This window comes from Mesoaciditoga sp. (assembly GCF_054006115.1).
Genome location: NZ_JBPNHS010000011.1, coordinates 1 through 57,671, shown reverse-complemented (window position 1 = coordinate 57,671; position 57,671 = coordinate 1). Strand labels below are relative to the sequence as shown.

At 39.0% G+C, this 57,671-nt stretch carries 54 protein-coding genes and 6 tRNA genes (1 of these 60 running past the window's edge); 33 read left to right on the top strand and 27 right to left on the bottom strand.

The features are described 5' to 3' along the window. From ACXJIN_RS02285 to proC, 6 genes are all read left to right on the top strand, one after another. Nucleotides 1-2,555 carry the 3' portion of an ATP-binding protein gene (locus ACXJIN_RS02285; protein ID WP_456399180.1) on the top strand. Its footprint begins 181 nt before the window's first position, so only the last 2,555 of its 2,736 coding nucleotides appear in the window; its start codon lies beyond the left edge, outside the window; it ends in the stop codon at nt 2,553-2,555. 5 nt (nt 2,556-2,560) lie between these two features. Further along, nucleotides 2,561-2,914: a response regulator gene (locus tag ACXJIN_RS02280; RefSeq protein WP_456399179.1), complete on the top strand. Its 354-nt coding sequence runs from the start codon at nt 2,561-2,563 to the stop codon at nt 2,912-2,914. A gap of 2 nt (nt 2,915-2,916) precedes the next feature. Then, entirely contained in the window at nt 2,917-5,643 is a 2,727-nt protein-coding gene (gene ileS, locus ACXJIN_RS02275; RefSeq protein WP_456399178.1) for an isoleucine--tRNA ligase, read from the top strand. Beyond that, nucleotides 5,640-6,491: a glycine--tRNA ligase subunit alpha gene (locus ACXJIN_RS02270; RefSeq protein ID WP_036223237.1), complete on the top strand. Its 852-nt coding sequence runs from the start codon at nt 5,640-5,642 to the stop codon at nt 6,489-6,491. The genes ileS and ACXJIN_RS02270 overlap by 4 nt, the downstream gene beginning before the upstream one ends. Beyond that, entirely contained in the window at nt 6,484-8,511 is a 2,028-nt protein-coding gene (gene glyS / locus ACXJIN_RS02265; protein ID WP_456399177.1) for a glycine--tRNA ligase subunit beta, read from the top strand. The genes ACXJIN_RS02270 and glyS overlap by 8 nt, the downstream gene beginning before the upstream one ends. A 62-nt stretch (nt 8,512-8,573) precedes the next feature. Further along, nucleotides 8,574-9,341 (top strand): pyrroline-5-carboxylate reductase, encoded by a 768-nt coding sequence (gene proC / locus ACXJIN_RS02260; protein ID WP_456399176.1) that lies wholly within the window; start codon nt 8,574-8,576, stop codon nt 9,339-9,341. Nucleotides 9,342-9,396: 55 nt separating this feature from the next. Here the strand turns inward: proC and ACXJIN_RS02255 are convergent, their stop codons facing one another. The 5 genes from ACXJIN_RS02255 to ACXJIN_RS02235 form a co-directional block, all read right to left on the bottom strand. Next, on the bottom strand, nt 9,397-10,119 hold the full coding sequence (locus ACXJIN_RS02255; RefSeq protein ID WP_456399175.1) for an ABC transporter ATP-binding protein: 723 nt from the start codon (nt 10,117-10,119) through the stop codon (nt 9,397-9,399). Beyond that, nucleotides 10,112-10,978 (bottom strand): ABC transporter ATP-binding protein, encoded by an 867-nt coding sequence (locus ACXJIN_RS02250; RefSeq protein ID WP_456399190.1) that lies wholly within the window; start codon nt 10,976-10,978, stop codon nt 10,112-10,114. Before ACXJIN_RS02250 ends, ACXJIN_RS02255 begins: the two co-directional genes overlap by 8 nt. Further along, entirely contained in the window at nt 10,968-12,035 is a 1,068-nt protein-coding gene (locus ACXJIN_RS02245; protein ID WP_456399174.1) for a branched-chain amino acid ABC transporter permease, read from the bottom strand. The genes ACXJIN_RS02250 and ACXJIN_RS02245 overlap by 11 nt, the downstream gene beginning before the upstream one ends. A 2-nt stretch (nt 12,036-12,037) precedes the next feature. Then, nucleotides 12,038-12,928: a branched-chain amino acid ABC transporter permease gene (locus ACXJIN_RS02240; protein ID WP_456399173.1), complete on the bottom strand. Its 891-nt coding sequence runs from the start codon at nt 12,926-12,928 to the stop codon at nt 12,038-12,040. Nucleotides 12,929-13,025: 97 nt separating this feature from the next. Beyond that, nucleotides 13,026-14,135: an ABC transporter substrate-binding protein gene (locus ACXJIN_RS02235; protein ID WP_456399172.1), complete on the bottom strand. Its 1,110-nt coding sequence runs from the start codon at nt 14,133-14,135 to the stop codon at nt 13,026-13,028. Nucleotides 14,136-14,504: 369 nt separating this feature from the next. Here ACXJIN_RS02235 and ACXJIN_RS02230 point away from each other — a divergent pair, with 369 nt between their 5' ends. The 9 genes from ACXJIN_RS02230 (at nt 14,505) to rlmD (ending at nt 24,329) form a co-directional block, all read left to right on the top strand. Further along, nucleotides 14,505-15,629, top strand: coding sequence for an MFS transporter (locus tag ACXJIN_RS02230; RefSeq protein ID WP_456399171.1), 1,125 nt, complete (start codon nt 14,505-14,507; stop codon nt 15,627-15,629). A 22-nt stretch (nt 15,630-15,651) separates the two neighbouring features. Further along, a complete protein-coding gene (locus tag ACXJIN_RS02225) occupies nt 15,652-16,440 on the top strand; it encodes a carboxymuconolactone decarboxylase family protein (protein WP_456399170.1) in 789 nt (262 codons plus the stop codon). Between the two features lie 13 nt (nt 16,441-16,453). Beyond that, nucleotides 16,454-17,914, top strand: a complete 1,461-nt coding sequence (locus ACXJIN_RS02220) for a YncE family protein (protein ID WP_456399169.1) — start codon at nt 16,454-16,456, stop codon at nt 17,912-17,914. Between the two features lie 14 nt (nt 17,915-17,928). Continuing rightward, nucleotides 17,929-18,801, top strand: a complete 873-nt coding sequence (locus ACXJIN_RS02215) for a Ppx/GppA phosphatase family protein (RefSeq protein WP_456399168.1) — start codon at nt 17,929-17,931, stop codon at nt 18,799-18,801. After that, the gene (locus ACXJIN_RS02210; RefSeq protein WP_456399167.1) at nt 18,798-19,943 is read left to right on the top strand and encodes a class I SAM-dependent rRNA methyltransferase; all 1,146 of its coding nucleotides are present in this window, start codon (nt 18,798-18,800) and stop codon (nt 19,941-19,943) included. The genes ACXJIN_RS02215 and ACXJIN_RS02210 overlap by 4 nt, the downstream gene beginning before the upstream one ends. A gap of 117 nt (nt 19,944-20,060) precedes the next feature. Continuing rightward, nucleotides 20,061-20,591, top strand: coding sequence for a peptide deformylase (gene def / locus ACXJIN_RS02205; protein ID WP_456399166.1), 531 nt, complete (start codon nt 20,061-20,063; stop codon nt 20,589-20,591). A 24-nt stretch (nt 20,592-20,615) separates the two neighbouring features. After that, on the top strand, nt 20,616-21,533 hold the full coding sequence (gene fmt / locus ACXJIN_RS02200; protein WP_456399165.1) for a methionyl-tRNA formyltransferase: 918 nt from the start codon (nt 20,616-20,618) through the stop codon (nt 21,531-21,533). Beyond that, a complete protein-coding gene (locus ACXJIN_RS02195; protein ID WP_456399164.1) occupies nt 21,481-23,100 on the top strand; it encodes a hypothetical protein in 1,620 nt (539 codons plus the stop codon). The genes fmt and ACXJIN_RS02195 overlap by 53 nt, the downstream gene beginning before the upstream one ends. Next, entirely contained in the window at nt 23,097-24,329 is a 1,233-nt protein-coding gene (gene rlmD, locus ACXJIN_RS02190) for a 23S rRNA (uracil(1939)-C(5))-methyltransferase RlmD (RefSeq protein ID WP_456399163.1), read from the top strand. Before ACXJIN_RS02195 ends, rlmD begins: the two co-directional genes overlap by 4 nt. A 317-nt stretch (nt 24,330-24,646) precedes the next feature. Here the strand turns inward: rlmD and ACXJIN_RS02185 are convergent. From ACXJIN_RS02185 to ACXJIN_RS02170, 4 genes are all read right to left on the bottom strand, one after another. Further along, nucleotides 24,647-24,724, bottom strand: a tRNA-Thr gene (locus ACXJIN_RS02185). Nucleotides 24,725-24,743: 19 nt separating this feature from the next. After that, nucleotides 24,744-24,818: transfer RNA gene (locus tag ACXJIN_RS02180), tRNA-Gly, on the bottom strand. A 7-nt stretch (nt 24,819-24,825) separates the two neighbouring features. Further along, a tRNA-Leu gene (locus ACXJIN_RS02175) sits at nt 24,826-24,910 on the bottom strand. Nucleotides 24,911-24,917: 7 nt separating this feature from the next. Next, nucleotides 24,918-24,993 (bottom strand) — tRNA-Lys (locus ACXJIN_RS02170). A gap of 146 nt (nt 24,994-25,139) precedes the next feature. On the opposite strand from ACXJIN_RS02170, the gene ACXJIN_RS02165 reads away from it, so the two are divergent. Beyond that, nucleotides 25,140-25,214: transfer RNA gene (locus ACXJIN_RS02165), tRNA-Pro, on the top strand. A gap of 39 nt (nt 25,215-25,253) precedes the next feature. On the opposite strand, the gene ACXJIN_RS02160 is transcribed toward ACXJIN_RS02165, so the two are convergent. Both ACXJIN_RS02160 and ACXJIN_RS02155 read right to left on the bottom strand, forming a co-directional pair. Next, nucleotides 25,254-26,114 (bottom strand): damage-control phosphatase ARMT1 family protein, encoded by an 861-nt coding sequence (locus ACXJIN_RS02160; protein ID WP_456399162.1) that lies wholly within the window; start codon nt 26,112-26,114, stop codon nt 25,254-25,256. Nucleotides 26,115-26,216: 102 nt separating this feature from the next. Further along, nucleotides 26,217-26,450 carry a transposase gene (locus ACXJIN_RS02155; RefSeq protein WP_456399161.1) on the bottom strand — a complete coding sequence of 78 codons (234 nt, stop codon included), beginning with the start codon at nt 26,448-26,450 and terminating at the stop codon, nt 26,217-26,219. Between the two features lie 319 nt (nt 26,451-26,769). Between ACXJIN_RS02155 and fabG the strand changes: the two genes are divergently transcribed. After that, on the top strand, nt 26,770-27,501 hold the full coding sequence (fabG, locus tag ACXJIN_RS02150; RefSeq protein WP_456399160.1) for a 3-oxoacyl-[acyl-carrier-protein] reductase: 732 nt from the start codon (nt 26,770-26,772) through the stop codon (nt 27,499-27,501). Between the two features lie 30 nt (nt 27,502-27,531). Further along, nucleotides 27,532-28,737: an acetyl-CoA C-acetyltransferase gene (locus tag ACXJIN_RS02145; RefSeq protein ID WP_456399159.1), complete on the top strand. Its 1,206-nt coding sequence runs from the start codon at nt 27,532-27,534 to the stop codon at nt 28,735-28,737. Nucleotides 28,738-28,811: 74 nt separating this feature from the next. Here ACXJIN_RS02145 and ACXJIN_RS02140 read toward each other — a convergent pair. The 3 genes from ACXJIN_RS02140 to ACXJIN_RS02130 form a co-directional block, all read right to left on the bottom strand. Beyond that, nucleotides 28,812-28,899 (bottom strand) — tRNA-Ser (locus ACXJIN_RS02140). 26 nt (nt 28,900-28,925) lie between these two features. Beyond that, complete coding sequence (locus ACXJIN_RS02135) at nt 28,926-30,113, bottom strand: ABC transporter ATP-binding protein (RefSeq protein WP_456399158.1); 1,188 nt, start codon at nt 30,111-30,113, stop codon at nt 28,926-28,928. Between the two features lie 11 nt (nt 30,114-30,124). Further along, a complete protein-coding gene (locus ACXJIN_RS02130; protein WP_456399157.1) occupies nt 30,125-30,370 on the bottom strand; it encodes a type II toxin-antitoxin system Phd/YefM family antitoxin in 246 nt (81 codons plus the stop codon). Nucleotides 30,371-30,514: 144 nt separating this feature from the next. On the opposite strand from ACXJIN_RS02130, the gene ACXJIN_RS02125 reads away from it, so the two are divergent. The 4 genes from ACXJIN_RS02125 to ACXJIN_RS02110 are packed head-to-tail and all read left to right on the top strand — an operon-like array spanning nt 30,515 to nt 33,230. Further along, a complete protein-coding gene (locus tag ACXJIN_RS02125; RefSeq protein ID WP_456399156.1) occupies nt 30,515-31,474 on the top strand; it encodes an energy-coupling factor transporter transmembrane component T family protein in 960 nt (319 codons plus the stop codon). Between the two features lie 13 nt (nt 31,475-31,487). Then, nucleotides 31,488-31,847 carry a GntR family transcriptional regulator gene (locus ACXJIN_RS02120; protein WP_456399155.1) on the top strand — a complete coding sequence of 120 codons (360 nt, stop codon included), beginning with the start codon at nt 31,488-31,490 and terminating at the stop codon, nt 31,845-31,847. Further along, nucleotides 31,840-32,418 (top strand): hypothetical protein, encoded by a 579-nt coding sequence (locus ACXJIN_RS02115; protein WP_456399154.1) that lies wholly within the window; start codon nt 31,840-31,842, stop codon nt 32,416-32,418. The genes ACXJIN_RS02120 and ACXJIN_RS02115 overlap by 8 nt, the downstream gene beginning before the upstream one ends. Then, nucleotides 32,418-33,230, top strand: coding sequence for an ABC transporter ATP-binding protein (locus ACXJIN_RS02110; RefSeq protein WP_456399153.1), 813 nt, complete (start codon nt 32,418-32,420; stop codon nt 33,228-33,230). Before ACXJIN_RS02115 ends, ACXJIN_RS02110 begins: the two co-directional genes overlap by 1 nt. A 59-nt stretch (nt 33,231-33,289) precedes the next feature. On the opposite strand, the gene ACXJIN_RS02105 is transcribed toward ACXJIN_RS02110, so the two are convergent. From ACXJIN_RS02105 to ACXJIN_RS02075, 7 genes are all read right to left on the bottom strand, one after another. After that, nucleotides 33,290-34,687 carry an aminopeptidase gene (locus tag ACXJIN_RS02105; protein WP_456399152.1) on the bottom strand — a complete coding sequence of 466 codons (1,398 nt, stop codon included), beginning with the start codon at nt 34,685-34,687 and terminating at the stop codon, nt 33,290-33,292. Beyond that, entirely contained in the window at nt 34,668-35,330 is a 663-nt protein-coding gene (locus tag ACXJIN_RS02100; protein ID WP_498043495.1) for a hypothetical protein, read from the bottom strand. Before ACXJIN_RS02100 ends, ACXJIN_RS02105 begins: the two co-directional genes overlap by 20 nt. A gap of 38 nt (nt 35,331-35,368) precedes the next feature. Beyond that, nucleotides 35,369-35,959: a DUF4897 domain-containing protein gene (locus ACXJIN_RS02095; RefSeq protein ID WP_456399151.1), complete on the bottom strand. Its 591-nt coding sequence runs from the start codon at nt 35,957-35,959 to the stop codon at nt 35,369-35,371. Between the two features lie 15 nt (nt 35,960-35,974). Then, complete coding sequence (locus tag ACXJIN_RS02090; RefSeq protein ID WP_456399150.1) at nt 35,975-36,286, bottom strand: hypothetical protein; 312 nt, start codon at nt 36,284-36,286, stop codon at nt 35,975-35,977. Between the two features lie 87 nt (nt 36,287-36,373). Then, nucleotides 36,374-37,144: a Nif3-like dinuclear metal center hexameric protein gene (locus tag ACXJIN_RS02085; protein WP_456399149.1), complete on the bottom strand. Its 771-nt coding sequence runs from the start codon at nt 37,142-37,144 to the stop codon at nt 36,374-36,376. Between the two features lie 22 nt (nt 37,145-37,166). Beyond that, nucleotides 37,167-38,054: an RluA family pseudouridine synthase gene (locus tag ACXJIN_RS02080; RefSeq protein WP_456399148.1), complete on the bottom strand. Its 888-nt coding sequence runs from the start codon at nt 38,052-38,054 to the stop codon at nt 37,167-37,169. Beyond that, on the bottom strand, nt 38,051-38,701 hold the full coding sequence (locus ACXJIN_RS02075; RefSeq protein ID WP_456399147.1) for a phosphatase PAP2 family protein: 651 nt from the start codon (nt 38,699-38,701) through the stop codon (nt 38,051-38,053). The genes ACXJIN_RS02080 and ACXJIN_RS02075 overlap by 4 nt, the downstream gene beginning before the upstream one ends. A gap of 90 nt (nt 38,702-38,791) precedes the next feature. On the opposite strand from ACXJIN_RS02075, the gene hrcA reads away from it, so the two are divergent. Genes hrcA through dnaJ form a run of 3 tightly spaced genes read left to right on the top strand, consistent with a single transcriptional unit; the run spans nt 38,792 to nt 41,615 of the window. Beyond that, complete coding sequence (hrcA, locus tag ACXJIN_RS02070) at nt 38,792-39,826, top strand: heat-inducible transcriptional repressor HrcA (RefSeq protein ID WP_456399146.1); 1,035 nt, start codon at nt 38,792-38,794, stop codon at nt 39,824-39,826. 14 nt (nt 39,827-39,840) lie between these two features. After that, nucleotides 39,841-40,473 carry a nucleotide exchange factor GrpE gene (locus ACXJIN_RS02065; RefSeq protein WP_456399145.1) on the top strand — a complete coding sequence of 211 codons (633 nt, stop codon included), beginning with the start codon at nt 39,841-39,843 and terminating at the stop codon, nt 40,471-40,473. 2 nt (nt 40,474-40,475) lie between these two features. Next, a complete protein-coding gene (dnaJ, locus tag ACXJIN_RS02060; protein WP_456399144.1) occupies nt 40,476-41,615 on the top strand; it encodes a molecular chaperone DnaJ in 1,140 nt (379 codons plus the stop codon). On the opposite strand, the gene ACXJIN_RS02055 is transcribed toward dnaJ, so the two are convergent. Beyond that, a complete protein-coding gene (locus ACXJIN_RS02055; RefSeq protein WP_456399143.1) occupies nt 41,616-42,449 on the bottom strand; it encodes a peptidoglycan DD-metalloendopeptidase family protein in 834 nt (277 codons plus the stop codon). A gap of 69 nt (nt 42,450-42,518) precedes the next feature. Between ACXJIN_RS02055 and ACXJIN_RS02050 the strand changes: the two genes are divergently transcribed. Genes ACXJIN_RS02050 through ACXJIN_RS02040 form a run of 3 tightly spaced genes read left to right on the top strand, consistent with a single transcriptional unit; the run spans nt 42,519 to nt 46,481 of the window. After that, the gene (locus ACXJIN_RS02050; protein ID WP_456399142.1) at nt 42,519-43,514 is read left to right on the top strand and encodes a hypothetical protein; all 996 of its coding nucleotides are present in this window, start codon (nt 42,519-42,521) and stop codon (nt 43,512-43,514) included. 2 nt (nt 43,515-43,516) lie between these two features. Further along, complete coding sequence (locus ACXJIN_RS02045; RefSeq protein ID WP_456399141.1) at nt 43,517-44,953, top strand: tetratricopeptide repeat protein; 1,437 nt, start codon at nt 43,517-43,519, stop codon at nt 44,951-44,953. After that, nucleotides 44,937-46,481, top strand: coding sequence for an NAD(P)H-hydrate dehydratase (locus ACXJIN_RS02040; protein WP_456399140.1), 1,545 nt, complete (start codon nt 44,937-44,939; stop codon nt 46,479-46,481). The genes ACXJIN_RS02045 and ACXJIN_RS02040 overlap by 17 nt, the downstream gene beginning before the upstream one ends. Nucleotides 46,482-46,484: 3 nt before the next feature. Here the strand turns inward: ACXJIN_RS02040 and speE are convergent, their stop codons facing one another. Genes speE through ACXJIN_RS02025 form a run of 3 tightly spaced genes read right to left on the bottom strand, consistent with a single transcriptional unit; the run spans nt 46,485 to nt 48,311 of the window. Next, on the bottom strand, nt 46,485-47,339 hold the full coding sequence (gene speE, locus ACXJIN_RS02035) for a polyamine aminopropyltransferase (protein ID WP_456399139.1): 855 nt from the start codon (nt 47,337-47,339) through the stop codon (nt 46,485-46,487). Further along, entirely contained in the window at nt 47,332-47,739 is a 408-nt protein-coding gene (speD, locus tag ACXJIN_RS02030; protein ID WP_456399138.1) for an adenosylmethionine decarboxylase, read from the bottom strand. The genes speE and speD overlap by 8 nt, the downstream gene beginning before the upstream one ends. Before the next feature lie 38 nt (nt 47,740-47,777). After that, nucleotides 47,778-48,311 carry a cupin domain-containing protein gene (locus tag ACXJIN_RS02025; protein ID WP_456399137.1) on the bottom strand — a complete coding sequence of 178 codons (534 nt, stop codon included), beginning with the start codon at nt 48,309-48,311 and terminating at the stop codon, nt 47,778-47,780. 514 nt (nt 48,312-48,825) lie between these two features. On the opposite strand from ACXJIN_RS02025, the gene ACXJIN_RS02020 reads away from it, so the two are divergent. The 4 genes from ACXJIN_RS02020 to cysS are packed head-to-tail and all read left to right on the top strand — an operon-like array spanning nt 48,826 to nt 53,383. Next, a complete protein-coding gene (locus tag ACXJIN_RS02020; RefSeq protein WP_456399136.1) occupies nt 48,826-49,272 on the top strand; it encodes a hypothetical protein in 447 nt (148 codons plus the stop codon). Further along, the gene (gene mnmE, locus ACXJIN_RS02015; RefSeq protein ID WP_456399135.1) at nt 49,266-50,555 is read left to right on the top strand and encodes a tRNA uridine-5-carboxymethylaminomethyl(34) synthesis GTPase MnmE; all 1,290 of its coding nucleotides are present in this window, start codon (nt 49,266-49,268) and stop codon (nt 50,553-50,555) included. The genes ACXJIN_RS02020 and mnmE overlap by 7 nt, the downstream gene beginning before the upstream one ends. 10 nt (nt 50,556-50,565) lie before the next feature. Beyond that, on the top strand, nt 50,566-52,008 hold the full coding sequence (gene gltX, locus ACXJIN_RS02010) for a glutamate--tRNA ligase (protein ID WP_456399134.1): 1,443 nt from the start codon (nt 50,566-50,568) through the stop codon (nt 52,006-52,008). 4 nt (nt 52,009-52,012) lie between these two features. Then, nucleotides 52,013-53,383, top strand: coding sequence for a cysteine--tRNA ligase (cysS, locus tag ACXJIN_RS02005; protein ID WP_456399188.1), 1,371 nt, complete (start codon nt 52,013-52,015; stop codon nt 53,381-53,383). Here cysS and ACXJIN_RS02000 read toward each other — a convergent pair. Then, nucleotides 53,356-54,084, bottom strand: a complete 729-nt coding sequence (locus ACXJIN_RS02000) for a glucosamine-6-phosphate deaminase (RefSeq protein WP_456399133.1) — start codon at nt 54,082-54,084, stop codon at nt 53,356-53,358. The genes cysS and ACXJIN_RS02000 overlap by 28 nt on opposite strands. A gap of 410 nt (nt 54,085-54,494) precedes the next feature. On the opposite strand from ACXJIN_RS02000, the gene ACXJIN_RS01995 reads away from it, so the two are divergent. After that, nucleotides 54,495-55,571, top strand: coding sequence for an arsenic resistance protein (locus ACXJIN_RS01995; RefSeq protein WP_456399132.1), 1,077 nt, complete (start codon nt 54,495-54,497; stop codon nt 55,569-55,571). A gap of 177 nt (nt 55,572-55,748) precedes the next feature. Here the strand turns inward: ACXJIN_RS01995 and brxL are convergent. Beyond that, nucleotides 55,749-57,671, bottom strand: a 1,923-nt coding sequence (gene brxL, locus ACXJIN_RS01990; protein WP_456399131.1) for a protease Lon-related BREX system protein BrxL, incomplete at its 5' end; no start/stop codon positions are given.

The following is a 57,671-nucleotide window of genomic DNA, read 5'->3' as shown; positions in this document are numbered from 1 at the left end:
TGAGACTTATGTCTTCAGACACCAACGAAAAACCACTTAAAATAAAATTGGAAAGTGAAAAAATCGAAGAAGATTTGAAATCTTATCTGTCTGATAGCGAAAGCGCAATACCACTTTACATAAACGAAAATGAACTTGTTGGTGTGGTTTTCATACAAGGTGAAAAGCCTGCTGATGACTTTCTCGCTCGAATAGCCCTCATATTGAAAGCCTGCTTAAACGCAGAAACCAAAAGGGCCGTAATTTACAAACTTTCAACTTTGGAACGTTTGGATTCAATGTTGAACTCCATGCCGATGGATTTTGACACGTTGTATCAAAAAGTTTTAGATTTCGTTGTGAAGATATTGAATGCCGAAAAGGGTACCATATGGTTGATTGGTGAAGATGAATTTGTTCTTTCGTACGTGAATGGAATTTCAGAAGGCGAAATATTAAGAAGACGTGTAAAAGACGATCACGGTGTAATAGGCTGGATAGCTAAACATCTTTTACCCTTTCTTTCGACTTCTTCAAAGGACGATCCGAGAGTCTCAAACGACGTCTTCAATTTTAAGATAAAGTCTACCATAGCCGTTCCTTTAATGCAAAACGGAAAACTAATAGGCGTTATGATCCTTTTCAACAGAAGAAATACCGATTTTTACAGACCTTATCGACATTTCGACGAATTTGATCTTTCAATTCTTGCCGGCGTGGCAAATAGGATAATGCTTTCTCGCAGCAGGATAGAGCTTTATTTGAAGCTTAAGCGAGAAAATGAAACTCTGAAAAGGCTTCAAGAGCAAAGCAAAGAGTATATAAGCCATCAACAAGAACAGGTAAGGCTCCTAAACGCCTTACAGAAAATAATGAAAGCGATGAAAAGTTCGCAAGACATAAAAAATGTTTACAAAATCATGCTCATAGGACTCACATCCGGAATGGGATTTGGCTTCAACAGAGCTTTATTTTTAGAAAAAGATGAAGAAAATAAAATACTTCAGGCCAAAGAATGGCTCGGTCCATTTTCAGATGAAGAAGTATCAAAAGATTGGGAAGCGGCAAAAAAACGCGAGAGCATGTACGCTGATTTTTCACAATATTTACGTGAAGAGGCTTTGATAGTCCAGGATGATGGTAAATTGACACGCTTAGCCAGGGGAAAAAATTTTTCCTATACTGGCGATTACATATTCGACAGGGTGGTAAATAGGGGAAAAGTTGTTCACGTTACCAAGATATTGGCTCGGGAAAGGGGAAGGGAATTCATGGATCTATTGAATTTCCTTCAAGTTGATGAGTTCGTCTGTGTACCCTTAATAGGAAGACGCGAGGTTTACGGAGTTGTCATTTTAGACAATAAGTACAACTCTAAGCCCATAACAGACGATATGATAGAAATGTTAAAGATATTTTCAGAAAGTGTTGGCCTAACTGTAGAATCGATAAAGAGCTACAACGAATTGAAAGAAAAAACCGCAAATCTTGAAAAACAAAAGATGGTCATTGAATATTTTAAAGATTTTGCGCAAAACGTTCTAGAAAATTTAGACGTTGCCATTGTTGTTGTGAACAGAGAAAACAAGATATTGGAATGGAACAAGAAAAGCGAGGAACTTTTCAATTTTCCAAAAGATAGAGTCGTAAATTCAACGGTAAACATATTAGGTCCTGAATTCTTTGATATCTTCAACGTGGCAGAAAAGGTGTACACGGTTAAAGAAACGATAACTCTAAGCGAATACAATTTGAAGCTTCGAGACAAAGAGATGTTTTTAAACATAAAATTTTCTCCTCTGTTTGAAAAAGAAACGAATGTGATCATGGGCTACATAGCGATGTTCGATGATGTGACGAAAGAGCATATGATGGAAGAAGAGCTCAGAACTCAAGAGAGACTGGCGGTGCTTGGAGAAATGTCGGCAAGGGTTGCGCATGAAATAAGAAATCCATTGTCTGCCATAGGAGGATTTGCTCAAAGAGCGATAAGGATAGCGCAACAAGAAAAGATGAAGAAGTATTTGGATATAATACTCAGCGAAACAAAAAGATTGGAAAATTTGGTAAATCAAACTCTTGAATTCAGCAGGTCTAACCTTAATTCAAACTTTGAAGAAAGATCGATCAACGATATAATAAACGAAGCGATGCAACTTTATTTAGAAAAAGCAAAGGAAAAGTCCATATCAATAGAATTAGATTTCACAGCCAACGAAGCGAAAGCAATGGTAGAAGCAAACCATTTCAAAGAAGTTATCATGAATTTGATACAAAATGCGATCGAAGCAGTTGACGAAAAAGCGGGTAAAATACGTATAAAAACACAGGAAACAGACGATGACATAATAGTTGAAGTTTGGAATAATGGTTTACCCATTCCACCAGACAAGCTTGAAAAGATATTTCAGCCTTTCTACACCACGAAAACTCATGGAACGGGTTTAGGGCTTCCGATATGCAAGAAGATAATAGAAGATGAGCACAAGGGTAAGATAAAGGCTAACAGCGATGAAAGCGGGACCACTTTTATCGTGAGAATACCGAAGGGTTTAAAAAAAGTTGAAGGAGGATGATATAGATGGCGAAGATATTGGTTGTAGAAGACGAAGAAGCGATGAGAATGCTGATAAAAGAAGAGCTTGAAGACGAAGGTTACGAAGTGAAAACTGTATCAAATGGAAAGGAAGCAATTGATTTTTTGTCCTCAAATAACGTAGATTTGATCACTTTAGATATAGAAATGCCTGATATGAACGGCTTAGAAGCAGCGGGAAAGATAAGGGAGATGAAGAAGAACGTCAAGATAATACTCTTAACCGCTTACAGCCATTACAAAAGTGATCTATCAAGCTGGGCCGCAGATGATTACGTTGTTAAATCTTCCGATTTAAGTCAGCTTAAAAATGCCATAAAGAAATTGTTGGAGGTGTAATTTTGAACTACAAAGACACGTTGAATCTTCCCCAGAAGATCGTACCGATGAAAGCAAATCTGGTTTCAAAAGAACCGGAGCTCTTAAAGAAGTGGGAAGAGGAAGATCTCTATTCAAAAATAAGAAAAGCGAGAGAAGGAGCTCCGAAGTTCATTTTACACGATGGACCACCTTACGCTAATGGAAATATACACGTTGGAACAGCTATGAACAAGGTGTTGAAAGACATAGTTATAAAGTACAAAACTATGAGAGGCTACGACGCGCCTTACATTCCTGGTTGGGACACACACGGTTTGCCGATAGAACATAAGGTGTCCGTGGAATTGGGCGAAAAGGCTAAAAACATGTCTCGTCTGGATATACGCAAAACCTGCGCCAGTTACGCAGAAAAATACGTTAACATTCAAAGGGAACAATTTAAAAGATTGGGCGTACTTGGCGAATGGGAAAAGCCTTACCTGACAATGAACCCAGAATACGAAAAGGGTATATACGAAGTGTTCGCGGATGTGGTTGAAAAGGGAATGGTTTACCGTGAAAACAAACCGGTCATGTGGTGCCCTCACTGTCATACGGCTTTAGCCGAAGCAGAAGTTGAATATCAAGAAGATACTTCCAAAGCCATATATGTGAAATTCGCTTTCAAGGATCTTTCGAATGAATACGTCATCATATGGACGACCACCCCTTGGACTTTGCCTGCCAACAGGGCAGTTGCGCTTAACCCTGAAATAGAGTACTCCAGGGTAAAAGTTGGAGACGAAATATGGGTGATAGCATCCGCGTTGGTTGAAACCGTCATGAAAAAGGCAAAGATCGAAGAGTGGACGGTAGTTGGCACGGTGAAAGGCTCGGAATTGGAACTGGAAACCCTACTGGACCCGATATACAAAGAGGAAAGGCCCATAGTCATGGCAGATTACGTTTTAACAGACACCGGTACGGGAGCCGTTCATACCGCACCGGGGCATGGTGCCGAAGACTATCAAACGGGGAAAAAATACGGCTTGGAAATTTTTTCACCTGTTGATGATTACGGCTATTACGTAAAAGATCTTCCAAAATACGGTGGTATGCACGTTTTCAAAGCAAACGACGTTATAATCGAAGACTTGAAAAAATCTGGAGATTTGGTCGCGGAAGAATTGTTTACGCACTCTTATCCACATTGTTGGCGTTGTCATGGCCCACTGATATTCCGTTCAACAGAACAATGGTTCATATCCATAGATAAAGAAAATCTTAGGGAAAAAACGTTAGACGCTATAGAGAAGGTTCAATGGGTACCAAGTTGGGGAAAGAACAGAATTTCCTCAATGGTAAGCGATAGGCCTGATTGGTGTATTTCCAGGCAACGCGATTGGGGAATGCCTATACCGGCTTTTAGGTGTAAAGATTGCGGAAAAGTTGTCATGGACGCGGAAATAATTAGACATGTGGCGAAATTGGTCGGTGAAAAGGGGAGCAACATCTGGTTCTCCGCTAAACCGGAGGAACTCTTGCCAGAAGGTTACAAGTGCCCGGAATGTGGTGGAACGAATTTTGAAAAGATGTACGACGTTATGGATGTTTGGATAGATTCTGGCTCATCTTTTGAATCTGTCCTGAAACCGAAGAGCTGGTATCCCGCTGATTTGTACCTTGAAGGCAGCGACCAACATCGTGGTTGGTTCCAATCCTCATTGTTGCTCGGCATGATAAGAGATGGCGTTCCTCCATACAAAACGGTCGTTACTCACGGTTTCATAAGGGATGAAAAAGACAGAAAGATGTCAAAATCTCTTGGCAACGTGATAGATCCAAACGATGTTGTATCGAAGATGGGTGCAGATGTGTTCAGATTGTGGGTTTCTTCAACGGAGTACAAAAACGATGTGAAAGTCTCAATGGGTATCCTTGAAAAACAGGTAGATGGATACCGTAAGGTAAGAAACGTTTTGCGTTTCATCTTTGGAAACATCGCCGATTTCGATCCTCAAAGCGATGTGAAAGAACTTATGGAAATAGACGAATACGCTCTGAACATGTTCTACAAACTCGTAAAAGATGTCACTAAGTACTACGACGAGTACGACTTCCACAAGGTTTATCACGCCATATTCGATTTCATCACCGTTGATATGAGCGCTTTCTATCTTGACATATTGAAAGACAGGTTGTACACTTCTGGAAAAACGTCTTTACAAAGACGATCGGCACAGAAGGTGCTTTACGAAATAGGCATGGGGCTTTTGAAACTCATGGCTCCAATCCTTCCATTCACAACGGAAGAAATTTACCTTTCATTACCCTTTAAAAAGATGGAAAGCATCCATCTAACACTTTGGCCAGAATTGAAAGAACTGGATACGTCCCTTATGGAAAAGTGGGAAAAGATAAGGGAAGTCCGTGACGTGGTTTTGAAAGCCCTTGAATCGGAAAGGCAAGCAGGACATATTGGACATCCTCTCGAAGCGGCTGTAACGCTTAAAGTAAATGAGAAAATGAAAGAACTATTGTCCACTTTGTCAAAGCAAGAACTTGCCGACATATTCATAGTTTCGAAGGCCACACTTTCAAACGAAACAGGGGATACAGAAGATATAGAAGTAAAAGTGGAACATGCGCCTGGCTTGAAGTGTGAAAGATGCTGGAAATATTCAGAAAGTGTTGGAAAAGATCCAGAATTCCCCACTTTATGTGAAAGATGTGCAACCGTTTTGAGAAACGAAGGGATGAAGCCGTGAACATTCAAGAGTTGATATTCGCCCTTGACAGATTTTGGGCAGATAAGGGAGCGGTAATAGATCAACCTTACGATATGGAAGTGGGCGCGGGGACATTTCACCCGTCCACTTTTTTCACCGTTCTTAAACAAGAAGACGCCAAAGTTGCTTTCGTTCAACCGTGTAGAAGACCGACAGATGGTCGTTATGGAGAGAATCCCAACCGAATGCAAAGATTTTTGCAATACCAGGTTATATTGCTTCCATCGCCAGAAGAATCCCAAAAACTCTACATTGAATCGTTGGAAAAATTGGGATTAGGCATAAAAGAGCACGATGTAAGATTTGTGGAGGATAATTGGGAATCGCCCACCCTCGGAGCGTGGGGAATAGGTTGGGAAGTTTGGATAGATGGAATGGAAATAACGCAATTTACCTATTTCCAGCAATTCGGCGGGGTTGAAATGAAGCGCACACCCTTGGAAATCACATATGGTCTTGAAAGAATTGCCATGTATCTTCAAGACGTTGAAAATGTTTACGATACCAAATGGAACGATTTCACCACCTACGGTGATCTTTATCTGGAAAACGAAAGACAATTTTCAAAATACAATTTTGAAGTGGCAGACGTTGAGATGCTGTTTGATTTATTCGAAAAACACTCTCATGAGTTTGAAAAACTCATAGAGATGAAATTGTACAGGCCTGCCTACGATCAGGTGATGAAGTCTTCTCACATTTTCAACCTTCTTGATGCGAGGGGAGCCATATCCGTCTCACATCGTCAAAATTACATTGGAAAGATAAGAAACATGGCAAAAAAATGTGCTACCACTTTCTTGGAGGAGGTAAAGATCGATGAGTGAATACTTGGTTGAACTCCTCTTGGAGGAAATGCCCCCCGCCGATATTGACATGATTTTAAACACTCTAAGCGAAAAAATGGATCTCGCTTTAAACCAGGCTAATCTTAAACATGGGAAGATAGAAACTTTTGCAACTTCAAGAAGATTCGGATTCCTCATACATGATCTTAGCCCAAAACAAGATGACGTCATCTTGAAAAAAAGAGGACCGGCTGAAAAGATCGCTTACAAAGATGGTCAACCTTCAAAAGCCCTGGAAGGATTTTTAAGGTCTAACAACGCTTCTCCAAATGAGATCGAGTTAGTTGACGTGAAGGGAACAAAATACGTCTTCTTGAACAAGCACGTTGAAGGGAAAGAAGCTTCTGAAGTCTTAAGGGAGATCGTGCCTGGGGTTTTAGCCAGCTTGCAATTCAAAAGAGCGATGAGATGGGGAAACGGAGAATTCAAGTACGTTCGCCCTTTACACTCAGTTGTTTCTTTGCTGAATGAAAAAATAGTCGAGTTTGATTTTTTAGGCAAAACGGCTTCCAATCAAACTGAGTCGCACCGATACTTGTCAAAGAAAGTGGAAATAAGCAATCCAGATGAATACAAGAGCCTTTTGGAAAAGAATGCGGTTATCATAGATATAAACAAGAGAAAAAAGATGATCGAAGATGCCTTAGATCAAACAAATTTAAATGTGGTTAAAGATGAAACGTTGGTTCATGAAATTTCCTTGATAACGGAATTCCCTCAACCTGTTGTGGGAGAATTCAAGGAAAAATACGTTGGACTTCCAGAGCCTGTTTTGAAAACCGTTCTTCGCCATCATCAAAGAACATTCGTGACTAAAGAAGATGAGAAAATATCGACGAAGTTCGTGGCTTTTCAAGATGGTCCCGCTCAAAGAAGCGCAAATGTTAGAAAGGGATATGAACGTGTTATAAACGCGCGTTTGGAAGATGCCCTCTTTTACTACGAAGAAGACACCGCCGTTCCTTTGGAAAAGTTCGTTTCTAAACTTGAAGGTATAACTTTCCAAAGAGGGCTCGGCACGCTAAAAGACAAAACAGACAGAATAACAACCATCGCAACGGATATTGCAAAGAAGTTGGGCTTCGGTGAAAGGGATCTGGAGTTGGTGAAAAGAGCGGCGTTCCTTTCAAAAGCCGATATAGCTACCAGCATGATATATGAATTTCCCGAATTGCAGGGCATAATGGGAAGGATATACGCTTCATTCAACGAAGACAAACGTGTGGCACTTGCCCTAGAAGAACAATACATGCCTGACGGACTGGATGGCAACATTCAAACTGATACAATAGGAGCCATAATAGGGCTTGCAGATAAGCTCGATACGGTTGTGGCAAATTTTGCCATAAACGAGATTCCGTCTGGTTCCAAAGATCCGTACGGCTTAAGAAAAAACACTTTTGGTGTTTTGAGAATATTGAACGATTTCGAATGGGATATAGATGTTGAAGAAGAAGGAAAGATAACGGAATTCTTTCTAAAAAGCGAAGTACCATGGAAAGAGTTGGGAGAATTCTTCAAGGGAAGATTGGAAGTTCTGTTGAAAGAACGCTATTCCATATCTTTCGATGTGACAAAAGCTGTTTTAGAACTTTGGAGTACGCCTTTGAGAGCTCGTCTATCGGCGCAAAGTATAGAAAAATACAAGTCAAGTGAAGATTTCGAAGATTTCATAACGGCTTACACGAGAATACACAACATTTCCAGCAAACATGATTCCACTGAATATCACGTTGAGCTCTTTGAAGAAAACGAAAAACCACTTTTTCATGCTTATTTGGAAGTAAAGCAAAAAGTCGAAGAAGATTTAAGGCATTTAAGTTATGATGAAGCGTTTGAAAAGTTAAAATCGCTTAAGCCCCTCATTGATGAATACTTTGACAACGTTTTCGTGATGGCAACTAGGGAGGATTTGAGAAGAAATCGATTGGGATTTTTGAAGAGTTTGGACGAATTATTCCTCAAGTTTGGAAATTTATCTTTGCTTTTAAAGAAGTAAAAGTAAAAAACGAAGATCTCCGCCTTCGCGCGGAGATTTTTGTTAAGAAAGGACGTGAAATCGTGAAAGTTGGAATAATAGGAGTTGGAAATATCGGAAGTATAATTGCAGATTTGCTCATTGAAAAGGGTCATGAACTTCATCTCGTAAACCGTCATATCGAAAAGATAAGGAAATATGAAGGGCGCGCTAATACTTATCTAGACATTGAAAAACTGCCTGAGGTGGATATTCTCTTTTTATGTGTTAAACCACAAGACGCTTTGCAAGCTCTAAAAAGGATCCCACATTCTCGCAACAGAATTTTGATAAGCACCGTTGCTGGTCTTACGATAAACGAAATATCTTCTTATGTTGGAAAGGGTGTTGTAAGGATCATGCCAAACATCCCGATTTCGATAGGGAAAGGTGTCATCGGGATATCGTACGATGAAAAATCCTTGGTTGAAAAGAAAAAAGTAGAAGAGTTGCTTTTACCGTTTGGAAAGCTTGTAGAAGTGAATGAACATCTCTTTCCAGCGGTAACAGCCTTAAGTGGAAGTGGCCCAGCTTTCGTGTTCGTGATAATAGAATCGTTGGTAGATGCCGGCATGAAACTCGGGCTTTCGTACGAAGTTGCAATGAAGTTAGTTTTGGAAACTATGAAAGGTTCTGCCGAGCTACTCCAGCACGAAGCAAAACACCCCGGCGAGCTTAGGCACATCGTGACTTCTCCAGCAGGTACAACCATAGAAGGTATATATTCCCTCGAACAACAGGGTTTGCGTGGCATATTGATGAAAACCATCTTCGATACTTACAAGAGAGCTTTGGAATTGCAAGAAGACTAAAAAAAGGCCGCCTGCTGTGAACACAGGCGGTGGTAGGAGGAAGCGTTACGAAAATTCAGACGGTAACACCCAGATATGCACGTCTTACTTCGTCGTTTTCAAGTAATTCCTTACCTTTTCCTTCAAGCACTATGGTTCCCGTTTCCAAAACATACCCATAATCCGCTATTGACAAGGCGGCGGCAGCGTTTTGCTCAACGAGAAGAACCGTCTTCCCTTCTTTTTTTACCGTTTCTATAACCTCAAAAACTTCTTTTACAAGCAAAGGCGCTAATCCAAGTGAAGGCTCATCCATCATGAGAATAGATGGGTTTGCCATCAAAGCCCTTGCAATGGCCAACATTTGTTGTTCTCCACCGGAAAGCGTACCACCCATTTGTTTTAAACGCTCTTTAAGTCTTGGAAAAAGTTCGAGTACCCATTCACGATCTCTCTTTATTCCATCTTTGTCTTTTCTGAAATAGGCGCCCATTTTTAAATTCTCATCCACCGTTAAGTTGGGAAAAATTCTTCTACCTTCAGGTGACAAACTAATACCGGATTTAACTATGGCATCCGCTTTTAAATGCGTTATATCTTTTCCGTTATAGACAATGCTTCCTTTTTTATTTCTTATCAATCCCGCTATGGAATTCAACGTAGAAGTTTTGCCGGCACCGTTTGCCCCTATTAAAGTCGTTATCTCACCTTTCTTAACGCTTATGTTAATCCCTTTAACAGCGTGAATGGCACCGTAATAAACGTTAAGTTCTTTTATCTCCAATAACGCATCAGACATAGCTCTCATCTCCAAGATACGCTTCTATAACTCTCTTGTTGTTTTGAATTTCTTCTGGAACACCGTGCGCTATTATCTTACCGTAGTCAAGAACGTATATTCTTTCGCATATCTTCATAACGAATTTCATATCATGCTCTATCAAAAGAATGGTAACCGAGAACTTCTTTCTAACGTCCTGAACGAAATCAGCCAATTCCTGAGTCTCTTGAGGATTCATACCGGCTGCCGGTTCATCCAAGAGCAACAAATAAGGCCTGGTTGCCAGAGCACGTGCTATTTCCAACTTCCTTTGAGGGCCATATGGAAGCGCTGAGGCTTTCAAATGGGCAAATCTTTCCAGGTCAACGGCTTTCAACAGCTCATAAGCGTAATCTTTCATTTGACGTTCCATCTTCAAATAGTCAGGTGTTTTCAAAACGGCGCTCCAGAACCATGGTTTCCAGTGAGGCTTTGGAAATTTTTCCGGTTCATGATTATGGAGAATTTTGCGCGCTTTGTAATTTTGCAACCACGAATGCTCTGCCACAAGGACATTTTCAAGCACGGTCATGTCGGAAAAGAGTCTTATGTTCTGAAAAGTCCTTGCAATGCCCAAATGTGTTATAACGTAAGGCTTCATACCAGTTATATCAATCCCGTTGAACGTAACCGTTCCATATGTGGGAGCGTATATGCCAGTTATCATGTTAAATATCGTGGTTTTTCCCGCACCATTTGGCCCTATAAGCCCTATGAGTTCCCCTTCTTTCAAATAACCGTTAAAAGAGTCAACTGCTGTTAAGCCCCCAAACTTTATCGTTAGATTTTCCAATCGCAATACGTCTTTTCTTCTGTCGTTTTTGTCGTTAATCTTGATCACCTGCTTTCTTGGTAAAGTGATCGTATATGTACTGCCAGCTCAACTCGTCTTTTCCCATGATACCTCTCCTCCAGAAGAGCATGATCAATATGAAAACCGTTGCGAAGATGAGCATACTCATTCCAGGAATACCAGGAATTGTGATTCCAAAGAAATTCATAGGTGACTCGACTATTCTTAGCCATTGGGCCGCAAAAGCAAAGAAGATAGCTCCCAAAACGGCGCCGGATATACTTCCCAAACCACCGATAACTATCATTATCAACACGAAGAAAGTCAGCATTATTCCCAAACTAGTTGGTCGTGGGTCGATGGTGGTAAGCCAATGGGCGTAAAGAGCTCCGCCTATACCCGCGAAGAACCCACTCACAACGAAAGACATAAGCTGATGCTTGAAAACGTTTATTCCCATGGCCCTCGCCGCAACGGTGTCTTCCGACATCGCCCGCAAAGCGCGGCCGTAGCTGCTGAATTTCAAACTTCCTACCGCTATAATCGTCACCAATAACCATCCCCATGCCCACCAAATGTTGGTATATGGGGGGATTCCTTTCAAACCAAGTGAGCCGTTCGTGAGGCTGTAAGAATTTTGAATGACTATCCTTATTATCTCTGCAAATGCGAGCGTGGCTATGGCAAAGTAATCGCCTGTAACTCTTAGTGATGGATATCCCACCAAGAAAGCGGCAAAGGCGGCAACCAATCCTGCTATTATGGTAGCGGGAAAGAATCCCATTTGTATGCTGTTCAAAGGCCAAATAAGAGGTGCTATGAAAAATGACATGGCTTTTTGTTGAATGGGAAGAGTCAAAAGTGCGGCCGTGTAAGCACCAACGGCAATGAAGCCGGCGTGACCAAGAGAAAAAATCCCAGTTACGCCGTTGACAAGCGTGTAACTTATGGCCATTATCGAATATATGGCCATCAACGTTATTATTCTGACCCAGTAATCTCCAACAGAATGTGTCGCGCCCAACAAAAGAAAACCGCTTCCCACGATAAAGGCGCTTGTAAGTATGAAATTGGTTTTAAAAGATATCCTTTTCGTGCCCATTCTTACACCTTCTGTTCCGAATAAACTGTGAATATTCCAGTAGGTCTGAACATCAAAAGAACTATCAATATGACGTATGCAAAGACATCTCTGTATCCTGCCAGGTTTGGAAAGAATCCAACAACGAGAATTTCCGTCATGCCTAAAATGAATCCTCCAACAACTGCGCCTGGAACAGAACCTATTCCGCCTATAACAGCGGCAATAAACGCCTTTAACCCTGGAACAAATCCCATGTAAGGCTGAACTTGAGGATATCTCATAGCCCACATTATTCCCGACGTTGCGGCCAGCATAGAACCAATTATGAACGTCAAGCTTATTATGTTATCAACATTGGCTCCCATCAAACTTGTGGTGGGTATATCAGTGGCGATGGCACGCATAGCTGTACCCGTTTTTGTTCTGTAAAGTAACCACAGCACTCCTAAAAGAAGAACGAACGTGACGCCAAGTATGAAGAAGGTCAGCATTTGTATTCTAAGATGGTTGAATATAACAATCTTGTTGAAAAATTTTGGATAGACGTTGAAAGATTTTGGAATGCCACCAAAAACAACAACGGCTAAACTTTCCAAAAAGAAAGAAATACCGATAGCCGTTATCAAGGCTGAAATCCTCGGAGCGTTTCTGAGAGGTCTGTAAGCCACCTTTTCAACACTGAAACCCAACAATCCCGCTAACACAATTCCCACAATAAAACCAAGCCACCATGGCATACTCAAGGCTACAACCATGTAAAGCGCAAAGTAGACTCCCCACATCAATATATCGCCATGGGCAAAATTTATGAGCCTTAATATTCCATAAACCATTGTGTATCCTATAGCTATAAGTGCATACAGTCCACCCAAAAGAGTTCCATTTATGAGATTCTGTGCAAGATGGGACAAGCGTGATCATCTCCTTTACAAGTACCTCTTTTAAACGAGATGGAAATGCCCTTTAAAGCATTCCCATCTCAGAAAAATAGATCTTATTCAGAACAAATTACGGATTTATAGTTGTAACGTAGGTGAATTTACCGTTCTTCACAACATTTACAACGGCTGATTTGATGGTGTTTCCGTATTTGTCAATCGTTATGTAACCGGTAGCACCTTCAAAATGTTTCGTATTTCTCAAAGCTTCGGCTATCTTTTCTGGATTTGTGGAATTTGCACGTTGAATGGCATTTCTCAGCAATAGGTAAGCATCAAATCCAAGAGCTGCCAACGCAGATGGAGATTCCTTGTACATTTCTTTGTATTTGGCAACGAATTCTTTTCCAATTTTGGTGAACGGCGCCTCTGCGTTGAAGTGAGACGTGTAGTAAACACCATTTACAGCGTCTCCACCGATTTTGACAAGTTCTGGCGCCTCCGCTCCATCACCAGCGAGAAATGGACCGGTGTAACCAAGCTGCCTTGCCTGTCTTGCCATCAGGGCAATTTCCGGATAATACCCTGGTACGTATATGACATCCGGATTCTTACTCAAAGCATCTGTGAGCTGAGCACTGAAGTCCTGATCTCCACTCTGATAGAATTCCCTGTAGACTTTTCCACCCATGGCGGTGAAATCTTTAATAAAAAAGTTCGCCAATCCAACACTGTAATCTTGAACAACATCGGTAAACACGACGGCCGTTTTAGCCTTAAGGTAGTCATGAGCAAAGATTGCAGCAACGTGTCCCTGAAATGGATCTATAAAACAAGCTCTGAAAACGTAGTGCTTTCCCTGAGTCACGAGTGGATTTGTTGAAGCCGGCGAAAGCATCGGAACGTGTTTTTTCTCAGCGATGGAACCTCCTGCCAAAGAATGGGAGCTCGCTATTTCGCCAATTATTGCTACAACATGGTTGTAATCTATCAATCTGCTAACTACGTTTGCTGCTTCGGTTTTGTCAGATCTGTTGTCAGCAACGATAAGTTCAATTTTCTTTCCGAGCACCGTTGGATACAAGCTTTGTGCGACTTTGACACCGTTTAAAGTCATTTGACCAAATGCGGCGATTCCTCCAGTCATCGGAAAGGCAACGCCGATTTTCACAGTCTCCGCTCCGAATACCGCTGAGATCATCAACAAGGCGATACCGATCAACACCAACACTTTTTTCATTTAATTTCTCCCCTTTCTTACTTGCCTGAAGCAGGCTAAATTTATTGTGTAAATTTTACACTAAAAAAACGAATATGTCAATATTTAATTCAAAAAAGGTGTTTTTATTAAGTATATAAATCATAATTTTAATTATTTTGTAATATTCCTGGCTCAAGAAGTTAAAAATAAAACTTTTGCCTGTCATTTGAAAAGTGAGTTTTCATTGGATCTCTTTCGTTTTCTATTTAAAATTGCTAAAAACAAAAATTTGCATTCCGTACTTGTTATGTGTAAGAATACAATTAAAGAAAAAAGAATAGTGAGTCGTAAGAAGCTGGTTAGCTTTTAAAAACTCGCCATATAAGGGTTGCCGATATGAGGTGAAGAATGATCCCAAAAGAACTGAAGATGTATTCTTATTTCGCTTTTTTCGCATTTGGCTTTTACGTTGTAATACTGTCGAGTGCCCTTCCTAAGGTTTTAAACGATCTTTCCATAGATTATCTTCAAGGTGGCTATCTTTTTTTATTCGGAACTTTTGGTTACATAGCCGGTTCAATTTTTTGCACCTTTTTAGCCCATAAAATGGGTTTAAAGGTGATAGCACAGCTTGGGGCATTGCTCTTAACATTGGGAGCGCTTGGATATATTTTAAGCAATGATTTCTTTAAATTGGCACTTGCCGGTTTTGTGGCAAACGCGGGAACAGGACTAACAGAGATAGGAGTAGGCTCACTTGTCGGAACTGTTGAAAAAGATAGAGCGGCGAATTTGTTGAATTACGTTAACTCATTTTTTGCGCTGGGCGCTTTGCTAGGTCCTTTCGTTGTGGCTTTATTTATCCATTGGTCATTGGGATGGAGAAGCGTTTACGTTGTTGAAGCTGTAATTGCCCTAATAGCATTTCTCTTTTCTACAAAAATGAAAAAACCTTCCATTGTTTTAGAAGAAAAATTCAATTTTAAGGCCATGTTGGATCCAAAGATAATATTCCTAAACTTGCTTATAATGATATACGTCGGATACGAGGTGGGCTTTTCGGCCTGGGTGAGCACATTTCTCGTTCACATTAGAAATGTAGACATTCCTTTGGCGGCTGCCATGGCTTCAATATTTTGGATTGGAATGTTCGTTGGAAGATATGGAGCAAGTTACGTGAAAATGGAAGAAAAAAAGTGGTTAACGCTGGTTGTGAGCCTTTCACTTATCTCTGTTATTGCTTTCATGTTTTGTACAAATTACCATTTCGCTTTGATTTTCGTGTTTTTAAGTGGCCTTGGTTTTGCCAGTACTTACCCAACTATTCAAGCGATATTGACAAAATACGCTGGTGGAAAAGTCGGCAACCTGATGGGGCTTTTTGTTGCTTTTGTTGGAATAGGTGCTTCAATATCCGATTGGGCAATTGGAAGCGTGTCAAATGCCTGGAACATTTTTTATGGGTTTGGGCTTATTCCTTTGATGATAGCAATTGAGTTGTCTTTGATCGTATTTAGAACTTTTAAAAACTAAACGTGAAAGGATGGATGACTGTATGACAAAAAAAGTAGAAGATTTTAAAAAAGAAAGAGATGAATTAAATGACGTGGTGATGAAGTACGCTAAAAAACATATAAAGAGATTCTACAATTTAGATACAAATGTCTATCTGGATGGTGCTTTACCTCGGAAAACAAAGGAACTGCTTGGACTCGTTTCTTCACTGGTGTTAAGGTGTGATGACTGTGTCGAATACCATCTCATTACTTCTGACGAAAATGGGGTAACGACGAAAGAGATTGAAGAAGCGCTTGCAATAGGCCTTGTTGTTGGAGGGTCAATAGTCATACCACATTTAAGGAGAGCGTTTAAAATATGGGACGAGTTGCAAGAAACAAAAAAAGAAAGGATATTGAGCAAGATTGAAAGTGCCCTTAACGCCACGAAAGAAAAGGAAAAGAAGTTGAGAAGAGTTTGCGAAATATTAGAAGCCAACGTTGAGCATTACGATTGGGTTGGCTTTTATTTAGTGAATAAAAAGAAAGAATTGGTATTGGGGCCTTTTATCGGAGAAAGTACAGAACATGTTAAAATCAAATTTGGAGAAGGCATTTGTGGTCAAGCTGCCGAGTTGGAAAGAACATTCGTAGTTCAAGATGTTTCGAAGGAAAGTAACTACCTTTCCTGCAGCCCAAAAGTTAAGTCTGAAATCGTGGTGCCGATATTCAAGAATGGGAAAGTAGTTGGAGAATTAGACATAGATTCTCATAGAACAGAGCCTTTCACGAAATGGGATGAGGAGTTGTTGTCTAAAATTTGCGATTTGGTTGGGAAAATCATTTAAGGGGGCCTGAACAATGGCTAAAAAATTTCTTCTTGCGTCGTTATTCCTCGCTATTACAATTGTATTAGCTGGATGTACCTTCTTGAACTCTTCAACTCACACGTTAAGTGGTTACGTCAAGGATGTTCTTGGTAACGCCGCTTCTGGTGTAAAAATAGAAGTCTCTTATCCAAACGGTTACAAAGTGACTTACACAGACAAAAACGGATATTGGTCGGAAAGTGGTGTGATAGGCGAAACAACGATCACACCAGAGGCAACTGCCTGGACTTTTAACCCTCCAACAAAGAGCTTATACGTCGACAAGAGCGAAAACAACGTGAATTTCACCGCCAATCCCGTGAATTATTGGGTAAGCGGATATGTTAAAGACAAAAATGGAAACGGTCTCTCCGGCGTAACGATAACATTTGAAAGCTCTCAAGGTACCGCAATATCCGTGAAAACAGATCTAAATGGTTATTGGAAAAGCGATAAATTGAAAGGCACGGTAGAGGTAAAGCCTCTTAAAAACGGATGGCTCTTCAATCCAACTGAAGTGCAAGTTGATAGTTTAAAGAATGACGTTAACTTCACGGCGTCCAAAGGTGTTGGAGAGACGCTTTACATTCCTTTGAAAGGAAGCCCATCAGGTTTAGCTGTGGATGATAAAGGTGGACGACTGTTTGTTGCCAATTCATCTACAAATTTAGTTATGGTTTACGACGTTTACGGTTACGACAAGTTATACGAATACAAGGCTGGCCCTTCTCCTGAAAGTATTTGTTACGATGAAAAAGATAACCGTCTTTTCGTCGCCAATTCTTCCACAGACACTGTAACAATGATAGAAGCCGCCTCGTCACCAAGTAAAGTGAAAGTGAAAGAAATCCTCATAGGAGGAACTCCTCAGGGAATAGCTTACGATGCGAATAACAATTGTGTTTACGTTACAAATTCGTATTACAACGCGGTGAGCGTTTTAAGCGCTTCGCCAACACGAATAGTGGCCACAATTCGTATAGGGAAACCCGTAAACGATATCGCCGTGAATTCCGTAACCAACATGATATACGTTACGAGTAAAAGTGATGGCAGTGTGAGCGTGATAAATGGAAAAGATAACACTTTGTCTGATACGATAAAAATCAATGGAATGCCAGTTGGAGTTGCGGTGAATGAATTTACAAATGAAATATACGTCGCAGATGCGGCAAATAATACGTTGGACGTTATAGACGGCAATACAGATGAAATTTCGAAAAGGGTAAAAGTGGGAAATTCGCCGAGCCACGTTTACATCGATACTCAGAAAAATATTGTATACGTTTCAAATAACTCGGACAACACATTAAGTGTTTTGGATGGCAAAACAAATTCCGTTATTCAAAGTGTTATAGTTGGAAAGGGACCAAGTTGGGTAAGTGGCGACGATAAAATAGGAAGTGTTTACGTCTCGAATTCAACAGAAAAAACGATTAGCGTTATTCATTAGAAAGGAAAAAATCAGTGAAAGTCGCAGTTGTCGATGCGGGAAGCAATTCTTTCATTCTGCTCATAGCCGAAAAAAAAGATGGAAAAATAAATTATCTTCTGGATCTTTCCACTGTAGTTGGAATGGGAAAGATGAAATGTGAAGATGATGGTATTTTTGAAAAAGCGCTTAAAACCATAGAAAAGTACTTGAAAATAAGTGAAGAATATGGCGTGAGCAAACGAATTATCGTAGGAACAGAAGTTTTTCGAAAGTTGCCTCCAAAGTATTTTGAAAAGCTGTCCAGAAAATTCGACAGCGCACGCATACTTTCGGGAAAAGAAGAAGCGGAGCTCTCTTACCTTTCTGTAGCTGATGATGAGAAAATTCCAATTCGTTCACCGTTGGTTATGGATATTGGCGGAGGAAGCGTGGAATACTCTTTTAAAATCGAAAAAGAATTGATTTTGCGAAGCATACCAATGGGTGCCATAGTGTTAACCGAAAAATATGTAGGTTCCTATCCAATCTATGACCAATTGGAAAATGCGAAGGATTTCATAGAAAAAGAACTTTCTTTTCTTCCACAACTTCCATTGGTTTCTATTGGTGGAACGGGAACAACCGTTGCGAGCGTCTTAAAAGGTAAACCTTTTTCGGCAAATTCAATTCATGGAATTTACATACCCGTAGAAGAAATCGAATCACTTTACAAGCGGGCATGTTCCATGTCTCTAAATGAAATCTCTAATCTTCCCGGCATGGAAAAGGGAAGGGAAAGGATAATAGCAGCAGGCATGCTAATCCTTTTGGAAAGCGCCAAAATGTCATCAAACAGAGGAGTTTATGTATCGGTTAGGGGGCATCGGTACGCAATGGCAAAGAAAATCTTGGAGAGTGGCATATGATAATAGTCCATCTGAAAAAAAGAGGCGCAGAAAAGATTCAAAGGGGGCACCTTTGGATATACGAAGATGAGATAAAAAGCGTTGATTCAGATGAAGAAGTCGGAATCGCCAATATCTTCTTCGAAGACGAATTCATGGGAAGAGGCCTTTACAATCTGAGAGCTAATCCTCGCCTAAAACTTTTAACCAGAAAATACGAGGAGATAAATGAAGAATTCTTCGTTAGAAGGTTCCAATCAGCTTTAAAAAGGAGGAGCAGCCTTCCTACCGCGTTCAGAAGAGAGTTCAACGCGGAAGGAGATCTAATTCCATCACTTATCATCGATAGGTTTGCCGATACACTGGTAGTTCAAATAAGATCGAAGGCTCTTGAAAAGATGAAAGAAGATATGGTAAACGCCATGGTAAAAGTATATGCTCCGATGACCATTTATGAAAGAAGTGATTTTGAGTCGATGCCAGAACCTGGTCTTTCAAGAGAAAAGGGAGTTATCTACGGATTGTACCCTACTGAAAAGATACTGAAAGAAAGTAAGTTAAAATTCAAAGTGGATGTGGTTAAGGGTCAAAAAACCGGATTTTTTTACGATCAGAGAAATTCGAGAGAGTTTGCAAAGAAGCTAACATTTGAAGGTGGAAAGGCACTTGATTTATTCACGTATACTGGCAGCTTTGCCATTTTGTTGGCAAAAAGCGGTATGAAAGTGGACGCTGTTGACATTTCAAAAGAAGATTTGAAAGTGGCATATGAAAACGCCGAATTGAACAAAGTAAAAGTGAACTTTATCTGTCAGGACGCTTTTAATTTGAACGGTTTAGAGATGTACGATCTGATCATCGCAGACCCACCTTCTTTAATAAAGGATCGAACGCAAAAGTCAAAAGCATTCGAATTACTAAAGAATTTAATGGTTCAGATAATAGATCACTTGAACGAAAATGGAAAATTCGGTCTTTGTTCGTGTGCTTACAATATAGACAAAGAAATGCTGAAAAAAGTTGTTATGAAAAGTGCAATAGAAAAGAGAAAAATTGTAAGAGAAATCGGGTGGACGGGATTACCTCTGGATCATCCTCATTTACTTTCTATGCCAGAGACGAATTATCTCAAGTGTCTGTGGGCAGAAATTTCAAGTTTCTAAAATTCAGATTGCGATTTGACATAGTGGTATTCTTTGCCATAAGCACCTTTTAAGGGCTCGCTCTCAACGAGCCCTTTTTTGTTTTCACCGTGATATAATTCTTGCGAGGTGATTTGAATGCTTATCAGGTTGTACGGAGATCCTGTTCTTAGAAAAATTGCAAAAGAGGTAGAACCAACATCACTGAAAGATGAATTCGTAAAAGAAATGGCGAACACCATGTACGTAGAAGATGGAGTTGGATTGGCGGCTCCTCAGATTGGGATTTCTGAAAGATTCTTTCTTTATGATATTGGCGAAAAGCTCCATGTTGTGGTGAATCCTGAAATTATTGAAATGTCCGATGAAAAAGAGCTTGGTGAGGAAGGTTGTCTGAGTATTCCAGACATATTTGAAGAAGTTTCACGATCTGTGAAAATAAAGGTTAAGTACTTCGATACCGCAAATCAAGAATACGTAAGGGAATTGGAAGGCTACGAAGCGAGAGTTTTTCAACACGAATTTGATCACCTGAACGGCAAGCTTTTCATAGATTACATAAGCGCCGTAAAGAAAAAATTGTTGAGGCAAAAATTGAGTGAAATTAAGAAAAAAAGTGCAGAGATATTGAAAAAAGTGGAAAAAATGTCGGCAAAAGACGCAAAATGAGCTTTTGCTTTTTGGAGGTGTAAAATGAAAGTAATATTTCTAGGTTCTGCCGAATTTGCCATTGAAAGTTTGAAACACATATATGAAAAGCATGATATCCCTTTGGTCATTAGCCAACCTCCACGGCCCGCTGGAAGAAATAGAAAGCTTACCCCCACACCGGTTTCCGAATTCGCAAAAGAAAACGGTATTCCGTTGTTGGAAGTGGAAAATGTTAACTCTCAAGAGATTTTGAATAAGATAAGAAAACTCAATGCGGATGTTGCCATAGTGATAGCTTTTGGACAATTTTTGAAAAAAGAACTTCTATCAAGCACAAAACTAGGTTTTTTCAACCTTCACGCTTCTCTTCTGCCAAAGTACAGAGGGGCGGCACCAATTCAAAGAGCCCTTCTCGATGGAGTAACACAAACCGGCGTGACACTTTTCAAAATAGATGAAGGCATGGATACTGGAGATGTCGCTTTGACGGAAAAAATTCCAGTGGATCCTTACGAAACCTTTGATACCCTTTACAAAAGGCTGTCAGAGATTGGAGCCAAAGTTGTTGAAAAGTTTCTTTCCAATCCAAACATTCCTCTAACTCCACAAAGTGGAGAGGCAAGCAAAGCCCCTAAGATAATTTTAAAGGAAACCTTTATTGATTGGAATAAACCGGCTGAAGAAGTTGCGAACAAAATACGAGCCTTTGATTCAATCCCCGGTGCACGTGCAAAATTGAATGGAGAAACTGTAAAACTTTTCGGGGTAAAAGGCCTTTCGATGACGGAAAGAGGGAGTGCCGGTCAGATAGTAAGCATACGTGATCACGCATTGATCGCTTGCGGTGAAGGTGGAGTAATAGTCGAAAGAATACAATTCCCGTCTAAGAAGGTGATAACTTTCGGCGATGCGGAGAACGGTCACAAGCTTCATCGTGGCATCTCTTTTGATGTTCGTTAGCCTTAAAGTTTTTTCTCTTACCATTCAAATAAACCAATCTTTTAACACTTCTTTTTCTTTTGGAAGTGAGAAGATACTTGAAGATTTCTCGCTTCCAAATGATTTTTTTATCACACAGAACATGGCTGTGAGACTTTGGGGAAACGTAAATTCAAATTTTTACGTCTATGGAAAAATTCAAAACACAAATGTTGACACTTTCATAGTGGATTATCTCCCCTGGAATATGCAAATTGGAACAGTGCAATTGAACGTGGCCGGCGCTTATCCTTTTTCAATAGTTGGGCTTTCTACTCCTAACTTTTCGCTTGGTCAACTGAGAGGGTACAGAAGAATTTTGAACTTCACGGTGAAACGTCCAAACCAAATATTTACAATTGGGAGCGCGGCATTTGGAAGTGTAAAAGTTTATCTAAATGGAGTTTTACTTTCATCTTCTAAATACGAGTTGAATTACGAAGATGGGATCTTGATCGTTCCAGAGGCGGTCCCTTCAGATGTTGTTAGTATTGAATATCAGAGTTTGACGAACGCTTGCCCACTTTACGCTTTGAATTTCAGTAAGGCTTTCGCTTTATCAAAAGAAAGATTTGAATTTGGGGCTGCTGCTTTTTCTTCGTCGGCAACTAACACACAATTTTTCATATTTTCAAAAATAGAAAGCGGCAAGATCGCCCTTTCAAGCTGGATAAATGTGGAGAAAAATGTATCTTTTAAAGTAAAACTTTCCAGAAAATTTCATCTTCTTGGAATGAACAACGTGTTAGATCTTTATTACAATAGCCCAAATTTCAGAAAACCCATGGAAATTCCACAACAAACAGGGTTAGGTTTTGTTCTGTCTTGCATCAATAACTCTGGAAAGATGAAAATGTCTTCAGATTTAAATGAGTTGGAAGTTTCTTTTGATCAAGATAATTCTAATCTTTTTTTAGAAGTTGGAAAAAATGATAATCTGATCTTCAGAGCTTCAAACAAAAACGTTCGTGCGGGTTTAAACTTAAAAAAAGGTGTTTTTACAACGTTTGAAGGAATAAAGATGGGAAATTTTTCTGCCTTCTTTTTTCAAGACAATTTTTTGAAAAAGAATAGCGCTACGTTTTCATTGTCTAATCCCATTTCATTCGAAGCAAGCATATCATCTTCATCCGTTGGCTTAAAACTTTCAAAAGATTTCGGGTTAATTGGATTTTCTTATTCATTTCAAAAAAACGTGAATGCCACCGATGAAACGTTTAACTTCAAAGTGAACGGAAACTTTGGGAATTCAAAGTGGAAAGCGAACTTTCAATCAAAATCTGAAAAAGTGAGTTTTGCCATTTCATCACAAATCCCCATTTTCAACGATAAATTGAACATAAGTGTGGCTTCCTCTGGAGCTTTATTTGCATTCAATACAAAGAATTTTTCGATTGAAATGAATTTGAAGGAAGATGGTGTTAAAATTCATGGAGGCTTTACCGGTAATATTGGCCAATGGCAAGATGGAGTGTATCTTACAATTGGTGCTCAAAATGGAAAAATGGCAGGTACGATTTCGTTTAAATTATGGAGGAGCGAATTTTGAAACTGAAAATTGAAAAGATGGTCTACGGTGGTTATGGATTATGTTATGGAGAAGGAAAGACGTTTCTGGTAAAAGGTGCGTATCCTGGCGAAGAAGTGGAAGCGGAAATCATTGAAAGTAAAAAAGGAGTCTTTTTTGCCCAAACACAAAAGATTTTACAACCATCCAAGTTCAGAATAGTTCCATCATGCAGGCATTTCAAAGAGTGTGATGGATGCGAATGGATGGACGTATCTTACGAAGAACAATTGAAATTCAAACAGGAAATATTTGTAGAACAGATGAAAAGAATAGCAAAATTCAACGTGAAAAAACCGGAAATTTTTGAGACGAAGGAAAAACATTACAGGAACAAAGCAGAATTCGTGGTTAGAAACTCCGAGTTAGGTTTCTTTCGAAAACATAGCCATAATTTCGTGAAGATAAGAAAGTGTGAAATCTTATCCGAAAGGTTAAATGAACTCAAGAAAAAAGTTGGCATCCTTTTAAAAAAGCATCCAAGATTTTCTTCAAAAGTTGAGCATGTTGTGCTAAGGGAAGGAAACAATGAAACTATGGTGATATTCATATCTTCCAAAGATCTCACACCACCATCTTTGGAAGATGTTGATAATGTCGTATCGTTAAAAAGAAAGGTTCATTCCCATGTTATCATAAGTGGCAAAGAAAGGACACATCAAGGAAAAAACACCATTGATGTGAAGATAAACGATATTCAATACCAAGTGCCAGCAAAGTCATTTTTTCAAGTAAATTATGAGGGGGCGAGGATACTATCAAGAATTGTAAGAGAATACGTACAAAATGGAGAGAAACTTCTGGATCTCTATTGCGGAATAGGCTTTTTTAGCCTTCAGTTTCACGATAAATTCAAAAGAATTCTTGGAGTTGAAAGTTCGCCTTCCTCGATTATTTACGCTCAAAAAAATGCGAGTATGAATGGCTTTGATAACGTTGAATTCAAAGTCCAAAAAACTGAAGAATGGGAAAGTGAAGAAAAATTCGATGTTGTTGTAGTTGATCCACCTCGCGGCGGTTTGAGAAATACCGCAGAAAAAGTGGCACTTTTATCTAAAAAAAAGATAGTGTATGTGTCGTGTGATTCGTCCACTTTTGCAAGGGACACCAAAATTCTTATGAAAAACGGGTTTGAACTGAAGAACGTAAAAATTGTCGATATGTTCCCACAAACACATCATTTTGAAGTGGTAGCGCTCTTCGAAAGATGACAAAACTCATCCATGAAAGATTCCGTTACGTATGAAGCGCTTTGTTGCTCCCATTATCCGGCTTCTTCCATACCACACGAAAAATGGCTCTGCCGATAATTCCTTTGTAAATGGGAACAGACTTTTCAATTTGGGGGCTCCTTTGATTTTCTTCTAAAAACTGAGTAACAGCGTAATTGACGAGGAGGGTTCATCTTTTTAATTTCTTAAAATTATTCATGTACAACCTTCATTCAATTTGAGCAGCACATAAATTGAGAATAATTTTGAAGAAAAAACAAAAAAGGACACGAATTGTGTCCTTTTAATTATCTCGTTGGAGCAGGTGATGGGATTCGAACCCATGACCTCCGCCTTACCAAGGCGGCGCTCTAACCTGCTGAAGCTACACCTGCGCTCCAAATAAAATAAAAATGGAGCGGGAAACGGGGGTCGAACCCGCGACCTTCTGCTTGGCAAGCAGACGCTCTACCACTGAGCTATTCCCGCTCGTTCTTGGTGCGAGAGGTGGGACTTGAACCCACACGGGTTTCCCCACTGGATCCTAAGTCCAGCGCGTCTGCCAATTCCGCCACCCTCGCGCACTGTTGGTGACCCGTGCGGGATTCGAACCCGCGGCCCCTTGATTAAAAGTCAAGTGCTCTACCAGCTGAGCTAACAGGTCTCTTTCAAAGACGAATAAATTTTACCATATGAGCGCTTTCAAGTCAAGCCTCGAATTGACTCATCGACTCGATTTCATATATATTTTTTTAAATCAATTTGATACCTTGAAAATGGTCTTTGCTTTGTGTTATACTTTCGTTGTAGCGGGGCGTAGCGCAGAGGTAGCGCACCTGTCTTGGGCACAGGGGGTCGCTGGTTCAAATCCAGTCGCCCCGACCAAAAAAGCGCAGATATCTGCGCTTTTTATTTTGTGTTTTATTATTTCCAATTTGCCAGAATGGCATCACCAACGTTGACATTAAGCACTCTGGCTATAACGGGACATTTGGCCTCTAAGAAAAAGAAGAGACGTTCATCGTGTACGTCATCTAAACCCTCAAAATTGCCTTGGCCTTTTGAAATGATAACATCTGCTTTTTCCCATGTTTTCATAAAATCATCACTTGCAAAGTTCATGTCCATACCAGCCATGGGACTACCAGAATCGATTATCTCATCCGTTGAAATTCCAACTTCTACAGCATCATTTTTCGTGACATCGTTTAAAATTGGTTCACTTCTGACGGCAAACTTCACACAAACATTGAAAAGCGCTTTCAGCTTATCTGAAAAAGCTTTATCAAAAACAACTTCCCCAGTGTTGTCTAAAATGTACAGAACACACTTTGCATTTTTCATTTTTGAATAAAAAAGATCAAAGTTGTCCAATTTCAAAGTCTTGTTTTTCAACATATCCAAGAATTCATCTTCTTTATCCAAATCAATATCTTTAACTCCAAGATCTAAATGGTTACCTAAAATTGCCGCTGTTGCCAAAACTTTCAGGGAATTAGAAGATGAATTGGAAAATTCGATCACATCCTTTACCATACTTCGAGCTTTCTTATTGAGAGCCTGTTTTCTTTTTGTGTAAAGATCCCTTATACCCGTGAATTTTTTAATTGCATCATTTGCAAGTTTCGAAAGTTCAGTTGGTTTCATCCCAAAGTAAGCTTTTTCCAAACTCATTGATGCCTTTCTCATTGCTTCAAATTTTTCTTCATCACTTGCATCCCACTCATCCAAACTTCTCCTTATTTGCGTTAAAACGCAGGAAAAACAATCAGCTAACGCTTTCAAAATACCACCACCTTTGTACATTCACATTTTTTGCATTCTTTTATATTGTACCATCAGCTTTTTACAGATGTAAATTTTGATCCTGTCGTTATCAACTTACTCTCAATTTATGCAATTTAAATTGGATTTCTCTTTCAACAACATTTCATGGTCTTTGAAAATCATGTGCGCTAAGATGATCAACAACATCCAATGCTCTTGAGCCGCATCACTCAAAAGTTTGCAGTCTTTGAGTCCAAGCTCTTGCTTTGCCATCTTAAAAAAGCTTTCTATCTTCCAACGTTCAAGATAATTCTTGACTATCTCAACACCCCCTTTAACATTTGAAAAGAGCATGTCGATTGGAGAAAAGGCATTATCTTTAATGATGCCTACTGTTAGAACTACCTACTGTAAATTTGGGACCCTGTCAGCTCGAACGAGATTCTCGAAATTCATGAAAAAAAGAAGACAGAAAGGAGGCGTCTCGATTCCGTCAAATCACAAATGTGGATTTTATTTTTAGGCATCACGTATTCCAATAAAGAAGTTCTCAAATAGACCATTTTATACAAAAAGTATTTGTTTGGAACGCTTTTGGTGATAACATATAAAGTGAGCGTGGTTAAAATTTAAATGCCAGAGTTTTCAAAAAATTAAAAGATGGAGGGATTTTATGAGGTTAGAAGGAAAGGTAGCGCTCATAACAGGCGGTGCGAGTGGGATAGGTCTGGCTACGTGTAAGAAATTCATTGAAGAAGGAGCTACAGTGGCGGCATGTGATTTTAATGAAGAAGCTTTGAAAGCTGCAGCTGAAGAAATTGGTGCTCAATACCATCCTTACAAGATGGACGTTTCAAATCATGAAATGGTAAAAGAAGTTGTCGAGAAAATAGCTTCAGAGCTTGGAAAAATAGACATACTTGTAAATAACGCTGGCATAACAAAAGACAATTTCCTTGTTAAAATGCCGGAAAAAGATTTCGATGCTGTCATAAACGTGAATTTAAAAGGAGTATACAACGTCACACAGGCAGTTGTACCTTACATGATGGAAAAGAAAAGTGGAGTTATACTAAACGCCTCATCTGTTGTTGGAGTATACGGCAATATTGGACAAACAAATTACGTTGCCTCAAAAGCCGGCGTTATAGGAATGACCAAAACATGGGCAAAAGAATTTGCAAGATACAACATTCGCGTGAACGCGGTAGCCCCAGGATTTATAAAAACTCCAATGACCTCAAAGGTTCCACAAAAAGTTATCGATTACATGAATTCTAAAACGCCACTTGGTAGAATGGGAGAAGCCGTAGAAATAGCCAACGCTTACTTATTTCTTGCGTCGGATGAGGCCTCTTACATAACAGGACAAGTTCTTGGCGTTGATGGAGGCTTAGTGGTTTAAAAAAATATGAATATATGAGGAGGATAAAAAATGTCAAGAAAAGTTTATATTGTTGGTGCAAAAAGAACGGCAATAGGAGTTTACGGAGGAAGTTTAAAAGATATTCCTGCTGCTAAATTAGGAGCCGCTGCGATAAAGGCTGCAATGGAACAGGCAAAAATAGATCCCAAAGAAGTTGATGAAACGATAGTTGGAAATGTTCTTATCGCTGGACAGGGAATGGGACCCGCGAGACAGGCATCTATATATGCGGGAATTCCTGTGGAAGTACCGGCCTTTACTGTTCATATGGTGTGTGGAAGTGGAATGAAAGCCTTGATGATAGGCGCTACTGATATAATTGCCGGTCAAGCCGATTTGGTTGTAACTGCCGGTATGGAAAGCATGTCACAGGCTCCTTATCTTGTGCCTGGAAAAGTTAGATTTGGAACAAAATTTGGAGATGTACAAATGGTCGATCACATGGTATACGATGGCTTAACGGACGTTTTCAACCAGGTACATATGGGAATAACGGCTGAAGAAATAGCAAAAAGACTGAACATATCTCGTCAGGAACAAGACGAGTTCGCTTTGGAAAGTCAGAACAGAGCAAGAAAAGCGGTAACTTCTGGGAGACTAAAAGAAGAAATAGTTCCAATTGAGGTTAAATTGAAAAAGGAAACCAAGATATTCGATACGGATGAAGGCCCAAGGGAAACTTCATTGGAAAAACTTTCAAAACTTCGCCCAGCTTTCAAAAAAGATGGAACTGTAACTGCGGGAAATTCTTCAACCCTTAACGATGGAGCAAGTGCAATAGTAATTGCAAGTGAAGAATTCGTCAAAGCTCACGGTTTAATCCCTCTTGCGGAAGTATTCGCATGGGGTCAGGGTGGTGTAGATCCCATCGTTATGGGCCTTGGACCTGTACCCGCAACAGACAAAGCTTTAAAAAATGCGGGATTGAACTTCAAAGATATTCAACTTTTTGAAGCCAATGAAGCCTTTGCCGTCCAAACACTTGGAGTTATGAGAAATTGGCAAGAAATGTACTCCGTTACCAAAGATTACATAATGGAAAGATCTAACGTTAACGGTGGTGCCATCGCATTTGGACACCCCATAGGTTGCTCGGGTAACAGAATAACGGTAACACTTTTATACGAAATGATGAAAAGAGATTTGGAACTGGGTTTGGCCACTCTATGCATCGGTGGCGGCATGGGCACGGCAGTAGTGATAAAAAGGATTTAATGGTTTTTAATAGCTTAAAATAAAGGTTAGACGCTCGTCTCACCTTTATTTGTTGCGCTCGCTAGCATAAAAAATGGCGGAGGTGCTGGGACTCGAACCCAGAAGGCACATAGTGCCACCGGTTTTCAAGACCGGCCCCTTAGCCAATTCGGGCACACCTCCGTCTCCCTATATTTCTTACTTAAAAATTATTCGCTTTTTCCCATTTGGAAATTATCACCTTTTTTGGCACTTTTGCTTGCATTCAATCCGTGTTCAAGTTTTTCTTTGGTAATTATGGCCTTCTGGGTTTCCTTGTCAAAGGCTCTCATCATTGACATATCAAAGACTAAATCTATTGATTGCCCAACTTCCGCTTCTGTTTTAGGATCTATAGAAGCGACTATAACGTCGTCTCCCACCCTTGCGTGAAGGATGGTTTGATTGCCTAATGGTTCCAATATGTCTACACTTACCCTCACAGTGTTATCCGACTTGGCCGCCACGGCAAACATTTTATCGTAAATGTCTTCTGGCCTGATGCCGAATATTATCTCTCTGTTTATGTATTCTTTGAGTTCTTCTTTGTATATCTGAGGAACCTTAAGCATTATATCATTTTTAAGCCTTATCCACAAGTCCCCATCTTTTTCAATTACAACGGCATCTAAAAAGTTCATTGATGGAGAACCTATAAAACCGGCGACAAACACGTTGTTTGGATAATGATAGACGTTAAATGGGGAATCTATTTGTTGAATGATACCATCTTTTATAACGACTATTTTATCTGCCATCGTCATGGCTTCTACCTGATCGTGAGTGACGTAAACCATTGTAGCATTCAATCTTAAATGAAGTTTTTTCAGCTCACTTCTCATCTGTACTCTCAACTTAGCATCAAGGTTGGACAAAGGCTCGTCAAAAAGAAAAACCTTCGGGTTTCTCACTATTGCACGTCCTAAAGCTACACGCTGACGCTGTCCACCAGAAAGCTGTTTTGGTTTTCTATCAAGAAGATTTTCAATACTGAGTATACGCGCAGCTTCTTTAACCCTTCTATCAATTTCATCTTTTGGGAATTTTCTTAACCTAAGTCCAAACGACATGTTCTGATAAACCGTCATGTGCGGGTACAAAGCGTAATTCTGAAACACCATGGCGATATCTCTGTCTTTTGGTTCAACATCATTTACAACCTTTCCACCGATTTTAATCTCTCCCTTTGTGATTTCTTCAAGTCCCGCTATCATTCTAAGTGTCGTTGTCTTTCCACAACCTGATGGTCCAACGAGAACGGCAAATTCTTTGTCATTTATCACCAGATTTGCATCTTTAACGGCTTCAACTTTTCCATCGTAAATTTTCCACACATGTTCAAGCACCACATCTGCCATTTTGGCACCTCCTAATAATCTTTTAAGATGTTGTTGATTGGATCTTCAATGGTGGCGTTTCCCATATCTAAAAGGTAAAGATCTTTCACCTTTTCCAAAAAATCCATCATTTTTACGTATTTATCATAACTGATAACCGCCGCTGCAGGTATTCCATTTTTTGTTATCACGGCATCTCCATCTTTTAAAGCGGAAAGCATCTTTGAAAGCTCTGCTTTCGCTTCGGCAACACTGTAAAAATGCAATTTTTCAAGCATTCTTTCACCTCTTAACCATAATTATAGTCATTTTTTTGGTTCTTGTCAACAAGAAATAGGTGACAGGTAAAATTTATCCTATTGACTCTTTTTATAAAATGTGTTATACTTTTATAGTACACTATTTAAATAGAGGTGAGTGAAATGCTAAAACGGTATCCAATACTTTTAAAAGTTTCTTTCGCCCTTTTACTGTCTTTCTTAGCTTTTTTCGTTTCACAAGATATATTGAAGATTGTTTTTACTTTTTTGGGTGTTATCATCTTTGCCCTATCTTTTCAACGCTTTAGAAAGCTTTTCATCGTTTTGGTAACGATCTTCGTGTTCTTGCCAGCCCTCTTTCTTGTATCGTTGAGTGCAATTCACACTTTTGATTACATAAACCCATTTTATAACCCAGTCTTTCACTCTTTCATGTTTGAAAGATTTTTTGGCGGTTATCACGATTTCTTTCCAGAGAAAGAAAGCAATGGCCCCCAGAAGCTTTATCCCGATAAAAGCTTGAAAGCGGCTTCTGATGTGCGTTTGTACGTGAGCGGATTGGAGCTTGATTTTTCTCCTGATTCAACGCTAATAAGCATTCCTTCTAATTTGATCACAACGAGAAAACACAACGTGCTTGAAATATCTGCACCTCAAGGGAAACGCTACAATAATTACACTTACGTTGTAAAGATGGGTACCAAAAACAAATACAACAGTTTGCTGGTACATTCTAACGGAACGGCATTGAAAGGTAACATGAGTGAAAAGGTAAATGATATGACCATTGAATGCAATGGTCTAGCTTTGAATGGTCTTTTTAAAGTAGGAAAGATGATCATCAACTGTAATGGAGCTACTCTTTCCGGAGAAATGAATGCGAGTACCGTTAGAATAGACGCCAATGGGCTTGTTGCTCATCTTTCTTTAAATGGAGTCCAAAATTTTGCAGTGAACTGTAACAGTGCCATTGGAAGTGTAAACTATTTAGACGAATGGTCAGGCACGCGTCTCTTTTCGTTGAAAGGCAATGCCGGAACGTTTAGCGTTAAGATTCCACAAAAGGCTGGAAAGCTCGAAACTATAACAACAGGAGTGCTTGTAAAAATAGTGAAATATTGAAAGGTGGTTGAAAATGTTAGAACCGGTAGATAAGCATAGCGGAATTCCAGCGTACTTGCAGATAATGAACATGATAAAAAAAGAGATCGTGTTGGGAAATCTGAAATTTGGTGACCAACTTCCACCTGTAAGAGAGTTAAAAAAAGTATTCGGAGTGAACGTTAATACCATAATGAAATCATTGGAAAAATTGCAGATGGATGGGATTGTAGAAGCCCAACATGGTGTGGGGTACTTCGTAAAAAATTCAAAGATAATAAATCCAAAGGTTGTAGATATTTTGGAGAAAAGCGTTGAAGAGTTGAAAAAGATGAACATGGATTTGAACACCACGATCTTAATCCTTGAGGAGGTGTGGAAAAAAGGTGAATAAAGTTGAAGTTTATTTCATCAAAACTCTCAAAGAGAGAGCCGGACTTCTTTTAATTTTAACGTTGCTTCTTTTAATACCCAACTTCAGTTGGAGAATTTTCTTCATATTTTTAATGATCACATTAGTTCTTCTCCCACGAGACATGTGCAATGGAAAATTCAACATCATGATGGAACTGCCTCTTTCACGTAAGGATGTATTCTGGTCTTCATACGTATTTTTACTTGTTTTCTCCATCTTTCCACAGATGATAGGCTACTCTTTTGAAAGCATTTTCGTAATACAAAGTCCTTGGAGTGTTGGATACGGATTCCTATCTACCTTGACCTTTTCAAGCGCTTACTTTGGAATAGCGATGCTTTCGGCAAGCTTTGGGTTTGGAAACTTTGGTGTGCCCTTCCTCGTGCTCATAGCAGACGCATTTTTAGGTTCTATTGGATGGTATGATTTGAATCCGTATAGAATGATAAGTCCAATTTATCAAGAAAACATGACATTGGCATTGATCTTTGCCCTTTCGTTGCTGATGATTTCGTATTTCATCTTTGAAAGAAAGGGGAAGATAAAATGATGGTAAAAGTTGAAAACCTTAAAAAGAATTTTTCAGACAAACGCGTGTTAAACGGTATAAGTTTTGAAGTAAAAAAAGGAGAGATCTTCTCACTTATAGGCCCGAATGGAGCCGGAAAAACAACAACTCTCAGATGCGTGTACGGAAGCTTGAAGCCCAATGGCGGGAAAATAGAAATATTTGACGAGCCTTTTAACGAGAAACTAAAAGAGAAAATTGCCGTGATGAACGAAAATCGTCGAGTTTTCAAAAGATTCACCGGTGGCGATTACGTTAAAATTTGGAGCTTACTTTATCCACAATGGAATGATGAGATATTCTCCAATTTTGCAATCCATTACAAATTCGATCTCAATCAAAGAGTTGAAACTTATTCAATAGGGATGAAAACCATATTTTACATTGCTCTTACCTTCGCAAGCGGTGCTGATTTGCTCATACTCGATGAACCAACTCAACATCTTGACCCGCTTATTCGTGCAGAAGTTTTGAAAATTATAAACGATTATGCTAATGAAGAAAAAAAGACCATTCTAATCTCTTCGCATGAGATATATGAATTGGAAGAAATTTCAACTTCTTTTGGAATAATAAAAGAAGGCAAAATCATATATCAAGACAACGTAGATGATGCAAAAGCATCTCATAGACTTATTTCTCAAAATGAAAAGGTTTTTCAAAGCGAGATTGTTGGCTTCGTGGGAAACGAAATTTTGGTAAAAACGAATAAGGATATTGGAAGATATCCGACATTTAAAGAAATAGTGATCGGCTATTTGGGAGGAAAGGAAGAATTTACACCATTTAAGTGATATTCACTCCATTTTTATCAAAAAAGCGGAAGCTTGAGCTTCCGCTTTTTCTACTTAATTCACATTTTGAAATTAGAGATGAAAGCTTTGTAAGCAAGGTAAGAACTGTAAAGATCTGCTTTTGAAACCACTTCGTACGGAGAATGCATTCCAAGCAAAGCTGGTCCCATATCTATTACGTGCATGCCACGCTCTGCAAAGAATTTGGCAACTGTGCCTCCTCCTCCAACGTCAACTTTTCCAAGTTCGCCTGTTTGCCACGGCACTTTGTTATCATTCAAGAGTTTTCTTATCTTCCAAACAAATTCCGCATCCGCATCGCTTGCACCGGCTTTTCCATAGGCGCCAGTATATTTCGTTACAACTATACCGTGTCCTAAAATGGCGGCATTGTTCATCTCGTGAACATCTTTGAACGTTGGGTTAACGGCCGCTGAAACGTCTGAAGAGAGAACGGCTGTGTTCTCTATAAGTTCATCGAAGAAAACGTTAACATCTTTTCCTTTCAATGAAAGCAATTTTTTCAAAGGTGGAAGCCAAAATTGATTTTTCGCACCGGTACTCCCATCGCTTCCTATTTCTTCCTTATCAAAGAAAACAACGACGGTTGGTCTTGCAATTTTTTTTGAATCCAACAACGCTTTTAAACTTGCGTAAGCGCATATTTTATCGTCGTGTCCGTAGGCCGCTATCATGCTTCTATCAAAACCAAGTTCCCTTGGTTCAAACGCTGGAACCAATTCTAACTCCGCACTCATGAGGTCTTCTTCAACTATGCCGTACTTTTCGTTGAGTATTTTTAAGACGTTCATCTTAACAGCAGAATCCATCTTTTCAAATACCAACGGTTTTGATCCAATTATGAGATTGAGCATTTCTCCATTTATATCCCTGCATTTTTTGTTTGGATCTCTGTCAAGATGAGGGAGAAGATCACTTATAACAAAGACCGGGTCTCCTGGTTCGTTTCCTACGTTTATTTTCACGCTTTCTCCATCTTCTTTAACAATAACTCCCACTATAGCCAGAGGAATGTTAAACCACTGATATTTCTTTATTCCGCCGTAATAATGCGTTTTGGCAAGAACCACGTCAGTATCTTCGATAACTGGCCTTGGTTTGAGGTCTATCCTTGGAGAATCTATATGAGAAGCTATTACGTTAAATCCATCCTCTATTTCCTTGGGAATTCTGTATATTGCAAGCGCTTTTGATCTGTATACTTTGTAAGCTTTTACTTCCTTTTTGGGATCCGCTTTTTCAATTGGAACATACCCATTTTCTTCCAAAATCTTGATACTCTCTTCAACTAACGTTCTTTCCGTCTTTCCCTTTCGCATGAAATCCATGTAAGACTTTGAAAAATCGTCTACCTCTTCTTCATTCAACACTTTCCACGCGCTCTCATTAGAGTAAGAGAGTCTCTTTTGAAGATTTTCAAACTCCTTTTTCGTCATCTTGCTCCCTCCTTGATTTTGAAATGTGAGAATTCATCTCTATTATAAGTGCAACTTCTCCAACACCCATATTCAAGCTTTCAGCGATCTTTCTTGCATCCCATCCTCTTGAATTCAACTCCATTATTTTCTCGTCTTTTGTTAAGACTCTTACAGAGGTGTTGAGACGCTCTACATTTTCTTTTATCTTCTTCTGAGCGTTTATAAATTTTAACTCACTTACCTTTTTGGATTTTTCATCCTTCTTTCTTTCTATAATCTCCTTGTCAAAATTCTTCTCGAATTCAGACTTACCAAAATCTTCATTTTTAATAACTTCATCGAAATTATTTGATCTTTCAGTATCGTTTTTAATGTCAGGTGGGATAGTGGAAGAAATTTTTTGCTTCTTCTGAAAATTATCGTGCAGAATGTTTGTTGAGACATTTTTGGCGTCAGAAATGGATTCGTTTAACTTCACATAGGCAATATTCGCCTCTTTTACCGCGCTCTTTAATTCTATTATCTTCTTTTCCAGCGTATCTACGTTAACACTTGTAACATGCTGAATTCTTCCAATGAGTTCTGAAATGCTCCCCTCATCGAAAACAGTTACTTTTCTTTCCCTTTTTTTGGAAATTATCAAGAAAATCAACATCGCCACAGCAATCCCTGTGACCATCCCAATAATAAGCCATAAGATCATGGTTTTACGTATTCAACCTCCGGAAATTTCAGATTCATAGGTCCTTTCCAGATGAGTTCGTTTTCTCTCTTTAAGGTAGGCGTTGGAGAAACCGAAATGATTTTCACGTTTTCAGGAAATGAAAATATCACTTCTGAATTTCCATCGAGCTTCATCTCAACATTTCCCATTCCAACAGACATTTTCTTACCATCTCTTTTTATAATGCCGGCTATGACCCCAGTTTCATCTATTTTTAGACCAGTTGAACCAAAAGTGGTCATCGTTGATTTGTAATCCAAAACTTCAATGTTCACCTTTGTGTTCTTCGAAAGATTTTTGAACATTTCTTTGTAGGCCTTCAGTTTATCGCTCTTGGTCATTTTTTCAAATTGATCGATGGCTTTTTTCATATCGCCAACCTTATCAAAAGAGAATTTTGCAACGCTTCTAATCGTTACAGCGGTAGAATCGTTTGAGAAAACGTACTCGGATCTGTAATAAGTTTGATGGTAAGGTGTCTTCCTCTTCATGAAAAAGAATTGAAAGACCATAACTCCAGCCAGCGCCGCCACTACTATCCACAAAAGTTTATTGTACTTAGACATCAAACACCTCCGATATCACTTTAAGTGCAACTCTTTCCAGAAATTTATGAGATATTCTCCCAAAAATTCCACTTCTTCAATCGAATCGAATTTTGCCACTTCTTCTTCAAGAATTTCTCTAAAACTTCTCTTGTCTGGAACTCTAATTATTTTTTCTTTTATTTGTACTTTTTCTTTGTTTCCTGCACAATTACGATCTATTTTCGCAGCTATTTTAAGAGCCAAAATTTCCATTAACTCGCCTAAAATGTTGTTCAAGTTTTTTTCAACTTCTGTACGTTCTCTTTTTCCTTTATCCTTTTTGTAAGAAAAAAAGCGATCGACCACCTTTTATCCCCCATATCTAAGCTTTTAATATTTTATCACACAATTTACTTGTTTGCTTAGCGAACTAATTTTTGACAAAAGTATTCATCAAACGTAATGATAAAACTTCTCATGATATTTTAAAACGTCAACATTCCAGGATTTTAAGATCCTTTCCATTTCATCTTCAAAAAATTTTTCGCTTTCATCATGTTCAACTATTACCATTGATATTCCTGAATCTATGGCATGAATGATTTTATGATACGTAACATCACCTGTTACGTACACATCCGCACCGCTTTTCACGGCTTCGTCTATGAAATCCGCTCCTGCTCCAGAGCAAATGGCAACTTTTTTCACGGTATGGGGCCCCTTCGGAGCTAAGCGCACGTATGGCGCTTTTAACCTGTTTTTAACGTAGCGGGCAAATTCCCTTATTTCCATTTCATCCACTTCGCCAATTCTTCCAAGGCCCGCTCCTTCCATTCGCTCATCTGGTACCAAAGGTTTGGTATTTTTTAAATTCAATATCCTACAAAGAGCATCATTTAGCCCGTCCGTCGCAGAATCGTAATTGGTATGAAGGGAATAAAGTGTCATGCCACTTATTAGAGTTGTAAATATCATGTCGCCATTTGACTGGCGAGGACTGATATTTTTTACACCGAAAAAGAAAAGGGGATGATGCGTTAAAATGAGCTGACACCCTTCATCCGCTGCCAATTTTATACCTTGCGGGGTAGCGTCAAGGCTGACAAAAACGCGTTCCGCTTCCACATCTGGTCCTTCTATTTGGATACCAGAATTGTCGTAGCTTTCCTGAAGAAAAAGGGGAAATTTTTCTTCCAGCCTTTGAATGATTTCTCTTACGCGCATATTTATCGATTCCTCCTGAAGATCATTTTCTTAAAAGTTCTAGAATTTGTGCCCTTTGATTGGGCAAAGAAGCTCTCAGAGCGATGATTCTATTTTTTTTAGGGTGAAAAAAGGAAATTTCTTCGCAATGCAAAAAATAACCTTCGAGACCGTAACGCTTTTTAAATTCTTTGTTCACCACGGCATTCCCGTAAACTTCATCTCCAATGACTGGTGTTTCATTGAAAGCCAAATGCCGCCTTATTTGGTGCTTCCTTCCAGTTAATATCTCAACTTCTACCAATGTGTACCCATTGAAAAATTCTTTTGGTCTTACAAACGTGATTGCTTCTTTTCTATCGAGATCTTCTTTTATTTTTAAATTGTCTCGAATTAAACCATAGACCAACGCCACGTACTTTTTTTCCAATTTGTGAGATTGGAAGAGTTCGGAAAGATCTTTGGTGAACTCGTAATTTTTTGAAATCAACAAAACACCGGACGTGTACTTATCAAGCCTGTGAACAAGATAGAATTCTGAATTGTAGCTGAGGAGAATGTTGTATATGGAAGCGTTGAACGTCTTTGTTCCGGGTTGTACGGAAATACCTACTGGTTTGTTTATTCCCAACATGTACTCGTCTTCGTAAAGAACGTTTAAGTCCATTTTCAATGGTATATGCTCAGGTGGAACTCTGCCATATTTTTTTTTGATCTCGTCTTGATTTCCCGGAACTTTTACAAGTACTTCTTGCCCAATTTTCAAACGATAGGATCCATCTTTTGTTCTTACCTCATCAACTGTTACTTTTCCGGAGCGTATGAATTTCTGGATAACGGCTCTTCTTATTTCCGGGTAAGTACGCCTTAAAAATTTGTCCAGTCTCTCATTTTCACGGTCTGCCTTTATCCTTTGAAAGTAAAATTTCATTCTGCTTGAAGCTCTCTTGCTTTCTTTTTTGCCTCTACCTTTTCAACTATACCAACAGCAAGTATCAAACAGGCAAAGCCAAGTAGTGCTCCACCGATTACATCCATTCCCCAATGCACGCCAACGTAGAGCCTATCATAAAGAATTGAGGCTACGAAAATCCATAAAAGCGTTGAGATGGTGTAAGACGCACCCTTTGAAAGCTGAGATTTTGTCACAATATAGGCCAACAATCCATACAAGGCTATTGCGCCGACGGCGTGACCACTAGGGTAAGAGTAGGATGAAGCGCTAACCAACCATGAAAAATGGGGGCGTGGCACTTTCAGAAGAATTTTTAAAGTTTCTATCGTTATTCCGGCAAAGATTAAAGATAAAAGAAGCTCCAACGGCGCTTTCCATCTTTTGAGAAAAGATAAAACGGTTATTATAACAAGCCCTATGAGAATATCACCAACCGTACTCGCAATTTTGGAAACTCCTATAAAATACCAATTAAATGCGGTGCTCCTTAGAGCGCTCGCACCTTTAACCGTTGCAACGTTGAAAGCGTAAAACCATCCGGCTTTTTCGCCAACGCCTATTATTATTCCTATCGCAAAAAGTGTTAAAGATACAAGTAAATACACCGAAAAATTCTTCTTCAAAATCCTCACTCCTTCACTTGACAAAATAAAGGGAAATGTTGTACCATATTGTTAGCACTCGAGCATATAGAGTGCTAAAAGGTGGTGAAAATGCTAAATACACGGCAAAAAAAAGTTTTATTCTGTGTTGTAAATGAATACATAAATACCAGAAAACCTATTAGCTCATCAAGAGTCCTTGAAAGCACTGATATTTCGTACAGCAGTGCTACTATTCGTAATGACTTAAAAAAGCTTGAATATCTCGGTTATGTTCGATCAATTCACACATCTTCTGGAAAAATCCCAACAGATAAGGGATATCGCTTTTATATAGATTCCGTTTCTGAAATAATAGAAAATTTGAGTATGTCTAAAAAAGTTGATTCATTTTCTGACTATCCTCAACTTAATGTGAATATACTCATAAACCATGCTGCTCTTCTTTTAGCCAGAACATTGCCCGTTGTCAGCGTCATAACGAAACCGCGCACCGATACGCTAAAAATAAAGGCAATTCGCCTTCACAAAACCTCTGATGATTATATCACAGTGGTGTTGATAACGGAAATAGGTATGGTAGATACGCAAACCGTTTTAGAGAGAATGAGCGATGAAACACTGACAAAAATTGAAGGCTTGTTAAACGCATCTCTGATTGGAAGAAGTGTTGATGATATCAAAGAAGGAATTAAAAATCCCGACGTTTTAAGAAAGTGGAAAGGTACAGATGTTGAAAGCGTTTTTGACATACTTAAGAGTGTAATAGAGGAATCAAGCGCCGAAACGTACGTCATGAGGGGGTTAGAAAACCTAATTTCGGATGATCTTATAGAACAAAAAAGCTTAAGAAGACTCGTTTTAACTTTAGAATCGCCAAAGAACTTTTACAAATTCTTGGAAAGCTTTGGAAAGGTGCAACAGCCAATGGTAAAGGTGGGAAATGAGCATTCATACGACGAAATGAGTGATTTTTCTTCCTTTATCGCACCTTACAAGGTAGAAAGCGAAATTATAGGCTTCGTGATATCAATAGGTGCCAAGGCTATAGATTATCAAAAAGCAATTTCCATGACGAATTACGTTGCGAATCGTTTAACCGAGATGCTTACGTTCCTGTCAAGGCTGGGGAAAATACAGAAATAAAAGAGGTGATGATGATGAGTGAAAGAAAAGAAAGAAAAGAAGATATCGAAAAAAAAGTTTCACATAAAGAAAATGAATCAAAGAAAAAAAGCGATTCAAAAGAAAAAAATGTCAACAGCACAAAAGATAAGGAAAATTTGAAAAAAGAGCTTGAGAAATGTCAGAAGAGGGCAAAGGAGCTTGAAGAGTACGCTAAAAGGGGTAAAGCGGCACTTGAGAACTTAAGAAGAGAAAAAGACGAAGAAATTAGGGATGCAGTAGACTACGCTAATAAAAACTTGGTGGAAAAATTGGTTTACGTTTTGGATGATATTGAACGTCTGATGAAGCACTTTGAAAACAAAGAATCGCTGGAGTATAAAGCGTTGAAAATGCTGCATGATAAGTTCAAGGAAATCCTCGTTTCGGAAGGCTTAAAGGAAATAAAGAACGATGGAAAATTCGATCCTTTTGATCATGAAGCGGTTGAAAGAGTGGAAAGCGCTGAACATGAAGATTGGGACATAATTGAAGTTGTAGAAAAAGGCTACAAATTCCGTTCGAGATTGATCAGACCTTCAAAGGTTAAAGTTGCGGTTCATTCAAACACCAGCGTATCCAAAAATGAGAAAAACGAAAAAGAACCGACAGAAAAAGATGGTGATTAAAAATGGCCAAAAAAGACTATTATGAAGTGCTTGGAGTACCTCGTAACGCGTCGAGCGAAGAAATCAAGAAAGCTTACAAAGAGTTGGTGAAAAAGTGGCATCCAGATCTTCACAAGGAAGATAAAGAAGAGGCCGAAGAGAAATTCAAAGAAATAAGGGAAGCATACGAGGTACTATCGGATCCGCAAAAACGCGCTCAATACGATAAATTTGGATACGTTGGTCATCCGGAAGGTGGAAATACCTATCAAAGCTGGGGGACTGGAGAAAATCCTTTTGGCGGATCTATATTTGATGATCTTGAAGACATATTCGGAACTTTTTTTGGACAAAGCCCAAGAGGTGCACGTAGAAGTGAAAAAGCCAGGGCAACTCGAGGAGAAGATATATACACAACTGTCTGGATCGATATCAAAGAAGCACTTTACGGGACTGAAAAAGAAATAGAATACACCCGTTATGAAACGTGCTCCGCGTGCCATGGCACTGGTGCAAAGAACGGCACAGCCTTTAAAACATGCCCAAAATGCCACGGTACCGGCGTGATAACCGTTCAGCAAAGGACTCTTTTCGGTGTTATGACAACACAAAGCACATGCGATATGTGTGGCGGAACGGGCCGTATCATATCTGAAAAGTGTCCTGTCTGTGGCGGACGTGGAAAAGTGACAAAAAAGAAAAAGATAAAGGTTAGAATACCAGCTGGTGTCGAAGACGGTGGAAGAATGAGAGTCGCAAATGGCGGCCATGCCGGAGACAACAACGGACCGTACGGTGATTTGTTTATTATAATTAGGATAAAGGAAATGCCTTCCGGGCTGAAAAGAGAAGGAACAAACGTCTACAGCGAGGTAGATATTTCTTGTGTCAAAGCCGCATTGGGAGGAACGGTTGAAATAGACGGCCTTGAAGGAAAAGAGCTTTTGGAAATACCAGCTGGCACACAACCCGGAACGGTCTTTCGTCTAAAAGGAAAGGGATTTCCTGCTGTAAACAGCAGAAAAAGGGGAGATCACATCGTAAAGGTAAACATAGTGATACCTCGCTCTCTCACTTCAGAACAAGAGGAGCTTTTGCGAAAGTACGCCAATACCTTGAATGAAGACGTAAAAAAGAAGAAAAGGGGTTTTTTTCATATTTGATCAATATCCCATTCCCTCTTGATAGGGAGTGGGTAATTTTTTCCCCTCTCCCGACCAATAAACATATGGAAGATATCCAAGCGGATTATAGGGGGTCCCATTTATTCTAATTTCAAAGTGAAGGTGTGGTCCAGTACTCAACCCAGTTGATCCTATTCTTCCAATTATCATTCCTTGCTTGATATGTTCACCAACGTAACAATCTATCTTCGAAAGGTGTCCGTATCTTGTCAACATATGGCCATTGAATATTTGAATCATGTTACCATATCCTCCATACCATCCAGCATAGGTAACGATCCCGCTTATTGCCGAAAAGACGGGAGTTCCTTCGGGAGCACCTATATCCACTCCCGCATGAAATTCCTTCTTGTGTGTTATTGGATTTATTCTCCAACCGTAAGGTGACGTTATTTCGCCAAAAACTGGCCAAATCACTCCTGTTCTTTTGTCAGAAGTTTTGCACATTATCGTTGATGGAATGAACAATTTTTCGCCAGGAAAAAGTAAGTTTGTATTTTTCAGGTGATTGCTTTTCAATATGCTTTTAACGGTTGTAAAGTACTCCGCTGCTATATACCAAAGTGCGTCTCCTTTGTTAACACTTTGAAAAACGCCATCCGGTTTTACGTATAATATTCTTTCATTTGCATAAATTTTATTAGCATTTATCATGAGATTCAAATCTAATATAGAATCAACTGAAACTCCCAACCTTTGCGCTATTAAGCTTAAGGTATCCCCACTTTTCACCGCGTAATGGTAAATTGAGTATCCCATGGATGAAACTGTAAAAATAAAAAATAGCAAAAACACGCCGATGACATTTTTCAAAATTTCATCACCTTCTCTAATTATGATATCATATTTAAATGTGTAGGCACTTATTTGTAGGTGATAACGATGAAGAGAATAACCATTCTCATTTTAATGACATTGATTGTGATTACAGCTTCTCAGCTCACGGCTCAAAGCATAGAAGAGTTGCTTAATTTGGCGAATGAAATATCTAATTTGGATTACGCCGATTCTCTCTCTTCTCTTTCTGGAATAACTTCTTTTGATCTCGATGGAGAAGGTAAAAGTGTCATTTCTTCTCCTATAACGTTTTGCGCAAGCACCACTTTTAAAGTGGAACTTTCAAAAGCGCTCTTATTTAACACATCGCTTTCAAATAATGGCTTAAAGATATCTTTGAGTTTTACACCTTCCAGATATGAGAAGCTTTCTAACGAAATCTTAGAAACACATATGAATGAAAAGATGAAGTTACAGAACAAGGTTATAAATCTTTTTTTCGATGCTATGAAAAAGAAAAGAAATATAACTCAGATCACCTCTGAAGGGAGTTCCATTCAAAATCAAGCGGAGATCGCTTTGAATATGTCCGCTTATAATTACGATTTGGAAGCGTTAAGCGCACTTTTGAAAACCAATGTGAAAGACTTAAAATTTCCAAAATTGAACGTACCTCCCATTCCAAAAGATTATATTCCCTATACAACAAAGAAATTCTCAAAAAGCGATTCGTCATTTACCGTTGGAATGAATGCCGATTTTTCTAAAAATACAACCTTGGGAATTTCTTTGGGATACGCGTGGAATCCTTCTTTTCAAGAAAACGCTTTAACTTCAAAAGAAGAACTTTTGAATGCCCAAAAAGAAATGTACTTTAGAGATATTCACATTCTTGCCAGTGTGGTAAAGGCTTACGATGAACGTTTGGCCCAATTGTTTAACGATTACTCCAATACATATGGTAAATATTTAAATGGCAACGCCACTAAAACCGAAGTAAAAAAAATATCTGAAGAAATATCAAAGCTTGGTTATCAAAGAGATCTTTACTGTATAGAACTTTTGAGAGAGTGGTACCTCTACACTTATTTCGGTGAATGATTATGAGAAAATACACGTTGTTTTTAATTTTCTCTTCATTACTCATTGTGAGTTCTTTTTCTTTGACTTTGAATGGAGCGATAAGCCTATCAAAAAATCCTGCCACACTTTTTAAGGCACGTGATGAAATAATAAAGTTAGCTCTTTCATACCCTTCTTCGTCATCTGTTATCGAAACCGCAAATAGAATATATTCTAAAGTAAAAATTTTAGAAAGTGCAGTTTCGACGCCACAAAAGATGGTGGCTTACGCCGTGATAAAAGAAGATAAAGACGCTTTTTACACTTCTCTTTCTTCAACCGACGTGAAAGTTCTCCCATCTGCCTTTTCGCTGGTTTTTAACGTTTTGGATATTGCGCAAGATTATTCAAATTTCTTTTCTCACATTTCAGATGGTGATTATACAAATGCAGTTAAATACTTTGAAAAGATGAGATTCCTTTACAAAATCCCTGATTTTTATGAATTTCTTCCAAATGAAGATATGTCATCGTTGTGGAGCTTTTTGGCCCAAGGAATAATGTTAAATCCAAGGGTTTTCGATAAAAATGGTGCGGAATTTCTCGCTTCAATAATGACAACTTACGATGTACACACTTTGTACTTAAAAACTTATGTTTGGCTAAGTGGCCTGAGTATAGATCAAGCTGAACAAGGAATCAGTGTGGTGAATTTTGAAAGTCTAATTTCCATCTTTACAAAAGTGGAAATGGATCCGAACTTACTCCAATGGAAGTATGTAACCTCAAAGTACCTTTCACTTTACACTTCCATATCAAACATGATCAGGCAACTTTCTCAGGCCAAAGAATTGACGATGTACATCGATTATATTCCAACGTTTTACAGGGCCATCCAAAATTTCCCACTTCAATACAGTAAACCACTTTCTGAGGAGTTTTCCACATACCTTGATTTGCTAAATCAAAGGGTAAGTACGTCTAACTTTCGCGTTTCATCTTCTATAATATCGGATATACGCAAATTGGCTATACAGCATCCACACGATTCGAATTCCCCAAAACTCATGGCGCTCACTTTAAGCTTAAAACCTCTTCACAAAAAAGAAAGTAAAAAAAGCACATCGATTTTCAAGCCAAAAAATCAAGTTCAAAACGCAACAAATGTTTCAAGACAGGGCGTTCAAAGTAAAAGTTGGTCATTGTATTATTACCTTTCAATAGGGATCGGAATTTTGATTTTTTTCGCGTTCATTCCTCGTGTAAGATTGTCTATCTACAGAATTTTAAAATTGAAAAAGATGGAAATGAATTTCTACGTAAAAATGATATCGAAATCTCCTGAAAATTTCAAATGGCATCTGAATTTGGCAAATTTTTACGAAAAAAATGATAGATTTGAAGAGGCTCAGAGGGAATACAAATTGGCCATGAAACTGATGAAGATGGGAGGTAATGGTTATGAAGATAGTAAGTAAAGAAGAAATGAAGGCCTTAGAAATAGAAAACTCAAACAAGTACGGAATAGATGAGTGGCTCATGATGGAACACGCCGCCGTTTCCCTTTTTCTGGCAATTGAAGACGAAGTAAAGGATCTTCACAACAAAAACGTGCTTATCATTGCCGGAAAGGGCAACAACGGTGGAGACGCAATGGCATCTGCCAGAAATTTCATAGAAGCCGGTTCAAATGTTGAAGTCTTGCTCGCGTTTGGAGAACCATCTGGAAAACTGCCACAAAAACATCTTAACATTCTGAAAAAAATTGGCTTGAGGATAGAAAAATATGATCCCTCGAAAAAAGAATTGGCAAAGGCCATGGTGGAAAGTGCTGACATCGTCTTGGATGGAATTTTAGGTACAGGAGCATCGAATTTAGTTCCCGATGATCTCAAAGAGCTTATGAAAATAGTAAATGAAAATTCTAGGTACACAGTTTCAGTTGATCTGCCTAGCGGAATAGAAAGCAACACCGGTAAAGTTCTGGGTCAGAGTATAGCGGCCGATATGACGGTAACTTTTGGAATGTTGAAAAGTGGTATGCTCTTTTACCCGGCAAGGCAAATGTGCGGAAAAATAAAAATAGGGAAGATAGGCTTCCCACCAAGGCTAATAGAAGATATGAAATTGAAAGGCGAACTGATCACCTTTAATGATGTTAAAAAAATTATGCCAACGAGGCCCAGGCTTTCACATAAAGGAACATTTGGTAGGGTTGCGATAATTGCCGGCTCTCGAAAGTATACAGGAGCGCCTATACTCGTTGTTTCTGGAGCGTTAAGAGTTGGAGCTGGCTTAGTAACGGTTGGAATGCCAGAACCATTTAATACGATCGTGACCTCCGTTATGCCCGAAGCGATATCCTATCCTTTGCCGGCTACCCAAGACGGCTTTATCACCGTAAAAGCCAGACCAAAAATTGAAGAGTTAACAAATAAAGCGAATGTGTTGGCTATTGGTCCTGGAATTGGAACGAATTTTGAAACTGGCGAGGTTGTAAAGTGGCTCATTTCTAATTTTGACAAACCAATTATTTTAGATGCGGATGCTTTAAATCTTTTGGCAAGAGATGTAGACAGCGTGGAATTTTCGGAAAATATGGCTATAACTCCTCATCCCGCTGAGTTTTCAAGGTTGATTTCCAAAGATGTAAACACCATTCTTTCCAATCCAACTAAGTACGCGTTAGAATTTGCGGTTAAAAGACACGTAAATGTGTTGCTCAAAGGTGCGACCACTGTTATAGCCACACCAGATGGAAGGTACTTTTTAAATGTAACTGGAAACACTGGCTTGGCTACAGGAGGAAGCGGGGATGTTTTAACAGGCATGATAGCCGGCTTTGTTGCGCAAGGTGTAAAAGTGGAGGATGCATTAAAACTCGCAGCTTACGTCCATGGTAGGTGCGCTGAAGTGTACTCACAAGAAAACGATGAGGCCTCGCTTATTCCACAAGACCTCATCGATAACATTCCAAAAGTTCTGAAAGAGTTGAATTCTCAATAAAAATCATCCAATGAGTTTTTTCAAGAAGGTTGGAAGTACAAAAGCGGAAGAATGGATTTCACTGTTGTAGTAAAAAAGTGTCCCGTTGATGCCTTCCAACCTTTTTTCATCTTTCAACGTTGGCATAACGTTCTTTGATGCATAGGCAAACACCCAAAATCCCGATGGGTACATTGGAACGAATGCGGTATAAGGTTTTACAATCGGGAAAGCTTTTTTCATCTCTGCAAAGCATCTTTCCATTTCTTTTCCATCGTACACCGGGTTTTCGGCTTCGGCTGAAAAGACACCATTTTCTTTGAGAGCGTCTCTACATGCAGCGTAAAATTCCTCGGTGAATAAAGACTTTCCCGCTCCTTTGTATGGATCGGTAGAATCAACTATTATCACATCGTACTCATTTTTCTTGTTCATGACGAAATTTTTTCCGTCCTCATTGTAAATTGAAACCCTTTTATCTGAAAGCTTTGAAGAAGTGGATGGAAGATACTTCTTGCAAGCTTCGATAACATCTGGATCTATTTCAACGAGATCTACTTTTTCTACACCAGGATGTTTCAAAACTTCTCTAACAGTTCCTCCATCTCCTCCACCTATAACAAGCACGTTTTTCGGGTTTTCATGCGAAAACATGGGAACGTGGGCTATCATCTCATGATATGTGAATTCCCAGCGTTCATTTAGCATCGTAACTCCATCCAGTGCGAATATTTTTCCTAATTCAGAACTTTCAAATATATCTATTCTTTGAAATTTACTTTGTTTTGTAAAATTCACCCTGTCTATCTTAAAAAACGATCCAATATTTCCATTGCAAAAAATTTCATTGAATTGTATTGCCGACTCACTCTTAGACAATTTCAACACCTTCTAACGCTTTGTAATTTGAACTTTCCGGTATTCCTATCTCTTCGTATTCTCCGCGTTTAAGTTCCATAGTGGATTCTCTTTTTGACTTCAAAACATCTTTTAAATATTCAAAGGCTTTCCATGGATCTACTGATTCACCACACGTGAAAAGATCTACAGCCGCATAACCGTACTCTGGCCACGTGTGTATTGAAAGGTGTGATTCCGCTATCACGACAACTCCGCTCACGCCGTAAGGACTGAACCTATGGAAAGTCGAATTAACTATGGTTGAGTTAGCCTTTCTGGCAGCTGCCCTCATGTGATCTTCAATGGCAGCAACATCGTCTAAAATTTCCTTGTCACAATCGTAAAACTCAACTAACAGGTGTCTTCCCAATGATTTCATTGGCCACGCCTCCATTCTTTATTTATTTATTGTTTCATTCAATCTATGGTTATCCACAGAAAAATCGTTTTTTTGCTCTTTGAAGTGTTTCTTATTTGATGACGATGATCCGCTTTGTAATAAAAACATTCTCCGTTCTTTACCTTGTATCTTGTTTCGTCAAGCCACAATTCCAGGCTGCCTTCTATAACGTATCCAAATTCCTCTCCTTCGTGGTAATCTTCGGCTTCTGTTTCACTTCCCGGTTTTAAAACAACCAACCGCGGATCTATCTTTTTATCTTCAACGCCTGGAATCAACAGTTGAGTTTTAACTCCTTCAGGTTCATCGTAAAGGGGAACCCTATCTTTTTTAGTGAATACAACTTGCCTGTTTCCTTCATCCGAAAAAAATTGCTTTAAACTCACTCCTAAAACATCCAAAAGTTGTTCTAACGTTGCTATCGAAGGGGAAGTCTTATCCCTCTCAAGCAAAGAAATAAAGCCTTTTGTCAAATCCGCTCTCTCAGCTAGCTCTTCTTGTGTAAACCCCCTTGAGAGTCTTAACCTTTTAAGCTTCTCTCCTATCTCCATATATTCTCCTTATTATTGATATTAAAGTTTATAAAAAGTTTAAAATAATAAACTTCATTATTCTCGTTGTTTTTAACAACTAAGTGGCAATTGATTTTCATACAGATGCAACTGGTAAGATTATTTTTACTTAAAAACGTATGTTATTAAACATAATGATTAACAGCGCTAAACATTATACTCCATATTTTTTTTGAAGTCAACAGTTGAATGTGTTCATTTTTTGAAAATAAATTGAACTTTACTTTTATCCCAAAATTATGCAATTCAAATTGAATGAGGGCTGCACATGAATAATTTTAAGAAATAAAAAAGGATTTAAGCCATATTCAAAGGTTTGAAGATTTCATGTTTAAACTTGCATAATTTGAGTTATTCATGTTACTCGTGAAGGATAAAAATCAATGAATTCAGCAATTAAGCATACGAACAAAAAAACTGTTTTTATCCACATTGGATAGTGTGGTAAGATCAATATGGAAAAAGAAAGAATACGTTTTTAGAAGGTGCCAGAATGAATATTAAATTTGTTATATTTTTTGTGTTTGTAGCACTTTTAGCTGGAATAAGTGCAATAAGTTTTGCTTATTCCATTCAATTAGGGTACTTTGATCAATCGTATGGTATCATGCTTTCTCAGCCTCTTGGCATGTTTTACGTTTCCACTGGGATGTCTGCAAATTCCGTCGCCTTTCTTATAAACCAAAGGTTGGGATTAACATGGCAGAAAAAGGGAAATGTGAGTTTTCGAATAAACGGTGGAGTAGACATATCACTGCTTATGGCCTTTAACAAAACAAATGGAATTCTTTTTTCATTGTTTGGAGAAAGCGAAATAGAATACAATAATTTTGAGCTTAGTGTGGGCGTCTTCAAGGGTTTAAAAGCCATAAATGATTCCAAAAATTTCGTTTCTTTTAACGCATGCGCTCCAGAGGTGAAAGTGGGATACCGATGGTAAGTGATACCATAGTTGCCATTTCAACGCCTATCGGTAGAGCAGCGCTTGGTGTGGTGAGGCTAAGTGGGCCTAATTCATGGGAAATCGCACTCAAACATATGTTCATTTCTAAACCTCAACCGAGAAAGGTTTATCATACTCGTTTTTCTAAAAATAAAGAATTGATCGATGAAGTTGTAGTCACTTTTTACAAAGCCCCCCACTCTTATACCGGTGAAGATATGGTGGAACTTTCTTTTCATGGAAATCCGCTGATCTTGTCAAAAGCACTGAAAATTCTTATAGAAGACGGTGCAAGAGGAGCGCAAGGTGGAGAATTTACGCGAAGGGCTTTCTTAAATGGTAAAATGGATCTTATTTCTGCAGAAGCAGTGGAAAAAGTTATAGATTCGACGAGCGAGCTAGGCTTAAAGATTTCTCAAAGCGCTATGAATGGCCAGCTTGTCGATTTAATTGAAAAAGTGAGAAAGAAACTCATGGAAATCTCCGCAAATGTTGAGGTTCGCATAGACTATCCAGATGAATTTGAAGAAGAATACAAGCCAAACTTGACTCGAATTATAGACAATTTGAATGACATTCTCTCAACTTACGATCCAGCCAAAACGGCTATAGAAGGTGTTAAAGTTGCTCTGATAGGTGCACCAAATGTCGGAAAATCTTCAATTTTAAACGCGCTGGTTGGAAAAGAGAAGGCAATAGTTACATCCGTCGCTGGAACTACGCGCGATACCATTGAAGCCAGCATTTTTGTAAACGGATTGAAAGTTATTCTTATAGACACAGCCGGAATAAGGGAAACGGCAGATGAAGTTGAAAAGATCGGTGTTGAAAGGGCAAAAAAGGCCGCTGAAGAATCCCACATAAAAGTTCACGTTGTGGACGCCACTTCTGAAGAAATTCCAGATTTACCGGCCGATATCATAGTTATAAACAAAAGCGATCTTGTTCAAAAAAGATTGAAAAATGCGCTTAACGTTTCCGCCAAAACGGGACAAGGTATTGAGAATTTAAAAAAAGCCATAGCAGAACTTTCCGCAAAAGTTACAGAAAAAATGAATTCAGCTCAAGCAATTTTAATAGCACATAGACAGTACGAACTCGTGAGAAAATGCGTTCAAGAACTTCAAGAGGCTCAAATGGCTTTAAATGAAGAAATGCCAATTGACGTTGTGGAAATTAACATAAGAAGGGCAATTGAGTATCTAGATGAATTAGTTGGAAGAAAATATTCACAAGATATATTGGATGTTGTATTCTCGAATTTTTGTGTTGGAAAGTGAGGAAGCAAATATGATAAGAACACGTTTTGCTCCAAGTCCCACGGGATATCTTCATGTTGGAGGGGCAAGAACAGCTCTCTTTTCGTTTTTGTATGCGAAAAAACATGGGGGACAGTTCATTCTCAGAATTGAAGACACAGATGCTGAAAGATCTACCAAAGAATCTGAAGAAAGTTTGATAAGAGATTTAGTATGGCTGGGCTTCGATTGGGATGAAGGTCCAGATAAAGGTGGAGATTACGGTCCTTACAGACAAAGTGAACGGGTAAGTACGTATCAAAAGTACGCTCAGAAACTTGTGGATGAAGGAAAGGCTTATTACGTTTACGCAGAACACGAAGAAATGGAAAAATTGCGGGAAAAACTCATTTCCGAATCGAAAGCGCCACATTACACCAAAGAAATGCTTCAATCTTTAATCTCACCTCAAGAGTTAGAAAGAAGGAAAAATGCCGGGAAAAAGCCTGCCATATACTTTTCCATGGAAAGAAAAGAACGAATTTTACATGACTTGGTAAAGGGAGAAGTTAAATTTGGAGAAGATTCGATGGGAGATTTTGCCATACTTCGTTCCAACGGATTGCCAACCTACAATTTTGCCGTCGTTATTGACGACGCCTTGATGAAAATCACTCATGTTATAAGGGGAGATGATCACCTATCAAACACCGTTAAACAGATAGCACTTTACGAAGCACTTGGATTTGAAGTTCCAAGTTTTGCTCATCTCTCCACAATTCTTGGGCCAGATAGAACTAGACTTAGCAAAAGGCATGGATCGACTTCTGTCGAAGAGTACAGAAAAAGAGGCTATTTACCCCAAGCAATGGTGAATTACCTAGCTCTTTTGGGTTGGTCTCATCCAGAGTTGAAAGAGATAATATCTTTTGATGAATTGATAAAAGTTTTTGATCTCGATAGAGTTTCTAAAAATCCAGCAGTTTACGATGAGAAAAAATTGACTTGGATGAATGGCCAATACCTACGTAAATTGTCCGATGATGAGTTTTACGAATATGCAAAACCCTTCATCGTACCGGAGTTATTCAGTGAAGAAGAATACATCACAAACAAAAAATGGATAACACTCGCCTTAAAATCGGTAAAAAATGAAGTGGAAACCTTGGAAGAATTACCGGAAAAGTTGAACGTGTACTTAGAAAAGCCAGAGGTAGACGCAACTTTGAGAACGAATTTGGAAAAATCTGGAGTTCTCATGGCCTTTAAAAGCTTGCAAAATGCCTACGAATCACTTGATGAATGGAAAGTGGAAGATATTCTAAAAGTGACAAAAAAAGTTTTAAAAGAGTCAAAAGTAAAAGGGAAAGATTTCTACCATCCTTTACGCGAAATCCTAACTGGTAAAGACTCCGGGCCGGATCTTGTCAATTTGATATTTCTTCTTGGAAGGGAAAATGTCGTTTCAAGATTGAAGAAATTCCTGGAGGCATAAGATGATAAGAATAACCAATACCTTGAGTGGAAAGAAGGAAGAACTTAAAACTCTTGAACCAAATCGAGTGAAGATGTACGTTTGCGGACCAACCGTTTACAATTTGATTCACGTTGGAAATGCAAGACCAGCTGTGGTTTTTGATAGTTTTAGAAGGTATCTTGAATACCGTGGCTACAGTGTAACGTATACCCAGAATTTCACGGATATAGACGACAAAATAATAAACGCTTCGAATGAAGAAGGTATTTCATCGAAAGCGTTATCAGACAGATACATCGCGGAATATTTCAAAGATACTTGCGCTTTAGGAGTAAGGCCCGCGACTTTTCATCCAAGAACCACGGATTTTGTGGAAGAAATAATAAAATTCGTAAAAGATCTTGAAAAAAAAGGCTTTGCTTACGAAAGAAATGGAGACGTTTATTTCGATGTCAGTAAGTTTAAAAATTACGGCGAGCTTTCCCACAGAAACCCAAACGATATGAGAGCTGGAGCGAGAATAGAGGTAAATGAGGCAAAGGACGATCCGTTGGATTTCACTTTATGGAAGGCGGCAAAGCCAAATGAGCCGAGTTGGGATAGCCCTTGGGGAAAGGGAAGACCTGGTTGGCATATAGAGTGTTCTGCAATGTCTTCTTCACTTCTTGGAGATTCTTTTGATATCCACGCTGGTGGAAATGATTTGATCTTTCCACATCATGAAAATGAAAAAGCCCAATCAGAAGCAAGGACGGCAAAAAAATGGGTTAGCTATTGGATGCACAATGGAATGATATCAGTTAAAGAGGAAAAAATGTCTAAATCAGTTGGAAACATATTCAACGTACGTCAGGCTTTGAAAATTTACGGTGCAAACGCTTTGAGAATGTATTTGCTTTCAAAGCACTACAGAAGTCCGATAGAATTTTCATCCGAGAGAATGGAAGAGGCAAAAGCGTCATTCAAAAGAATTGTCAACGCGCTGGAAGAGATAAACAAGAAAATCGGAGACTTTTCTTGCAAAGAAGACGATTTTAGCCATGAATGGCGTGATAGAATGATAGAAGCGTTGGATGACGATTTTAACACTCCTCAGGCTTTTTCAACGCTTTTTGAAATGGTTAAACTGGCACATTCTAGTGATGATAAGGAAAAACTTTACCAGATGAAGACTTTGATAATGGAATGGAATTACTTCTTTGGATTTAACTTTGAGGAAAACGCGTCATCTTCCAGCAAAGCGGACCCATTTGTAGAAGAACTGATAAAACTAAGAAACAAGGCTCGCTTGCGTAAAGATTACAAACAGGCAGATGAAATAAGAGACGCTTTAAAATCTTTGAACGTGGAAATAAGAGATTCTGTTCAGGGAACCACTTGGCGCTGGATATAGGTGGCAGCTTCCTCATCTACGAGGACAGTTAAATTTGGATGTAGCTGAAGCACGGACGCCGGTATTTCTTCGCTTATACGCCCAAATAATGCCGTTTCCAATATTTCAGCCTTTTCTTTTCCCGTCGCCATTAAGATCACGCGACGGGATTTCATTATGGTCTTTATCCCAACTGTAATGGCTTCTTCTGGAACTTTTCTTCCCGCTTGTTTTGAATTTCTTTCCACAGTTGAAGGATGAAGCTGTACGACTCTTGTTACAGATGAAAATTCGCTTTCTGGCTCGTTAAATCCTATATGTCCATCTATTCCTATACCTAAAAAGCACAGATCAAATCCTCCAGCTTTTTCTATTTTTTCTTCGTACCTTCTTGCCTCCTCAAAGGGATTTGAAGCGTCAGTTTTTGGAATATCATGCGTTACTGGAGGAATTTTGGAGAAAAGATTTTCTTCCATATAGTAAGCGTATGATAAAGTGTCTTTTGGAGATAATCCCACGTACTCATCTAAGTTGAAAAAGTGAACACCTTCAAAGTTCAAAATTCCAGTTCTGGCAAAAGAAACGAATTTCTTGTACATTTCTATAGGTGTTTTTCCCGTTGGGAGAGCTATCACACTTGAATTTTTTTCAAGTATTTGTTTCGCCAGAATTCTAGCCCCTTCCTTTCCAACTTCTTCAGCGTTTTTCATTATCTTTATCATAAGTTTCACCTCATATTAGGAGTTAAAATAACGCAGTACACATAATTATATACTTGTACGTACTATATGTCAACATTCAATCCATCATTCTTTTCTCAAAATAATCCAAAACTCTTCATGTACGCGAAGGCAACGATTTTAAAAATTGAGCGAGCTTTATTCTTCCATTAGAATATTGTGAACTTGGCGTGGGATAGTACCTCAAATTCTACTTTAAAGCTTATTGCGCATTTATCTTGCGATAACATCAGAATTTTGTTAAGCGTTTTGCACAAGGCAAACACTTACACAAGGAATTAACTATATATCCTACTTCGATTAACATACAAGAAAAGTTACTCGTATAGAATTCGTTATGAGCATATGACTAAATCAAAATATTTAAAATGGAGAAGAAAGAAGGTGGAAAAATGGGAAAAGCTGAAATTGGGAAGATGGAAAAGCTAAAACGCCATCTGGATAAATTCCTTTTGCTTTACATAGGTATTTCCATGGTGGTAGGCTTATCGATTGGTGCACCATTTTTCAAACAAATAGAAACTGTGAAACCGTTTTTAAAGAGTTTTAATCTTATCGTTATTGTCATGATGATTTATCCTATGATGGTGGGGCTTAATTTTGGCGAATTGGTAAACATACCAAAGATGTGGAAGCAATTTCTGTTTGGCATAATAATAGGTCTAGTTTATGCTCCTTTGTTTATGGCTTTGTTGGTTAAGATCATTCCAATGAATCCATATCTTTCTTTTGGACTGATCCTGGTGTTTTCAGTACCATGTACTTCTATGGCAATAGCGGCAACGGGATTATCCAAAGGTAACACAGAACTTGCTACCATACTTGTGACAATACAATTCATCTTGGCATTGGTAGTATCACCTTTATGGATGTCTATTTTTGGTTCAGCTTACAAAATACCGTTCCCGATCTTTATAATCATCAAAACATTGATAATAATAGTGGCAATACCTATGCTCGTAGGTTACGCGACGAAAGAAACTATAAAGCTAAAAGCCGGAAAATCGGGCATGTCCAAGGCGCGTTCAACTTTGCCAGTTATTTCGTTTCTTGCGCTTTTCACAATGATATTCTTGATATTCATGGAACAAGGCCATTTGATAATAATGCAATGGCAATCGGTTTTAATCACGTTCATTCCACTTCTGATTTATTACAGTGTAACCGTCGCGCTGTTAACAATCATAGATCTTGCTTTCAAAGTTAAATACAGAGATCATATGGCCATAGTCTTTGGTGGAATAGGAAAAAATGAGGGAACCGCAATGGCAATTGCCCTTGCAGGAGGAATTGGGCTCGCAGCCATCCCTGCGGCAATAGCGCCAGTTATTCAGGTCCCGATCTTGGCAACGTATTTGAAAATGCACTGGAAGATAGCAGCTCTCTTTTCAAAACGTTCGCCTAATCTTGTTAACGAGTACGAATTGCATGAAGTAGAAGAAATGGAATTGGAAACTGAGGAAAGTTGATTTTAAAAATCTGAAATAAATTGAATGATAATCACTTCAGCCCGCAAAATTACTTTGCGGGCTTAATGATGTATTGAAGAATAATAGATTGATCAAGGAGGACAAGAAAAGCAGGCTCCAGGTATCTAAGAAAAAACCGAAAGGAAAAGCATCCAGGCTTGAGCACATAAGGATTTTTTACTCTTCTAACCTTCCCTTCAGAAATGCGTTTTCTGGGCTTGATATTGGAATTGGCATTATGTTCTCCAATAAATTCACAGAGGAACTAATGGCAGAAAATTGTTCAATAGGAATGGTTATCGCTTTGGCACCATTTTCAGAAAGCATTTTTACCTTGTCGATCAACGAAAGAGTGATTTCCAACGTGCCGGTTATCGTCATGTCTCCTATAACGGCGAAACCTTTTTTCATCGTTGCCCTATGAATTGCGGAAAGTATGGCAACAAAAACTGCGACAGACACATCCCCTCCGACGGTATTACCAATTATCGGATTAACTTGAACGGTTATGTTGTAATCTTTTAGCCTGCTGGATGTTGGCATAAACTTCCTTTCATTCCCGCGAATGTACGCTTCAACCACTTTAACGCTTTCTTTGAAAGCGGGGCTTCCACCACTTATCAGCATCTTTCCATCACCAGGCATAACGATCGCCTCTATTTTTACAAGGTTGGCTTTTCCGTTTACCATTGAGACGGAATAAACGGTCCCGGGTGGCAGTGGATCCTGTGAGATCATGGTCTTTGTCCCTCCTTCTGGAAGAGACACGTAATTTTCCTTTTTTGTTTCTTTGTCTATATAAGAGAAGTTCGTGTCCCAAAATTCCAAACCACCCATTTTCTTGAGCTGCTCCTTGACTCTTTTTCTCATTTCTAAAGAGAAAGTGAGAATTTCCTCAATGTTTTCTTTTGTGTACTGTCCGTGTGGAAAAAGAAGTTTTATCAAGCCGGAACAGGTCTTTTTCACCGCTTTTTCGTCTCTGCTGTTCAGTTGGGAACCAAGCGTGAAATACTTTTCTACAACATTTACGGCTGATTGCTTACGTAGCGATCTCAAAACCTCTGAAAAATAATCTATTGCGAAACCAACATGGTCGGTAAAAGAAGAAGTGCTCAATTTTTTAACTTCCCAACCTGGCAGGTATGCGTGAATTCTATCCATAAGAGCCGTATCTTGCATTTCCACGGGAAACGGCTCAAATAAATTCGAAAGTTTTAACAACGTTTGAACATCGTCATTTATATTTCCATTGAAAACGATCGACGCTTCCGCAACAACTTCCACCTTTCTGGCGAAGGATCCGGATTCCATGTAATCTTTCATCATTTGAAGGGCAGATCTGTCTCTGAACTTAATTCCGGCAACTTCATCAAACGCCACAACATCCCATTCGCCAATAAGTCCCATCTTTCCCAAACTCAAATTGTAGAAGAGCTGTGCAACCGTTGTGTTACCTCCCGACACCAAAATCGCATATGGAGAAATTTCACGATAGATAAATGATTTTCCCGTTGCTCTGGGGCCAAGCTCCACAAGGTTGTAATTCTTTTCCACAAGCGGAACCAAACGAAGAAGTTGAAGAAACTTTTCCCTCCGTTTCATCTTCTTAGGCTCAAGGCCTATCGATCTTATAAGAAGATCTATCCATTCATCAAGGGTGAAATTTTCTCTTCTGCTGATAAAATCATCACTTGTGAAATTGGATAGCTGTATGGGATGAATTCTTTCAACGACAAAAGGGCTTCCTGGGTGTTCTTCGTAATCATACCTTAAATCTATTATCGCCCACATTCCTCCCAAAAGCATTTTGGGGTGCGCTTTAACGAGTTCATCGTCTATTACCCCATCTCTAACGTTTAAGTTTTGAAGCGTAGCTGTGTATATGTTGAACTTTGTATTCAAGGTGGCACTTATTCTGTCTATGATCCTGAATTCCCCTTTTTCTCGCACCTGCGATTTCACGTACTCCGCCATATCGGGTTTCAAATAATGCTCTCTTAAAATTCTCTCTACCTTTTTTATTCCATCACCATCTAATTGCCCCGCGTAATTGCCGAGCAAATGTTCAAGAACGTATGTTGGGACGTTGTAGCCTATTTT

Coding starts and splice junctions, on each gene's coding strand:
- mnmE (WP_456399135.1), top strand. CDS start 49,266: ATGGTAAGTGATACCATAGTTGCCATTTCAACGCCTATCGGTAGAGCA.
- ACXJIN_RS02235 (WP_456399172.1), bottom strand. CDS start 14,135: ATGAAAAAAGTGTTGGTGTTGATCGGTATCGCCTTGTTGATGATCTCA.
- ACXJIN_RS02225 (WP_456399170.1), top strand. CDS start 15,652: ATGACAAAAAAAGTAGAAGATTTTAAAAAAGAAAGAGATGAATTAAAT.
- ACXJIN_RS02155 (WP_456399161.1), bottom strand. CDS start 26,450: ATGCTCTTTTCAAATGTTAAAGGGGGTGTTGAGATAGTCAAGAATTAT.
- ACXJIN_RS02000 (WP_456399133.1), bottom strand. CDS start 54,084: ATGATAAAGATAATGAAAAACGCTGAAGAAGTTGGAAAGGAAGGGGCT.
- gltX (WP_456399134.1), top strand. CDS start 50,566: ATGATAAGAACACGTTTTGCTCCAAGTCCCACGGGATATCTTCATGTT.
- fmt (WP_456399165.1), top strand. CDS start 20,616: ATGAAAGTAATATTTCTAGGTTCTGCCGAATTTGCCATTGAAAGTTTG.
- ACXJIN_RS02105 (WP_456399152.1), bottom strand. CDS start 34,687: ATGACGAAAAAGGAGTTTGAAAATCTTCAAAAGAGACTCTCTTACTCT.
- ACXJIN_RS02095 (WP_456399151.1), bottom strand. CDS start 35,959: ATGTCTAAGTACAATAAACTTTTGTGGATAGTAGTGGCGGCGCTGGCT.
- ACXJIN_RS02050 (WP_456399142.1), top strand. CDS start 42,519: ATGAAGAGAATAACCATTCTCATTTTAATGACATTGATTGTGATTACA.
- fabG (WP_456399160.1), top strand. CDS start 26,770: ATGAGGTTAGAAGGAAAGGTAGCGCTCATAACAGGCGGTGCGAGTGGG.
- ACXJIN_RS02245 (WP_456399174.1), bottom strand. CDS start 12,035: ATGGGCACGAAAAGGATATCTTTTAAAACCAATTTCATACTTACAAGC.
- ACXJIN_RS02220 (WP_456399169.1), top strand. CDS start 16,454: ATGGCTAAAAAATTTCTTCTTGCGTCGTTATTCCTCGCTATTACAATT.
- ACXJIN_RS02110 (WP_456399153.1), top strand. CDS start 32,418: ATGGTAAAAGTTGAAAACCTTAAAAAGAATTTTTCAGACAAACGCGTG.
- ACXJIN_RS02195 (WP_456399164.1), top strand. CDS start 21,481: ATGCGGAGAACGGTCACAAGCTTCATCGTGGCATCTCTTTTGATGTTC.
- ACXJIN_RS02135 (WP_456399158.1), bottom strand. CDS start 30,113: ATGGCAGATGTGGTGCTTGAACATGTGTGGAAAATTTACGATGGAAAA.
- ACXJIN_RS02025 (WP_456399137.1), bottom strand. CDS start 48,311: ATGGAGATAGGAGAGAAGCTTAAAAGGTTAAGACTCTCAAGGGGGTTT.
- hrcA (WP_456399146.1), top strand. CDS start 38,792: ATGCTAAATACACGGCAAAAAAAAGTTTTATTCTGTGTTGTAAATGAA.
- ACXJIN_RS02210 (WP_456399167.1), top strand. CDS start 18,798: ATGATAATAGTCCATCTGAAAAAAAGAGGCGCAGAAAAGATTCAAAGG.
- ACXJIN_RS02120 (WP_456399155.1), top strand. CDS start 31,488: ATGTTAGAACCGGTAGATAAGCATAGCGGAATTCCAGCGTACTTGCAG.
- ACXJIN_RS02080 (WP_456399148.1), bottom strand. CDS start 38,054: ATGAAATTTTACTTTCAAAGGATAAAGGCAGACCGTGAAAATGAGAGA.
- def (WP_456399166.1), top strand. CDS start 20,061: ATGCTTATCAGGTTGTACGGAGATCCTGTTCTTAGAAAAATTGCAAAA.
- ACXJIN_RS02255 (WP_456399175.1), bottom strand. CDS start 10,119: ATGTCTGATGCGTTATTGGAGATAAAAGAACTTAACGTTTATTACGGT.
- ACXJIN_RS02125 (WP_456399156.1), top strand. CDS start 30,515: ATGCTAAAACGGTATCCAATACTTTTAAAAGTTTCTTTCGCCCTTTTA.
- glyS (WP_456399177.1), top strand. CDS start 6,484: ATGAGTGAATACTTGGTTGAACTCCTCTTGGAGGAAATGCCCCCCGCC.
- ACXJIN_RS02145 (WP_456399159.1), top strand. CDS start 27,532: ATGTCAAGAAAAGTTTATATTGTTGGTGCAAAAAGAACGGCAATAGGA.
- ACXJIN_RS02045 (WP_456399141.1), top strand. CDS start 43,517: ATGAGAAAATACACGTTGTTTTTAATTTTCTCTTCATTACTCATTGTG.
- ACXJIN_RS02040 (WP_456399140.1), top strand. CDS start 44,937: ATGAAGATAGTAAGTAAAGAAGAAATGAAGGCCTTAGAAATAGAAAAC.
- speD (WP_456399138.1), bottom strand. CDS start 47,739: ATGAAATCATTGGGAAGACACCTGTTAGTTGAGTTTTACGATTGTGAC.
- ACXJIN_RS02085 (WP_456399149.1), bottom strand. CDS start 37,144: ATGCGCGTAAGAGAAATCATTCAAAGGCTGGAAGAAAAATTTCCCCTT.
- ACXJIN_RS02130 (WP_456399157.1), bottom strand. CDS start 30,370: ATGCTTGAAAAATTGCATTTTTACAGTGTTGCCGAAGCGAAAGCAGAG.
- ACXJIN_RS02230 (WP_456399171.1), top strand. CDS start 14,505: ATGATCCCAAAAGAACTGAAGATGTATTCTTATTTCGCTTTTTTCGCA.
- ACXJIN_RS02020 (WP_456399136.1), top strand. CDS start 48,826: ATGAATATTAAATTTGTTATATTTTTTGTGTTTGTAGCACTTTTAGCT.
- ACXJIN_RS02065 (WP_456399145.1), top strand. CDS start 39,841: ATGAGTGAAAGAAAAGAAAGAAAAGAAGATATCGAAAAAAAAGTTTCA.
- ACXJIN_RS01995 (WP_456399132.1), top strand. CDS start 54,495: ATGGGAAAAGCTGAAATTGGGAAGATGGAAAAGCTAAAACGCCATCTG.
- dnaJ (WP_456399144.1), top strand. CDS start 40,476: ATGGCCAAAAAAGACTATTATGAAGTGCTTGGAGTACCTCGTAACGCG.
- ACXJIN_RS02280 (WP_456399179.1), top strand. CDS start 2,561: ATGGCGAAGATATTGGTTGTAGAAGACGAAGAAGCGATGAGAATGCTG.